This window comes from Schumannella sp. GW821-FHT10F01, from assembly GCF_058809295.1.
In genome coordinates, this window is the sequence record NZ_JBXASM010000004.1 from 165,746 (window position 1) to 222,667 (window position 56,922).

Below are 56,922 nucleotides of genomic sequence, written 5' to 3' on the forward strand. Positions count from 1 at the left end.
CCGGCCCCGGCCACGGCTCCAGCGGCATCCACAGCGTCGTGCTCCACCGCGCCGCCGGGCCGATCAGCCTCGAGCGGATCACCCCGACGGTCGCCAAGCTCGAGCAGCCGGGGCAGCCGACGCACGAGGTCTCGCTGCCACGCCGCAGCCTGCGCGACTGCCTCGCCGAGGAACTGCGTAGGCTCGACCCGGACGAGCTCTTCGGCGAGGTCGTCCAGAAGGGGCTCGAGCAGCTGGCCACGACTCGCGCGGCCCGCTGAGCCCGGAACGAGGACATGTGACCAACGAGCGCCGGGTGCTGGTGCACCCCGACAAGCAGACCCTGGCCGGGAGCGTCGCGGCCCGATTCCTCACGAAGATCGTCGACCTGCTCGACGACGAGGGGAGCGCGAACGTCTGCCTGACGGGCGGCACCATGGGCGAGGCGGTGCTGGCGGCGATCGCGGACTCCCCCGCCCGCCACGGCGTGGACTGGTCGCGGATCGACTTCTGGTGGAGCGACGAGCGCTACCTGCCGCACGGCGACCCGGACCGCAACGACACCCAGTCGAAGCGGGCGCTGCTCGACCACCTCGGCCTCCGTCCGGAGCAGGTGCACTCGCTGCCGGCACCGGGCGAGCAGGCGACCATCGAGGAGGCCGCGCAGGCCTACGAGGCGGAGCTCGCGGCGGCCGCGCAGGGCGGCGCGGCGCATCCGCGCTTCGACATCATGTTCCTCGGCGTCGGGCCCGACGGTCACATCGCCTCGCTGTTCCCCGACCACGCGAACGTGCGCGTCACCGACCGCGTCGTCGTGGCGGAGACGGACTCCCCCAAGCCGCCGCCGCTGCGCCTCAGCTTCACTCTGCCGACCATCAACGCGGCGGACCGGATCTGGATGGTGCTCGCCGGACCGGACAAGGCCGGCGCCCTCGGGCTCGCCCTCGCCGGCGCGAGCGTCAACGACGTGCCGGCCGCCGGCGCCGAGGGACGCAAGCGCACCGTGTTCTTCGTCGACCAGGAGGCCGCGGCCGAGGTGCCGGAGAACCTCATCACGCCCGAGCTGTACTGGACCGCTGCGCACGACGTGCAGTAGCAGCGCCGTGCAGTAGCGGCGCCCGGACGGACGAAGGCCCGGCTCCCCTCGGGGAGCCGGGCCTTCTCGTGTCCGAGGTGCTCGTGCCGGTCGCGCGCTACGCGGTCGCGGCGCCGCCGCCGCGGCGGGCGCGGAGCTGCTCCAGCGCCTCCTCGAGGAGCTGGGCCGCCTCCTCGTCGGTGCGGCGCTCCTTCACGTACGCGAGGTGCGTCTTGTAGGGCTCGAGCTTCGCCGACTGCGGCGGGTTCTCGCGGTCCCGGCCGGCCGGCAGGCCGGTGTTCGGGCTGTCGATCGTCTCGGGGATCTCCTCCGCGGGCAGGTTCGCCGCGAAGTAGCGGACGGTCTCGTTGCCGAGCGCGTCCCAGTACGAGACGGCGATGCGGTCCGCGTGGTATCCGCGGTCCTGCTCGCCCATGGGGCCGGAGCCGACCCGCGATCCGCGGATCGCGCTGCCACCTGATGCCATTGCTGCTGCTCCTCGGGTTGGAACGGCGGCTAGGAGCCGGCGTTGAACTTGATGATGAGGCCGAGCACGACGATGCAGGCCAGCCACACCAGGCCGAGCACGACCGTGATGCGGTTGAGGTTCCGCTCCGCGACACCCGAGGCGCCGAGGTTCGAGGTGACGCCGCCGCCGAACATGTCGGAGAGGCCGCCGCCGCGTCCGCGGTGCAGCAGGATGAGCAGGGTCAGCAGGAGGCTGGTGATCCCGAGGATCACCTGCACGACGACCTGGAGGATGTCCACGAGGGTGAGATGCCTTTCGTCGGCCGGATGGGCCGCGGATCAGTATACCGGGAGGCTGGGAGCCGCATGCGCGAAGCGCCCGGCGGAACGCCGGGCGCCTCGCGGAGACGGGTCAGACGCCGACGTGCGCCTGGTAGCGGACGATCGCCGCGAACTCGTCGATCTGCAGGCTCGCCCCGCCGACGAGCGCGCCGTCGACGTCGGTCTCGCGCATGAAGCCGGCGATGTTGCCCGACTTCACGGAGCCGCCGTAGAGGATGCGCGTCGCCGCGGCCGCGTCGGCGCCGAGCTGCGTGCCGACGACCTCGCGGAGGGCGGCGCAGACCTGCTGGGCCTGCGCGCTCGTCGCCGCCTGACCCGATCCGATCGCCCACACGGGCTCGTACGCCACGACGACCTCGGCGCCCTTCAGCGCACCGCCGAGGGCGGTGGTGAGCTGGGCGACCGGCACGGCGCTCGGGCCGTGCTGCTCGAGGTCGTCGGCGGTCTCGCCGACGCAGATGATCGGCACCAGGCCGTGGCGGTGAGCCGCGGCGACCTTCGCCGCCACGTCCTCGTCCGTCTCGGCGTGGTACTGCCGGCGCTCGGAGTGCCCGATGATCACGTAGCGGGCGTCGAGGGCCGCGAGGAAGGCGCCCGAGATCTCGCCGGTGTAGGCGCCGCTGTCGTGCGCGGACAGGTCCTGGCCGCCGTAGGCGAGGTCGTACTTGTCGGCCGCCGCGATCGTCTGCACGCTGCGCAGATCGGTGTACGGCGGGAAGACGGCCACCTCCACGGCGCCGAAGTCGTGCCCGGCGTCGCTGAGCTTCCACTGCAGCTTCTGCACGAAGGCGATCGCCTGCAGGTGGTCGAGGTTCATCTTCCAGTTCCCCGCGATGAGCGGGGTCCGAGTGCTCGCGGTCACGCCGCCGCCTCCCATCCGAGGACCACCAGTCCGGGAAGGAGCTTGCCCTCGAGGAACTCGAGGCTGGCACCGCCGCCCGTCGAGATGTGTCCGAAGTCGTCATCCGCGAACCCGAGGGCCCGCACGGCGGCGGCGGAGTCGCCGCCGCCGACCACACCGAGGCCGGAGACCTCGGTCATCGCCTGGGCGACCGCCTTCGTGCCCGCCGCGAACGGCGCCAGCTCGAAGACGCCCATCGGGCCGTTCCAGAACACCGTCTTCGACCGGGCGACCACGGCCGCGAAGGCCTCCGCCGTTTCCGGTCCGATGTCGAGGCCGAGACCGGCCGAGCCCCACGGGGTCGACTCGATCGCGTCGGCCCGCGTCACCTGGTGCTCCGCGTCCGCGCCGAACTTCGAGGCAACCACGACGTCGGTCGGGATCAGCAGCTCGACACCGCGCTCCTCCGCCTCCCTCAGGTAGCCCCTGACGGTCTCGACCTGGTCCGCCTCGAGGAGGCTGGAGCCCACCTCGTGGCCGAGGGCCTTGAGGAAGGTGAACAGCATGCCGCCGCCGATGAGCATCGCGTCGACGCGCGGCAGCAGGTGGCCGATCACGCCGAGCTTGTCGCTGACCTTCGAGCCGCCGAGCACGACCGCGTACGGCCGCTCCGGCGTCTCGGTGAGGCGGTCGAGCACGTCGAGCTCCTCGGCGATCAGCAGGCCGGCGGCGCTGGGCACCTGCTCGGCGAGCTCGTAGACGCTCGCCTGCTTGCGGTGCACTACGCCGAAGCCGTCGGACACGAGCACGTCGCCGAGCGCGGCGAGCTGCGCGGCGAAGGCCGCACGCTCGTCGTCGGACTTCGCGGTCTCCCCCGCGTTGAAGCGGAGGTTCTCGAGCAGCACGAGCTCGGCGCCGGAGTCGACCGCCGCACGGGCGTCGTCGCCGACGGTGTCGGACGCGAAGCGGACCTCGCGGCCGATCAGCTCGGCGAGCCGCTCGGCCACCGGCCGCAGGCTGTAGCGGTCATCCGGTGCCCCGTCGGGACGCCCCAGGTGGGACATCGCGACGACGCGGGCACCGGACGACAGCAGGCGCTGGATCGTCGGGACGGACGCGCGGATGCGGCCGTCGTCGGTGATCTCCCCGTCCTTCAGCGGCACATTGAGGTCGCAGCGGAGCAGGACGGTCTTTCCGGAGAGCTCACCGAGGCTCTCGATGGTGCGCAGCGCCATGAAGGGTCAGAGCCGCGCGGCGACGTACTCGGCGAAGTCGACGAGGCGGTTGGAGTAGCCCCACTCGTTGTCGTACCAGGCGTACAGCTTGACCTGGTCGCCGAGGATCTTCGTCAGCGGGGCGTCGTAGATCGACGAGTGCGGGTCGCTCACGATGTCGTGCGAGACCAGCGGGTCGGTCGAGTACTTGAGGATGCCCTTGAGCGGACCCTCCGCGGCGGCCTTGTAGGCGTCGTTGACCTCGTCGATCGTGACCGGGCGCGAGGCCTGCACGGTGAGGTCGGTGATCGAGCCGGTCGGCACGGGCACGCGGAGCGAGTAGCCGTCCAGCTTGCCGGCGAGCTCCGGGAGCACCAGGCCGATGGCCTTGGCGGCGCCGGTCGAGGTCGGCACGATGTTGAGGGCGGCGGCGCGGGCGCGACGCAGGTCCTTGTGCGGGCCGTCCTGCAGGTTCTGGTCGGCGGTGTAGGCGTGGATCGTGGTCATGAGACCGCGCTCGATGCCGAACGCGTCGTTGAACACCTTCGCCAGCGGGGCCAGCGAGTTCGTGGTGCACGAGGCGTTGGAGAGGATGTGCATCGTGGCCGGGTCGTAGGTCGACTCGTTGACGCCGAGCACGAACGTGCCGTCGTCGCCGGTGGCCGGCGCCGAGATGATGACCTTCTTCGCGCCGCCCTCGATGTGCTTGCGCGCGTCGGCGGCGTCGGTGAACCGGCCGGTCGACTCGATGACGATGTCGACGCCGAGCTCGCCCCAGGGCAGGTTCGCGGGGTCGCGCTCCTCGTAGACCTTGATCGCCTTGCCGTCGACGTAGATCGCGTCGTCGTCGTAGGTGACCTCGGCGTTCAGACGGCCGGTGATCGAGTCGAACTTCAGCAGCTGAGCGAGCGACTGGTTGTCCGTCAGGTCGTTGACCGCGACGATCTCGAGGTCGCTGCCCTTGGCGAGGGCGGCTCGGAAGTAGTTTCGACCGATCCGGCCGAAGCCGTTGATGCCGATCTTGACGGACATTGCGCTCCTTGCGATGAGCGCCCGCGTCGACGACCGCGACGGGGGCGCGGATAGTGGTGGGAGTGGGGATCGAAGGCCGGGGCCGAAGCCCCGGCCGATCCGGTTACGACAGTACCAGCAGGCCGTCGGTCTTCTGACGGGCGGCGTCGAGGCGGGCCGCGACGTTCTGCCAGTCGGCGATGTTCCAGATGGCCTTCACGTAGTCGGCCTTGACGTTGAGGTAGTCGAGGTAGAAGGCGTGCTCCCACATGTCGAGCTGGAAGATCGGCACGAGACCGAGGTTCGTGTTGCCCTGCTGGTCGAACAGCTGCTCGATGACGAGCTTCTTGCCGATCGGCTCGTAGCCGAGCACGGCCCAGCCGGAGCCCTGGATGCCGGTCGCCGCGGCGGTGAAGTGCGCCTGGAACTTGTCGAACGACCCGAACTGGTCGTCGATGGCGGCCTTGAGCTCGCCGTCCGGCTGTCCGCCGCCCTCGGGCGAGAGGTTGGTCCAGAAGATCGAGTGGTTCACGTGGCCGCCGACGTTGAACGCCAGGTCCTTCGAGAGCTTGTTGACGTTCGCCAGGTCGCCGGAGTCGCGAGCCTCGGCGAGCTTCTCGAGGGCGGTGTTCGCCCCGCTGACGTAGGTCGCGTGGTGCTTGTCGTGGTGCAGCTCCATGATCTTGCCGCTGATGTGCGGCTCGAGCGCGGCGTAGTCGTACGGCAGATCCGGCAGGGTGTACTCGGCCATCGAAGGTCATCTCCTCGGTTTCGGTGCCCAGCGGGATCCACCCGGCCGGGCTCTCTCACTGTAGTGAAAGCCGTCAGGGGGCCGGACCCTTCCCGCGTGAACCCTCAGAGAACGCTGATGCCGACGGGCGGCGGCGCTCAGGGTGCGGCGCTCAGTCCTCGAGGTCCGGCGGCAGGTTCGCGTCGGTGCCGGGGAGGCCGCGGTCCGAGGCCTCCTTGTCGGCCATCGCGAGCAGCCGGCGGATGCGGCCGGCCACGGCGTCCTTCGTCATCGGCGGGTCGGCGAAGTGGCCGAGCTCGTCGAGGCTGGCGTCGCGGTGCGCGAGGCGCAGCTCGCCGGCGTACTGCAGGTGCTCCGGCACGCCCTCGCCGAGGATCTCGAGCGCGCGCTCGACGCGCGCGCAGGCGGCGACGGCGGCCTGGGCGGAGCGGCGCAGGTTGGCGTCGTCGAAGTTCACGAGGCGGTTGGCCGTGGCGCGCACCTCGCGGCGCTGACGCAGCTCCTCCCAGGCGGCGACCGTGCCGGAGGCGCCCATGAGCCGCAGCATGCCGCTGATGGCCTCGCCGTCGCGGATGACGACCCGGTGGGCGCCGCGCACCTCGCGGGCCTTCGAGGGCACGCGGAGGCGGCCGGCGGCCCCGACGAGCGCCATCGCCGACTCGTTGCCGGGGCAGGCGATCTCGAGCGAGGCGGAGCGGCCCGGATCGGTCAGGGTGCCGGCGGCGAGGAACGCGCCGCGCCAGACGGCGGCCAGCTCCTCGCGGGTGCCGGTGGTGAGCCGGTTCGGCAGGCCGCGGACGGGTCGGCGGCGGGCGTCGAGCAGGCCGGTCTGGCGCGCGAGGGTCTCCCCCGCCTCCACGACCCGCACCAGGTAGGCGGCGGCCTTGCTCTGGCCTCCGCCGGAGATCACGCTGCCCTCGCTGCGCACGCCGTACAGCTCGGCGAGGTCGCGGCGCACGCGGCGCGCGAGCTGCGGCGAGTCGAGCTCGGACTCGACCGCGATGCGGTTCGAGATGATGTGCAGCCCCCCGGAGAACCGCAGGATCGCCGCGAGCTCGGCGGCCCGCACCGAGGTCTTGCCCGGGGTGACGGCCAGCAGCTCGTCCTTCACATCCGCGGTCAGCGCCACAGCAACATCCTCCGAATCATTCGCGCCCCAGATCGCGGTGTCGAATGGTCACGGCGACCCCGGGGAGGCCGCGGAGACGTCGCGCCAGCTCTTCCGCGATCGCCACGGAGCGGTGCTTTCCGCCGGTGCAGCCGATGGCGATCGTACCGTGCCGCTTGTTCTCCCGGGCGTACCCCTCGAGCACCGGGGTGAGGGCGGCGACGTACGCGTCGAGGAACTCGGGGGCTCCCGGCCGCGACAGCACGTACTCGCTGACCGCCGCATCCAGGCCGTTCAGGGGCCGCAGCTCGGGGTCCCAGAACGGGTTCGGCAGGAAGCGCGCGTCGGCGACGTTGTCGGCGTCGGTCGGCAGGCCGTACTTGAAGCCGAACGTGAGCAGCGTGATGCGCACCTTCGCGCCCGCCTCGGCGCGGAACTGCTCCGTGATTCGGTGGGTGAGCTGGTGGATGTTGAGGTCGCTCGTGTCGATCACGATGTCGCTCATCTCGCGCAGCTCGGCGATGCGGGCGCGCTCCGCGCCGATGCCGTCGAGCAGCGTGCCGTCGCCCTGGAGCGGATGCGGCCGCCGCACCTGCTCGAAGCGCCGCACGAGCGCCGCATCCGTCGCGTCGAGGAACAGCACCCGCACGCTCGCGTTGCCGCGGAGGCCGTCGAGGGCTGAGCGGACGTCGTCGAACAGCACGCCGCCGCGCACGTCGACGACCGCGGCGATCTTCGGCATCGAGTCGCCGGTGTGGCCGGCGAGGTCCGCGAGCGGACGCAGCATGGCGGGCGGGAGGTTGTCGACGACGTACCAGCCGAGGTCCTCGAGCGCATCGGCGACCGTCGAGCGGCCCGCGCCGGACATCCCCGTGACGAGCAGGATCTCGCGGGATCCGGGCTGGTCGGTCATCCTCGCGTCGTCTCCTCCGCTGGGGTTCTGGTCGGCGCTGCGGGGTCCGCCGACTCGATCGGCGCCTCGTCGTCGCCTCCGGCCGGCGTGCTCAGCCTAGCCGCGATCTGGGCGGCGATGGCCGGGCCGACGCCCTTCACCTCGGCGATCTGCTCCGCCGACGCGGCCCGCAGCCGGGCTACCGAGCCGAAGTGCTTGAGCAGTGCCGTGACGCGGGCGGGCCCGAGCCCGGGGATCTCGCCGAGCACGCTCGCGATGTCGGTGCGCCGCCGCGCGCGCTGGAACGTGATCGCGAAGCGGTGCGCCTCGTCGCGCACGCGCTGCAGCAGGAACAGCGCCTCGCTGTTGCGGGGCAGGATGACCGGGTACTCGTCGCCCGGCAGCCAGATCTCCTCCAGCCGCTTCGCGATGCCGGCGAGCGGGATGTCGTCGATGCCGAGGTCGCGCATGGCGCGCGCCGCGGCCTCCACCTGCGGCTGCCCGCCGTCGACGAGCAGCAGGCCGGGACGGTAGGCGAAGCGGCGCCGCGGCGCCTGCACGACCGACTCCCCCGTCTCCTCGTCGACCGTCACCACGGCCTCCTCCGCCGGCTCGTCGTCGAGGTGCGACAGCCGCCGGGTGAGCACCTGGTAGAGCGACTCGGTGTCGTCGGCGTACTCCGGCACCGAGAACTTGCGGTACTGGTTCTTGCGCGGCAGGCCGTCCTCGAACACCACCATCGACGCGACGATGTTCGTGCCGCCGAGGTGCGAGACGTCGTAGCACTCGATGCGCAGCGGCGCGTCGGGCAGCCCGAGCGCGTCGCGGATGTCCTCGAGCGCCTGGGTGCGCGCCACGTAGTCGCCGGTGCGCCGGGTCTTGTAGAGCATGAGCGCCTGCTTGGCGTTGAGCGTGGCCGTCTCGAGCACGGAGCGCTTGTCGCCGCGCTGGGCCGTCCGCAGCACCACCTGGCCGCCCTTGGGCCGCATCGTGCTGAGCCAGGCGCCCATCGCCTCCGCGTCGTCCGGCAGCTCAGGCACGATGATCTCGCGCGGCGGGGGCTCGTTCTCGTACGCGCTCTCGAGCACCGAGTCGACGAGCTCCGACAGCGGCACGTCGAGCTCCTTGTCGACGACCCACGAGCGCACGCCGCGCACACGGCCGCCGCGCACCACGAACTGCTGCACCGCGGCGGCCAGCTCGTCGTGCTCGATGCCGAAGACGTCGGTGTCGACGCCGTCCGGCAGCACGACCGCGCTCTTCTCGAGCACGTTCTCGAGGGCCTGGATGCGGTCGCGCAGCTTTGCGGCCTCCTCGTAGTCCTGGATCGCCGCCGCGTCGCGCATGTCGCGCTGCAGCTGGCCGATGATGCGCCGGTCGTGGCTCGCCATGAACGCGACGAACTGGTCGACGATCTCGCGATGCTCCTCGATCGTGACCCGGCCGGAGCACGGACCGCCGCAGCGGCCGATCTGGCCCGGGAAGCACGGCCGCCCGCTCTGCATCGCGCGCTTGTAGCTGGAGTCGGAGCAGGTGCGGATGGGGAACGCGCGCACCATGAGGTCGATCGTGTCGCGCACGGCCCAGATCTTCGGATACGGCCCGAAGTAGCGCGCGCCCGCGATCCGGCGGTTGCGGGTCACCATGACCCGCGGCGCCTCGTCGCCGAGCGTCACCGCGAGGTACGGGTAGGTCTTGTCGTCGCGGAACTTGACGTTGAACGGCGGCTCGAACTCCTTGATGAACTGGTACTCGAGCTGCAGCGACTCGAAGTCGCTGCCGACCACCGTCCACTCCACGCTCGAAGCCGTCAGCACCATGGCGCGCGTGCGCTCGTGCAGGCTCCGCAGCGGCTGGAAGTAGTTCGACAGCCGCTGCCGCAGGTTCTTCGCCTTGCCGACGTAGAGGATCCGCCCGCGCGGGTCCTTGAAGCGGTACACGCCCGGGTCGGTCGGGATCTCCCCCGCCTTCGGCCGCCACGGGATGGCGTCCGCGCGCTCGACGCGCGCCATCAGCGCGCCTCCCGGCTTCGGCCGACTGCGCTCATCGGGCGGATGGCGTCCGCGCGCTCGACGCGCGCCATCAGCGCGCCCCCGGCTCGACGCGCGGCACTAGGCCGACTTCCTGCGGCCCTGCCCGGCCGACTCCGACTCCATGAGCTCCTTGAGGAAGACGCCGGTGTGGCTCTCCGCCACCTCGGCCACCTTCTCGGGCGTGCCGGTCGCGATGATCTGACCGCCGCCGGAGCCGCCCTCGGGTCCGAGGTCGATGAGCCAGTCGGCGCTCTTGATCACGTCGAGGTTGTGCTCGATCACGATCACCGTGTTGCCCTTGTCGACGAGCCCGTTGAGCACGAGCAGCAGCTTGCGCACGTCCTCGAAGTGCAGTCCGGTCGTCGGCTCGTCGAGCACGTAGACGCTGCGGCCGTTCGAGCGCTTCTGCAGCTCGGTGGCCAGCTTCACGCGCTGCGCCTCGCCGCCCGAGAGCGTCGTGGCGCTCTGGCCGAGGCGCACGTAGCCGAGTCCGACGTCGACGAGCGTCTTGAGGAACCGGTGGATGGCGCTGATCGGCTCGAAGAAGGTCGCGGCCTCCTCGATCGACATGTCGAGCACCTCGGCGATGTTCTTGCCCTTGTAGTGCACCTGGAGGGTGTCGCGGTTGTAGCGCGCTCCCCCGCAGACCTCGCACGCGACGTAGACGTCGGGCAGGAAGTTCATCTCGATCTTGATCGTGCCGTCGCCCTGGCAGTTCTCGCAGCGGCCGCCCTTGACGTTGAAACTGAAGCGCCCAGGCTGGTAGCCGCGCGACTTCGCCTCGACGGTGTCGGAGAACAGCGTGCGGATCTTGTCGAAGACGCCGGTGTAGGTGGCCGGGTTCGAGCGCGGCGTGCGGCCGATCGGCGCCTGGTCGACGTGGACGACCTTGTCGAGCTGCTCGAGCCCGGTGACCCGCTTGTGGCGCCCCGGCACCTGCCGGGCGCCGTTGAGCTGGTTGGCGAGCACCTTGTAGAGGATGTCGTTGACGAGCGACGACTTGCCGGAGCCGGACACGCCCGTGACGGCGACGAACGCGCCGAGCGGGAACGAGACCGTGACATCCCGCAGGTTGTTCGCCTTCGCCCCCTCCACGGTTATCTGCCGCTTGCGGTCGATCTTGCGGCGGCGGGTCGGCATCTCGATGGCCCGGCGGCCGGCGATGTAGTCGCCGGTCAGCGACTCGGTGTTGCGCAGCAGGGCCGCGTAGTCGCCCGAGTGCACGACCTCGCCGCCGTGCTCGCCCGCGCGCGGGCCGATGTCGACGATCCAGTCCGCGGTGCGGATGGTGTCCTCGTCGTGCTCGACGACGATGAGCGTGTTGCCGAGGTTCTTCAGCTTCACGAGGGTGTCGATGAGGCGGCGGTTGTCGCGCTGGTGCAGGCCGATGCTCGGCTCGTCGAGCACGTAGAGCACGCCGGTCAGGCCCGATCCGATCTGCGTGGCGAGGCGGATGCGCTGCGCCTCGCCGCCGGAGAGCGTCGCCGCGGCGCGTGCGAGGGTCAGATAGCCGAGGCCGACCTCGAGCAGGAACTCCAGGCGCAGCCGGATCTCGCGGAGCACCTGCGCGGCGATCTTCGCCTGCCGCGGGGTCAGGTCGATCGTCGTCATGAGCTCGTAGGAGTCGTGGAGGCTCAGCTCCTGCACGTCGGAGATGCTCCGGCTCGCGACCTGCACGGCGAGCACCTCGGGCTTGAGGCGCTTGCCGTCGCAGACCGGGCACGGGATCTCGCGCAGGTACTCGCCGTAGCGGTTCTGCGACCAGTCGCTCTCGGCCTCGCGGTACTTGCGCTCGATGTAGGGCATGACGCCCTCGAAGCCCGTGGAGTACTTCATCGTGCGGCCGTAGCGGTTGCGCCACTGCACCACGACCTCGAAGTCGTTGCCGCGGAGGATCGCCTGCTGCACCTCGTCGCCGAGATCGGACCACGGGGTGTCGAGCGAGAAGCCGAGGTCGCGCGCCAGCCCCTCGAGCAGCCGCTGGAAGTACGAGTACAGCCCCTTGCCGCCCTGATTCCACGGCAGGATGACGCCCTCGTTGAGGCTCAGCTCCGGGTCGCCGACGAGCAGGTCCGCGTCGACCGCCATCTTCGTGCCGAGGCCGGAGCACTCCGGGCAGGCGCCGAACGGGGCGTTGAACGAGAACGTGCGCGGCTCGATCTCGGTCAGGGCGATCGGATGCCCGTTCGGGCAGCTCAGCTTCTCGCTGAAGCTGCGCGTGCGGGCCGGGTCCTTCGCGTCGAGGTCGACGAAGTCGACGGTCACGATGCCGCTCGTGAGGCGGAGCGCCGTCTCGAGCGAGTCGGTGAGGCGGGTGAGCAGGTCGTCGGCCGCGACGAGGCGGTCGACGACGACCGCGATGTCGTGCTTGTACGACTTCTTCAGCTTCGGCGGGTCGCTGAGCTGGATGAGCTCGCCGTCGACGATCGCGCGCGAGTAGCCGCCGGAGGCCAGCTCGCCGAACAGGTCGACGAACTCGCCCTTCTTCTGCGTGACCACCGGCGCGACGATCTGGTAGCGCGTGCCGGCCTCGAGCTCCATGAGCTGGTCGGCGATCTGCTGCACGGTCTGCTTCGCGATGAGCTCGCCGCAGATCGGGCAGTGCGGCTCGCCGATGCGCGCCCAGAGCAGTCGCATGTAGTCGTAGATCTCGGTGATCGTGCCGACCGTCGAGCGCGGGTTGCGGTTCGTCGACTTCTGGTCGATCGAGACGGCCGGGCTGAGGCCCTCGATGAAATCGACGTCGGGCCGGTCCACCTGGCCGAGGAACTGGCGGGCGTACGCGGACAGCGACTCGACGTACCGGCGCTGGCCCTCCGCGAAGATCGTGTCGAACGCGAGGCTCGACTTGCCCGAGCCGCTGAGACCGGTGAACACGACGAGCGAGTCGCGCGGGATCTCGATGTCGACGTTCTTCAGGTTGTGGACGCGCGCGCCGCGCACGCTGAGCTTGGAGGAGCCCGTCACGGGCGAGATCGACGACACTGAACTCATTCTACGGAAGCCTCCGACATCGCACCGGCGAGATGCTCAGCCCTCAGCGGACGCGCCGGGTGGCGGAGCCGGTGCGTCGGCGGCGTCAACCGGTCGGCGGCGGGAGCGCGGCCGCGAACGCCGCGACCTCCTGCGGCGACCTGAGCCGCAGCACGCCGGGCCCCTCGGCCGCCTGCTCCCACTCGCGGATGCGGTCGCGCTTGCTGCGCCAGCTGCGGTGATGCCAGCGCAGGATCGAGTCGCGCCCGAGCATCCGGCCGATCGTCTCGACGTTGCCGTTGCAGACGAGCTCCCGTGTCACGCAGCGGCGCACCGTGCGGCGGAGGAGCCGCCAGAAGGTCAGCGGACGCGGCAGGTCGAGCCCGACGAGCACCTCGACGCGCGGCAGCTGCGCCGCGGTCTGCCGACCCCAGAACGAGTCGGCGACCCACTCGGACCGGGCCGTGCGCGCCAGCATCTCGGCGTCGACGACGGCCGGATCGAGCGCCGTCCAGCCCGGCCCCCAGCCCAGCTCGTCGGTCGGGATGTGCGGCAGCCCGAGCCGGTCCGCCACGATGCGCGACAGTGTCGACTTGCCGCTGCCGGTCACGCCGTAGACGACGATCCGGCGCGCGGCGAGTACATCGGCGACGGTGGCGGAGGGCATCCGGCCAGGCTAGCGCGGGGCTTCGACAGGCTCAGCCGACCGCGCGGCCCAGCCATCCGTGCCCGCGCTCCCGCTCACCTCACGTGGCCGGCGGCCTCCATCGCGCGCAGATCCTTCTTCAGGTCGCCGAGCTCGTCGCGCAGGCGTGCCGCCAGCTCGAACTTGAGCTCGGCGGCGGCCGCGAGCATCTGCCCGTTGAGGTCGCCGATGATCGACTCGAGCTCGGCGGCCCCGGCGGCGCCGACGCCCTCGCGGCGGAGGTTCGGCGTCGCGGCGCGCTTCTTGCCGTCGCCGCGTCCGGCGAGCAGCGCGGCCGTGTCGGCCCCTTCGCGGGCGAGCACGTCGGTGATGTCGGCGATCCGCTTGCGCAGCGCCGTCGGCTCGATGCCGTTCACCTGGTTGTACTCGATCTGCTTCTCGCGACGGCGGTCGGTCTCGTCGATCGCCTTGCGCATCGAGTCGGTCATGTTGTCGGCGTACATGTGCACCTCGCCCGACACGTTGCGGGCGGCGCGGCCGATCGTCTGGATCAGCGACGTGCCGGAGCGGAGGAAGCCCTCCTTGTCGGCGTCGAGGATCGCGACGAGCGACACCTCGGGCAGGTCGAGGCCCTCCCGCAGCAGGTTGATGCCGACGAGCACGTCGAATACGCCGGCGCGCAGCTCGGTCAGCAGCTCGACGCGGCGGAGCGTGTCGACGTCCGAGTGCAGGTAGCGCACCTGCACGCCGGCCTCGCCGAGGAAGTCGGTGAGCTCCTCCGCCATCTTCTTCGTCAGCGTCGTCACGAGCACGCGCTCGTCGCGGTCGACGCGGAGGCGGATCTGCTCGAGCAGGTCGTCGATCTGGCCCTTCGACGGCTTGACGACGATCTGCGGGTCGATGAGGCCGGTCGGGCGGATGATCTGCTCGACCACACCGTCGGCGACGCCCATCTCGTAGCGCCCCGGGGTCGCCGAGAGGTAGACCTTCTGCCCGACCTTCTCGAGGAACTCCTCCCACTTCAGCGGGCGGTTGTCCATCGCGCTCGGCAGGCGGAACCCGTGGTCGACCAGGGTGCGCTTGCGGCTCGCGTCGCCCTCGTACATCGCGCCGATCTGCGGCACGGTCACGTGCGACTCGTCGATCACGATGAGGAAGTCGTCGGGGAAGTAGTCCAGCAGGCAGTGCGGCGCCTCGCCGGGCATGCGCCCGTCGATGTGGCGCGAGTAGTTCTCGATGCCGTTGCAGAAGCCGATCTGCTCCATCATCTCGAGGTCGAAGGTGGTGCGCATGCGCAGCCGCTGGGCCTCGAGCAGCTTGCCCTGGCGCTCCAGCTCCTCGAGCCGCTCGCCGAGCTCGACCTTGATCGTGCCGATCGCACGGTGCATGGTCTCGGCGCCGGCGGCGTAGTGGGTCGCGGGGAACACCGCCACGGAGTCGAGCTTCTGGATGACGTCGCCGGTGAGCGGGTGCAGCGAGTAGAGGCCCTCGATCTCGTCGCCGAACATCTCGACGCGGATCGCGTGCTCCTCGTACATCGGGATGATCTCGACGGTATCGCCGCGCACCCGGAACTTGCCGCGCGAGAAGTCGACGTCGTTGCGCTCGTACTGCATGTCGACGAACGCGCGCACGAGCCGGTCGCGCGACACCCGGTCGCCGACGTGCAGGGCGACGGACGCGTCGAGGTACTCCTCCGCCGCGCCGAGGCCGTAGATGCACGAGACGGTGGAGACCACGACGACGTCGCGGCGGGAGATCAGCGAGTTCGTCGTGGAGTGCCGCAGCCGCTCGACCTCGGCGTTGACGGACGAGTCCTTCTCGATGAAGGTGTCCGTCTGCGGCACGTAGGCCTCGGGCTGGTAGTAGTCGTAGTAGCTCACGAAGTACTCGACCGCGTTGTTCGGCATCAGCTCGCGGAACTCGTTCGCCAGCTGCGCGGCCAGCGTCTTGTTGTGCGCGAGCACGAGCGTGGGCCGCTGCACCTGCTCGATGAGCCAAGCGGTCGTCGCGGACTTGCCGGTGCCGGTCGCGCCGAGCAGCACGACATCGGTCTCGCCGGCGTTGATGCGCCCGGCGAGCTCCGCGATCGCCTGCGGCTGATCGCCGCTCGGCGAGTACTCGCTGATCACCTCGAAGGGGCGCACTGCGCGGGTCGGCTCCATCCCTCCAGGGTAGGCGCGACCCCCGACAGCGCGCCGGGCTGGATGCTGGCGGGGAGGCGACAGTGCTCCATAGCCCGCCCATAGGGTTGCCGTCTAGCTTCGAGGGGATGAACAGCCGCCTCCCCCGGACGAGATCGGAACGCCGCCTGTGAGCCTGACCGATGTGCCGAAGGCCGCCGCGAAGGCGACCCCGATCCTGTTCCACCGCCGTCGCGGCCGCGTCATCGTGCTGCTCTGCGTCATGTACTTCATCGCGTACTTCGACCGGAACAACATCGCCACCGCCGGCCCCGAGATCATCAAGGAGTTCGGCCTCACCAACGCCGAGTTCGGCCTCGCCGCCTCGGTGTTCTCGCTGTTCTACGCGCTGCTGCAGATCGCCGGCGGCTTCGTCGGCGAGAAGCTCGGACCGCGTCTCGGGCTGCTCATCCTCGGCCTCATCTGGGGCCTCTCGACGATGTTCACCGGCATGACCGTCGGCCTCGTCACGCTGCTCATCGCGCGCGCGGCGCTCGGCCTCAGCGAGTCGGCGACGTTCCCGACCGCGACGCAGGCCATGAGCCGCTGGGTGCCGCCGGACCGCAACGGGTTCGTGCAGGGCATCGTGCACTCGGCCTCGCGCCTCGGCAACGCGGCCGCGCCGATCGTCGTCGGCCTGCTCATCAGCCTCGTCGACTGGCGCTTCTCGTTCATCTCCATCGGCATCGTGTCGATGGGCTGGGCGATCGTCTGGTACCTCATGTTCCGCGACCGCCCGCGCGACGTGAAGGGCATCACGAAGCAGGAGCTGTCGGAGGTGCCGGACATCCCGAAGGCCGCCGACCGGCCGCCGGTGCCGTGGCGGCGCCTCATCCGCTCGATCCTGCCGGTGACGCTCGTCGACTTCGGCTACGGCTGGGTCGCGTGGGTGTTCTTCACCTGGATCCCGCAGCTGCTGTCGACGACCTACGACCTCGACGTCGCGAAGTTCGCGCCGCTCACCTCGCTGATCCTCGTCGGCGGCGTCGTGGGCGACACGCTCGGCGGCGTGCTCAGCGACAAGCTGCTGCTGCGCACCGGCCGGGCGCTGTGGTCGCGGAAGGTCTTCCTCGTCATCGGCTTCGTGGGGTCGGGCATCTGCCTCGTGCCCCTGCTCTTCGGCCCGCCGCTCTGGGTCGCTGTCGTGTCGCTCGCGCTGTCGTTCTTCTTCCTCGAGCTCACGAACGCGCAGGTGTGGTCGATCCCGATGGACCTCGCGCCGACCTGGTCGGGCACGGCCAGCGGCATGATGAACACCGGCTTCGGCGTCGCCGGCATCATCTCCCCGATCGCGATCGGCGCGCTCGTCGACGCGACCGGCGGCTTCGCCACGCCGTTCGGCATCTCGATCGGCGTGCTCGTCGCGGCGACCATCCTGTCGATCCTCATGCGGCCCCAGAAGGTCGACCCGATCGCGCCCGCGGAGGAGCGGGTCGGCCTGGCCTGATCGGCCCCGCTACGCCCGTGGCTTCCGCCGCGCGATCCTCCGCCCGGTGAGCGGGAGGCTCAGCGGCGTGCGACGGGCGATCTCGACGAACACGATCGAGCCGAGGATGACGAGCAGGTAGGTCACGAGGGTGAGCCATGGCGTCGGCACGATCGCGCCGACGCCGCCCCCGAGCAGCAGCAGCCAGATGAGCATCGGATGCACGAGGAAGATGCCGAAGGACCGGTCGGAGGCGAGGTCGACGCCGCGCGCGAGCACGGTCTCCGGATCCCGCCGGTCGGCCCACCAGGTGCCGGCCGCCAGGAAGCCGAGCCCGACGAACACGCCCCACACCATCTCGACCGGCTGCAGCGGCGTGCCCGCGCGGTAGAGGCTCATGCCGCCGACGGCATGCTGCAGCCACCAGACGGCGAGCGTCAGCAGCGCGGCGGCGAGCGTGAGGATGCCGATGAGGCCGCGGTGCGCGCGGATCCAGCCCAGGAACCGGTCCTTATGCCACGCCGTCACCGCGCCGCCGACGATGAAGAACAGGTAGCTGAAGAAGAAGATCTTCGAATTGGAGCTGACGAAGCCGAGCGAGCCGGGCAGGTACATGTAGACCGCGGTGAGGCCGAGCTGCCAGACGCCGATCGCGGCCATGAGCAGGAGGTGGTGGCCGGCGGTCTTGCGCACGAGCCACATGATCACCGGGTGCAGCAGGTACACCTGCATCGTCACGAGCAGGAAGTACAGGTGGTACCAGCCGGTGCCGGTGACGACCCGGTAGAGCAGCCCGCCGATGTCCTCGACCCCGACGTCGCCGCGCTGGATGTTCGAGGCGAGGAAGTAGATGACGGTCCAGGCCAGATACGGCACGCCGACGAGCAGGAACCGCTTCGGCCAGAACTGCCGCAGCGGCTGCGGCTTCGCGAGGTAGCTCAGCGACAGCACGAAGCCGGTGAGCCAGAAGAAGACCTCGCGGGTGAAGTGCAGCAGCGCGAGCAGCCCGGAGAGCGCGACGTCGTCGCTCGCGATCGTGTGGCTCGTCGTGTGCACGCCGATGACGCAGGCGAACGTGAGGATGCGGACGACGTCGACCTCGTAGAGGTGGCGGGCTCGCGGGCGCGTCGCGGCGGGCGCGTCCGCCGTCATGCGCCGGTGTTCCGCTCGACCTCGAGCTCCCGCACCCGGCTGCGCTGCACCTTCCCGGCCGCGGCACGCGGCAGGTCCTCCACGATCGTGATCTCGACCGGACGGCGGAAGCGCGCCAGCGTCCGCTCGCTCCGGCCCTCGAGGTCGTCGCGCAGCGCCGGGTAGTCCGACTCGGGCAGGTCGGCGACCGGGATGACGTAGGCGACCGGCACCGCCCCGAGCACGTCGTGCGGGCGGCCCACGACGACGGCCTCGAGCACGCGGGGGTCGGCGAGCAGCGCCTCCTCCACCTCGCCCGGGTAGACCTTCTCGCCGCCGCGGTTGATCACGTCGTCCGCGCGCCCGGCGAGCCGCACCGTGCCGTCCGCGGCCACCGCGCCGAGGTCGCCGGTCGAGAGCCAGCCGTCCGCGTCGAAGCGGTCGGCGGCGGCATCGAAGAGGTAGCGGTGCACGATGCCGTCGCCGCGGATCCACAGCGCCGCGACCTCGTCGGGGTCGGCATCCGAGCCGTCCGGTCGACGCGTGCGCACCTCGCCGCCGCGCGGCAGGCCGACCGTGCCGCGCTCGCCGTCGCCGATGCCGGTGGACGTGATCTGGCTCGCGCCCTCGGTCATGCCCCAGCTGACGACGAGCGGCACGTCGCCGAGCTCGTCGCGCACGTGGTCGGGCAGCGGCGCGGACGCGCAGCGGATGAGCCGGAGGCTCGGCGGCGGCGTCATCGGGCCCGATCGGGCCAGCACCGCCAGGATCGCCGGCACCGCGTTGAGCCAGGTGATGCGGCGCTCGGCCAGCAGCTCCCAGAACCCGGTGCGCCGGAATCGCCGGTCGAGCACGAGCGTCGACCCGGCGACGAGCGACGCGAGCAGTCCGACGACCTCCGCGTTGACGTGGTGCAGGGGCAGCGAGTTGAAGCCGCGATCCCCCGGCCCGAGCTCGAGCACGGCGGCGACCTCGCGCGCGACGACGAGCAGCTGCGGCTCCGGCAGCTCGACGCCCTTCGGCGTGCCGGTGCTGCCCGACGTGAACAGCACGGCGGAGCCGGTACCGGCCGGGTCCGCGGCGGCGGCCGGCTCCCCCGGCGTCACCTCGGCGGGCCGAAGGTCGATGTCCACGACCGCGCGCGCGACGCCGTCGACGCGCCGGTCGTCGTCGCCGTCCGTCGCGACGAGCGCGGCGCCGCGGATCAGGCCGTGCAGCCGTGCGAGCTCCTCCGCCGGCGCTGACGCGTCAACGGGGATGGACCGCCGGCCGCTCGCCACGGCGGCGTGGTGCACGACCGCGAACGCGAGCGGATCCGCCGTGTCGACGAGCACGGCGCCGGAGGGCGGGAGCGCCAGCCGGTCGAAGGCGGTCGTCCACTCGCCGACGCGGTCGGCGAGCTCCGCGAAGGTCAGCGTGCGCTCGGAGCGCGCGTCCTCGAGGTAGACGTCGCCCGGTCCGACGGCCGCCCGCTCCGCGATGATCTCGGCGAGCGTGGCGGCGGCGGGTTCCGGCATCCGTCCAGGCTACCGCCGGTCCCCTTTCGGCCCGGCTACGGGAGGCTGTGCGCCGCCTGTGACGCCGGCGGCGCCGAGAGTGCCGGCCAGAGCGCGTCCACCTGGGCCAGGGTCCGCTCGAGCGTGCCGTCGGCGTCGATGACGTGATCGGCGACGGCGCGGCGCTCGGCGTCCGTGGCCTGCGCCGCGATACGCCGCTCCGCCTCGGCGCGGTCCATGCCGCGCAGCTCGACCATCCGCCGGATGCGCTCCTCCGGCGCCGCCTCGACGACGACGACCGTGTCGAATCCGTAGCTGCGCCCGGCGCGTCCCTCGACGAGGAGCGGCACGTCGTACACGACGACGGCCCGCGGATCGGCGGACTCCGCCGCCTCGAAGTGCCGCGTCGTGCGCTCCCAGACGGCGGGGTGCACGATGCCGTTCAGCGTCTCGCGGCGCTCCGGGTCGGCGAACACGATGGCGCCGAGCGCCGGTCGGTCGAGCGATCCGTCGGCGGCGATCACACCCGGTCCGAACTCCGCGGCGATGCGGTCCAGCGCCGGCTCGCCCGGCTCGACGACCTCGCGGGCCACGACGTCCGCGTCGACGACGACGGCGCCGAGCTCGCGCAGCCGCGTCGCCACGGCCGACTTGCCCGACGCGATGCCTCCGGTGAGTCCGATCCGCCGCACGCGTCCAGCCTACGGCGCGGTAGCCTCGCGGCATGCTGGAGCTGCTCACCGGTGCGGGACTCGCGGCGGCGGCCGGGCTCAACGCCTACATCCCGCTGCTCGTGCTCGGCCTGCTCAGCTCGCACACGGGCCTGATCCAGCTGCCCGCCGGCTGGGTGTGGCTCGAGAACGGCTGGGTGCAGCTCATCCTCGGCGTGCTGCTCGTCATCGAGATCGTCGCCGACAAGATCCCTGTCGTCGACTCGGTCAACGACGTGATCCAGACGATCGTGCGCCCGGCGGCCGGCGGCATCGTCTTCGGATCGGGCGCCGCCAGCGAGACGGCGACCGTCACCGACCCGGCCGAGTTCTTCACGTCGCAGCAGTGGGTGCCGATCGCCATCGGCGTCGTGCTCGCCCTCGTGGTGCACGGCGCGAAGGCGCTCGCCCGCCCGGCCGCGAACACCGTCACCGGCGGCCTGGCCGCGCCCGCGCTGAGCAGCCTCGAGGACGTGGCGAGCGTGGTGCTCGCGTTCACGGCGATCCTGCTGCCGGTCCTCGTGGTCGTGCTGCTGGCGGGACTGGTGGTCGCCGCCGTGCTGCTCATCCGCCGTGCGCGCCGCCGACGCGCGGTGCGCCGCGCCGGTCGCATCGCCGTCCCGCCCCCGGGCTGACCTCGGCGAACCGGTGCCGGGTACGCCGAAGGCCGGCCCGGCGAACCGGACCGGCCTTCGGTCTGACGTCGGCGCCGCCGGAGCGGCGCGTCGGATCAGGAGTTGCTGCTGAGGCGCTCGCGCAGGGCGGCCAGCGACTCGTCGTCGGCGAGGGTGCCGGCGCCGGTCGTCGAGGCGGACTCGTTCGAGCCGGAGTACGAGCTCGTACCGAGGTCGTTGTCGCCGGCCTCCTCGGCCGCGAGGATCTGCGCCTTGTGCGCCTCCCAGCGGGTCTGGGCCGCGGCGTACTCCGACTCCCAGGCCTCGCGCTGGGCCTCGAAGCCCTCGAGCCACTCGCCCGTCTCCGGGTCGAAGCCCTCCGGGTACTTGTAGTTGCCCTGCTCGTCGTACTCGGTGACCATGCCGTACAGCGCGGCCAGGCCGGAGTCGAACTCGGTCGAGTTCGGGTCGATGCCCTCGTTCGCCTGCTTGAGCGACAGCGAGATGCGACGGCGGTCCAGGTCGATGTCGATGACCTTGACGAACACCTCGTCGCCGACCGACACGACCTGCTCGGCGAGCTCGACGTGCTTGGTGGACAGCTCGGAGATGTGCACGAGGCCCTCGATGCCGTCCGCGACGCGCACGAACGCGCCGAACGGAACCAGCTTGGTGACCTTGCCGGGCGTGATCTGGCCGATCGCGTGGGTCCGGGCGAAGATCTGCCACGGGTCCTCCTGCGTCGCCTTGAGCGACAGGGAGACGCGCTCGCGCTCGAGGTCGACCTCGAGGATCTCGACGGTGACCTCCTGGCCCACCTCGACGACCTCGCTGGCGTGCTCGATGTGCTTCCACGACAGCTCGGAGACGTGCACGAGGCCGTCCACGCCGCCGAGGTCGACGAACGCGCCGAAGTTGACGATCGAGGACACGACGCCCTTGCGGACCTGGCCCTTGCTGAGGTTGTTGAGGAACGTCGAGCGCGACTCCGACTGCGTCTGCTCGAGCAGCGCGCGGCGGCTCAGGACGACGTTGTTGCGGTTCTTGTCGAGCTCGAGGATCTTCGCCTCGATCTCCTGGCCGAGGTACGGCGTGAGGTCGCGGACGCGGCGCAGCTCGATGAGCGAGGCCGGCAGGAAGCCGCGGAGGCCGATGTCGACGATGAGGCCGCCCTTGACGACCTCGATGACGGTGCCGGTGACGACGCCGTCCGACTCCTTGATCTTCTCGACATCGCCCCAGGCGCGCTCGTACTGGGCGCGCTTCTTGGACAGGATCAGCCGGCCTTCCTTGTCCTCCTTCTGGAGAACCAGGGCCTCGACGCTGTCGCCGACCTCGACGACCTCGTTGGGGTCGACGTCGTGCTTGATGGAGAGCTCGCGGGAGGGGATCACACCCTCGGTCTTGTAGCCGACGTCGAGGAGCACCTCGTCGCGGTCGATCTTGACGACGGTGCCCTCGATGAGGTCTCCGTCGTTGAAGAACTTCAGGGTCTTCTCGACCGCGGCCAGGAAATCCTCGGCGGATCCGATGTCATCGATCGCGATCTGCTTGGTGGTGCTGGTGCTGGCGGTCGTAGCGGTAGTCATGTAGTGATTGCTCCGGATGGGCATTCCCCTGGCACCGGAGGTGCGTCGGGGGCATGGTTGGGCCTCAGGGGGAAGAGATCTGTTGGAATCCCGCCCGAGGCAGGCGGATAGGAGTCGCGGAAATCGCGATTCTCCAGCATAGCCGGATGACCCGACCGCGACAACAACGCCAACGCGGTGCCGTGGCCCGTCATTCCCGGGCCGCGGGGGCCGCAGCGGGCCCTCGGGCCGGTCAGGCGGCGGTGCGCGACTCCGTCCGTGCCCGTCGTCGGCGCGCGATGATCTCGCGGACGGCGCCGCGGAGCGCCGGGTACCGGAACGCGTAGCCGGCCTCCTCGAGCCGTGCCGGCACGACCCAGCGGCTCTTGAGCACGAGCTCGGTCTCGGTGCCGAGCGCGATCGAGCCGAGCTCGAGCATCCAGCGCCACGCCGGGAGCCCGGCCGGCACGCGCTGCTCGGAGCGGAGGATCCGCATCAGGGCGGCGCTGTCGCTCGGCTCGGGGGCCGCCGCGTTGATCACGCCGTCGAGGTCGGGCCGCGCCTGGAGGAAGCGGATGATGCCGTGCACGTCGGCCTCGTGGATCCAGCTGAAGCGCTGGTGCCCGCGGGTGCGGCGGTTCGCGTGGTAGGTGCCGGCGGCCAGCCGCGCCGGCGTCGCGGGCCAGCGGCCGTCGAGCTGCGGTCCGCCGAGTCCGGCGCGCGCGAGGCCGAGCAGCGGCAGCAGCGCGCTGCCGTCGCCGAGCACGATCGCCATCCGGAGGGCCACCCGGCGCGTGTCCGGCGTGTCTGCCGCGGCGAGCTCCGCCTCCCAGGCCCGGGCGATGGAGACCGAGAAGCCCTCGCCGAGCTCGCCGGTCTCCTCGGTCATCGCGCGGTCCTCGGCGTGCCGGTAGATCGTGGCCGTCGACGAGTTCACCCAGAGCGCGGGCGGCACCGCGGCCCGCGCGACGGCCTCGCCGAGCTCGCGGGTCGTCTCGATCCGGGAGCGGAGGATCTCGGCGCGGTTCTCCGGCGTGTAGCGGCAGTTGACGCTCTTGCCCGCGAGGTTCACCACGAGGTCGGCGCCGTCGACGAGGCGGGTGATCCCGTCGGGGTCGCCCCAGCGGGCGTCCGGCCCGCCGCGGCCGACGTGGGCGACCTCGGCGCCCTCCGCGCGGAGCGCCGCGGTCAGCGACGCCCCGAGGAAGCCGGACGCGCCGGCGATGACGATGCGCTCGGTCATGATGCCTCGACTATGCCGTACTCGAACGACCCGGCGTACTCGTACAGGCGGCCGAGCGGGGGCAGGTCGACGGTCAGTGAGACGTGCTGACGGCCGTCGGCGCCGTGCCGCTCGCGCAGCTCGAGCCGCGGGGTGAGCACGCGCGGCAGGCGGAGGCGGAGCGGTCCGAGCCGGACCGCGACCGCGGACGAGGTCAGCAGGAGGCCCTCGTCGTCGACGGAGGCGAGCAGGGCGACGCGCAGCGTGCGGCCGCGGCCGAGCAGGTCGACCAGTTCGAGCCCGTCGCCGGAGCGCCCGTCGCCGGATCGCCCGGTGCCGGGCAGCGCCGCGGTGAGGTCGACCATGGCGCGGTCGCCGCCGGGCAGCCGGAACGTCCGCGTCGCGGCGACCGCCGGATGCCCGTCCGCCGTCGTCGGGCGGTTGACCACGTCGAACGGCACGTCGTGCGCCCACACCGGGAACAGCGCCCCGCCCCGCCCGAGCACCGCGAGCAGCGGCCAGAGCCAGCGCCGCGGCGTGCCGACCACCTCGAAGGCGCCGTGCCCGACGCCGACCGACCCGGCCGGGATGGCGCCGAAGTAGCGGCGCAGCGACGGCGCGAGGCCGTCGACCGCGTCGCCGAGCACGGCCTGCCAGGGTGAGATCGCCTCCGGACCGACCACCGCGGTCAGGCCTGCGGGAAGCCGAGCACCGCGACCTGGAGGGTGTCGAGGCCGACCCCGCCGATGTCGAGCGAGCGGCGGTGGAACTCCTTCATGTCGAACGCGTCGCCCTCGCGGCGGCGCACCTCGTCGCGGAGGTCCTCCCAGATGCGCTGCCCGACCTTGTACGACGGCGCCTGGCCCGGCCAGCCGAGGTAGCGGTTCACCTCGAAGCGGACGAAGCCCTCGTTCATGTTCACGTTCTGCGCGAGGAAGTCGAACGCCTTCTCCCCGGTCCAGGCGCCGGAGCCGTCGGGCATCGGCTTGCCGAGGTGCACGCCGATGTCGAGCACGACGCGCGCCGCGCGCATCCGCTGGCCGTCGAGCATGCCGAGCCGGTCCGCCGGGTCGTCGAGGTAGCCGAGGTCGGCCATGAGGCGCTCGGCGTAGAGCGCCCAGCCCTCCCAGAAGCCCGAGGTGCCGGCGTTGCGCCGCCAGGTGTTGAGCTCCGCCTTGTTGTAGACCGCCTGGGCGATCTGCAGGTGATGGCCGGGCACGCCCTCGTGGTAGACGGTCGTCAGCTCGCGCCAGGTGTCGAACTCGGTGACGCCCTCCGGCACGCTCCACCACATCCGGCCGGGCCGCGAGAAGTCGTCTGTCGGGCCGGTGTAGTAGATGCCGCCCTCCTGGGTCGGGGCGATCATGCACTCGAGCCGGCGCAGCTCCGGCGCGATGTCGAAGTGGGTGCGGCCGAGCTCCTCGATCGCACGGTCGCTCGTCTCCTGCATCCAGCGCTGCAGCGCGTCCGTGCCGTGCAGCTTGCGCGACGCGTCGCCGTCGAGGAAGGCGATCGCATTCTGCACTCCCCCGCCCGAGACGATCTGCGCGGCGATCGACTCCTGCTCCGCCACCATGCGCGCGAGCTCCTCGATGCCCCACTCGTAGGTCTCGTCGAGGTCGACGGTCGCGCCGAGGAAGCCGCGGGAGGCGAGCTGGTAGTGCTCGCGGCCGACGCCGTCCGCCTCCGGTGCCACGGGTGCGAGCTCCGACTCGAGGAACGCGGCGAACGCGCCGTAGGCGGCGGACGCCTCCTCGGCTCCGGCGGCGAGGTCGCGGCGGAGCGACTCCGGCAGCGCCTCGTCGCCGGCCCGCTCCGTGGCGGCCAGCCCCGCGAAGAAGCTGCCGGATCCGACCTGCTTGCGCGCCTGCTCGATCACGACGCGCGCCTGGCGCACGGCCGGCACATGGCCGGTGCGGATGCCCTCGCGAAGCGACGCGATGTAGCCCTCCATCGCGGCCGGCAGGTTGTGCATCCGGCGGGCGACGTGCTCCCAGTCCTCCACGCTGTCGGTGGGGACGAGGTCGAAGATGTCGCGCAGCTCCTGCGACGGCGACGCGATGTTGTTGAGGTCGCGCAGACCGAACCCGGCGTCGTGCTTCTCGAGCTCGAGGTCGAGCTCGCGGCCGAGGTCGAGCTGCGTGACGCGGTCGATGTCGTCGACCGGGGTCGCGGCGGCGAGGCGGTCGCGCACGGAGCGCATCCGCTCGGCGGCCTCCTCGGCGCCCTCCGGCGAGTAGTCCGCGTACTCGCCCTCGCGGCCGGGACGGCCGAGGTAGACGTGGAACTCCGGGAAGAGCTCGAGCTGGGTGTCGACCCAGCCCTCCGCGATCCGGTCGATGTCGGTGGGGGTGCGCGGCTGGGTGTCGTTCGCCATGTCCCCAGACTAGGACGGGCCCCTCGCGATGCGAGGGGCCCGTCGGCGCGGATCCGGCCGGAGCCGGCGCTGCGCTACTCCTTGTCGAGGTCGCGGCTCAGGAGCGCGACGAGCTCCTCGAGCGCGGCGTCCGCGCCGTCGGCGTCGGAGGCCAGGGTGACCTCCTCGCCGCTGCCGATCCCCAGGGAGAGGACGCCGAGGATGCTGGCGGCGTTGACGGACTTGCCGGCCGCCGAGGTCAGCGTCACGGGGACGCCGGTCTTCGCGGCGGCCTGGCTGAACAGCGAGGCGGGGCGGGCGTGCAGGCCGACGCTGGACGCGACGGTGACCTTGCGCTCGGTCATGGGGTGTTCCTCTCCTGGTGGGTGGGGTGGTCTCGGCCGGCGGGTGCCGGCCTCGGAGTCGATGGATGGTCGCCCGAGCCGACGGCTCAGGGTTCGATGGTCACCTTGATCGCCTCGCCGCTCGCGACGAGCTCGAGGGCATCGGCGATCCGCTCGAGGGGCAGGCGATGCGTGATGAGGTCGGCGACCGGCACGGCGCCGGTCGCGATGAGGCGGAGGGCCGCGGCGTTGTGCTCGGGGCTGGATCCGTTGACTCCGACGATCGTGAGCTCGCGGTAGTGCACGAGGTTCGCGTCGACGGTGATGTCGGGGGCGTCCTTCGGCAGTCCGCCGAACAGGCTGAGGCGGCCGCGGCGGGCCAGCATCCGCAGCCCCTGCTCCTGGGCGCGTCCGGAGGCGGCGGCGGTGATGACGACGTCGGCGCCCCGGCCGTCGGTCGCGTCGAGCACGGCCCGAACGGCGTCGACCCCGTCGCCGGCCGCGATCACGACGTCGGGGTGCACGAGCGCAGCGGCGCGTGCGAGCCGGTCGGCGTTGAGGTCGAGCAGCACGATCCGGGCCGCGCCGCGGGCGCGGGCGAGGCGCACGTGCAGGCAGCCGATCGGGCCCGACCCGATCACGACGACCGTGTCGCCGGCACCGACGCGCGCGAGCTCCTGGCCGTTCAGCACGCACGCGAGCGGCTCGGCGACGGAGGCCTCCGCGAAGGAGACCCCGGCGGGGATGCGGTTGAGTCCGTCGGCGGCGAGCACCGCCGCCGGCACGACCGTGTACTCGGCGAAGCCGCCGTCGTGCTGGTACCCCATCGACGTCTGGTGCTCGCAGACGGCGGGATGTCCCGCCCGGCACTCCGGGCAGGTGCCGTCGGGGATGGCGGCGATGACCTGCACCCGGTCGCCCACGGACCAGCCGGTGAGACCGTCGCCCAGGGCGGCGATCTCACCGGCGATCTCGTGGCCCATGACCGCGGGAGGCGTCATGTTCGGGTGACCGCTCCGGAAGATCTTGAGATCCGTGCCGCACATCGAGCAGGCCTGGACCCGCAGCAGCACCTCCCCCGGACCGGCCGACGGCACCGGGGCCGTCTCGAGCCGGATGTCACCGGGGGCGTGGAATCTCGCGACCTGCACGGATTCCGCTACTCGTCGTCGTCCGTGGCGGCGAGCAGCTCGTAGACGGCCTCGGGCGTGGACGCCGCGCGGAGCGCGGCGGCCTTGTCCGGGTCGAGCAGGATCGTCGCGAGCTGTGACAGCAGGGCGATGTGCCCGTTGCCCTTCGCGGCGATCCCGACCGCGACCGAGACGGGGTTGCCGTCCCAGTCGACGCCGTCCGGGAAGCGGATGACGCTGAGCGCATCCTTCTTCACGGCTTCCTTGCCGGCGAGGGTGCCGTGCGGGATCGCCACACCCTCGCCGACGAAGGTCGACACCGAGTTCTCGCGCTCGAGCATCGCGTCGATGTACGAGGCATCGATCGCGCCGACATCGAGCAGCGCCTGGCCGGCCTGCCGGATCGCGTCATCCCGGCCCGCGGCGGTGGCCGCGAGCCGGATGGCGCGCTCGTCGAGGAGCTCGGGCAGGGGCGTGGAGGACTCGTCGCTCATGCTCAGACCTCGACCGTCTCGCCGTTCTGGATCGCCTTGACGATCTTGGCGACGTTCGGGTCGCCCAGGAACAGCTGGAACGGCACGACCGGCACCTCGGGCACCGTATGGCGCGCACGGTCGGCGAGCCCCGCCTGCGTCACGACCAGGTCCGCATCGGCCGGGATGTGCGCAACGGGCGAGTGCTCCACCGTGACGCCGCTCTTCGCCAACTGCTTCTTGAGGGTCGAGGCGAGCATGACGCTCGACCCCATACCCGCGTCGCAGGCCACTATGAGCTTCTTGATGCTCGATCCGTCGATGGTTGCCATTCTCGGTCTCCTTCTGAGTGTGAGCGTGTGTCGTCGGTCAGCCGGCCGCGTTCGCCGTCGGCTGGTTCTTCGACGCAGCCTTATTCTGCGCTGACTTCTCGCGAGCCGCTTCGAGATCCAGCGCTTCGTCGGTCGCCGACTCCTTCCGGCCGAAGCCGAGCAGGAGCGAGCCGACGACGAAGGTGACGCCCGCGGAGATCAGGACTCCGAGGATGATCAGCAGGATCTGGTTCGGCGGCGACACCAGCGCCCAGGCGATGATGCTGCCCGGTGAGGCAGGACCGACGAGGCCCAGGCCGAAGATCGTCTCCCAGAGCACGCCGGTCGCGCCTCCCACGATCGCCGCGATGATGAGGATCGGCTTCATGAGCACGTACGGGAAGTAGATCTCGTGGATGCCGCCCAGGAAGTGGACGACCATGGCGGCCGGCACGGTCGGACGGATCGCACGGGGTCCGAACAGCAGCATCGCCGTCAGGATGCCGAGGCCGGGGCCGGGGTTCGACTCGATCATGAAGAAGATCGAGTGGCCGGACTCCGCGACCTGGTTCGAGCCGAGCGGCACGAGGATGCCGTTGCCGATGGCGTTGTTGAGGAACAGCACCTTGGCGGGCTCGACGATGATCGAGACGAGCGGCAGCAGGTGGATGTCGATCAGCCACTCGGCGGCGGCGCCGAGTCCCCGTCCGATCCAGTAGGTGGCCGGGCCGACGAGGTAGATGCCGACGATCGCGAACACGCCGCCGATGATGCCGGCGGAGAAGTTGTCGACGAGCATCTCGAAGCCGCCGCGCACCTTGCCGGAGATGAAGTTGTCCCAGAACTTCAAGACGAGAGCGGCGATCGGGCCGAGCACGAAGGCCGCCAGGATGGCCGAGGGCACGCCCTGGAGCTGCGAGTACGGCTCGTCGCCGCCGGCCGGGATGTAGGCGAGCGCGATCGGCGCGACCACCGCTCCCATGGTCGCCACGGCGCCGACGACGGCGCCGCGCTGACCGTGGATGTTGCGGCCGCCGGTGTAGCCGATCAGCAGCGGGATGAGGACGTTGATCAGCGGACCGACGACGGCCGAGATCTGGTTCGTCCACCCGAACGTGTGGATCGGGTTGCCGTGGGCGTCGATGTTGCCGCCGATGTAGTTCACCCAGCCGGTCGGGATGAACAGCGCGGTGATGAGGCCGAAGGCGATGAACGCACCGAGGTTCGGCATCACCATCCCCGCGAGGAAGGCGCCGAACCGCTGCACCCGGGCACGAGCCCCGGTGCCGGTGGCGACCGGTGTGTAGTCGGACATCTTGTCTGTCTCCTTGGGTTCCAGGAAGGGGTGGTGGATGTGAGGGCTTGGTGGAGGGGTCAGCCCGCGAGGAGCGGGCGATCCAGGTCTGGCTGCCACACCAGCTGGACGTTCGAGCGGTCGAGGTCGGCCGGGCCGGGCACTGCGCTGCCGGGGAGACGGCAGGCTGCGGAGCCCCAGCAGAGGGCCTCGACGAGCGCGCCGTCGAGGTCGCCCTCGTCGGCGCTGAAGCGGGAGAGGAAGCCGGCGAGGAACGCGTCGCCGGCGCCGACGGAGCTCAGCGCGTCGTCGACCGGGGAGAGCCCGACGATCTCGCCGCCCGGGCCGACCAGGATGGCGCCGTGCTCGGCGAGGCTGACGAGCACGAGCTCGACCCCGCGGGAGCGCAGCTCGCGGGCAGCGTCGATGACGGCGGCGCGCGAGCGGAGCGGACGGCCGACGGCCTCCTCCAGTTCGTCGAGGTTCGGCTTGACGATGCGCGGTCCGGCCGCGATCGCCGCGTCGAGCGCGGCGCCGGAGGTGTCGACGGCGACGTTGATCGAGTTCTCGCGCGCCACGGAGACGAGCGCCGACACGTCGGCGCCGAGCAGGCCCGGGGTGGCGCTCCCGGAGACGACGAGCCAGTCCCCCGGCGTGACGGAGGCGCGGAGCGCGGTGCGGACGGCGACGAGGTCGTCGATCGTGAGGGGCGTGCCCGGCTCGTTGATCTTCGTGACGATCCCGTCCGCGTCGCTGACCGTGAGGTTGGAGCGGGTTCGGCCGGAGACGGGCACGAAGCGCGCGTCGACGCCGGCGCCTTCGAGCAGGCGGGCCAGCTCGGCGCCCTCGGGGCCGCCGACCGGCACGACCGCGATCGACGGGTGGCCGTTCGCGTCGAGCGCCCGGGCGACGTTGACGCCCTTGCCGCCCGGCTCGAGGGTGGGCGTGCTGACGCGGTTCACCTCGCCGGGCAGGAGACGGTCGACCTCGACGGTGCGGTCGAGGCTCGGGTTCAGCGTGAGGGTGACGATCACACGATCACGACCCGGGGTCCGGCGTTCTCGAGCTCGTCGGCGAGCTCGGCGGGCAGCCCGCCGTCGGTGATGACCGTGTCGACGGCGCTGAGCGGCGCGACGCGGGCGAAGTCCTCGCGGCCGAACTTCGTGTGGTCGGCGAGCACGACCGTGCGCCGCGCGGCGCCGATGAGCTCCCGCTTCACGATGGCCTCGGCCATGTCGGGCGTCGTGAGCCCGCGGTCGACGCTGATGCCGTTCGTGCCCATGAACGCGACGTCGGCGAACACCTCGGCGATCTGCGCCCGCGTCCACTCGCCGACGGCGGCCAGCGTTCGCCCGCGGACGACTCCGCCGAGCAGGTGGAGCGTGATGTTCGGGCGGGAGATGAGCACGCCGGCGACCGGGATGCAGTGCGTCACGACGGTGAGCTCGCGGTCGATCGGCAGCAGCTCGGCGAGGCGGACGGTCGTGGTGCCCGCGTCGAGGATGATCGAGCCGCCCTCCGGCAGCTCCTCGAGCGCCGCGCGCGCGATCCGCTCCTTCTCGCCCGCGGACCGCGACTCGCGGTCGGCGACGCCGGGCTCGATGCCGAGCCGCTCGACGGGGATCGCGCCGCCGTGCACCCTGCGCAGCACGCCCCGGCGTTCCAGCGCGGTGAGGTCGCGGCGCACCGTCTCGGGCGTGACGAGCAGCTCCTTGGCCAGACCGGTCACGTCGACCCGGCCGCGCGAGCGCGCGGTCTCCAGGATCTGCTGGTGACGCTCCGGTGCGTACACGTCGACTCCGTCGTCTGTCTGGCTGGTGCGGTGGATCGGTGGTGCTCGACCCGCTCCGACTCTGGGCGTTCTCCCAGATCGGATGTTGGTCTGGGCCCATGTAAGCCCGATCATGCCCGGATGTCAAAGCCCGGGGCTCGCGGCGTGTCGCAGAACGGAACTAGCCGGGCATTCCTCGCGTTCGCGCTGCGCGCTGCCGGGCCACCTCGTAGAGCACGATGCTCGCGGCGTTCGCCGCGTTGAGCGAGCTCGCCGCACCGCTGATCGGGATCCGCACGAGCACGTCGGCGGCCTCCCGCCACGCCGCGCTGAGTCCGCGGGTCTCGTTGCCGACGAGCAGCAGCACCGGGCCGGTGAGGTCCGCATCCGCGATGTCGACGTCGCCGGACTCGTCGGTGCCGACGACCGTGACGTGGCCGCTCGACCGCACGTGCGCGAGCACCTCCGCTGGCGACGACGTCCGCACGGCGGGCACGGCGAACACGGATCCCGTGCTCGCGCGCACCGACTTCGGGTCGTAGGGGTCGGCGGCGTGGCCGGTGACGATCACGCCGGCCGCGCCGAACGCGTCGGCGGAGCGGATGATCGAGCCGATGTTGCCCGGACTCGTCGGCCGGTCGAACACGACGCCGAGGAAGTCGTCGGCCCCGACCGGGATCCGTCGCAGGTCGTCCTCCGGCAGGGCGACGACCGCGACCAGCTCGGGCGCCTCCTCGGTGTCGCGGTCGGCGAGCTCGGCGAGCAGCTCCGCCGACATGCCGACGCGCTCCGCATCCGGCAGCCGAGTACCGAGCTCGCGCGCCCAGGCGGACGGCGTCGCCCCGTGCACCGACAGCAGCGCGCGCACGGTCCAGCCGTGCTCGACGGCGAGGGTGATCGGCCGCACGCCCTGCACGAGGAACTCACCCGAGCGCTGGCGTCGCGAGCGGTTGCCCAGCGACGCCTGCCAGACCTGGAAGCGGGAGTTGCGGGTGGTGATGCGCTGCACGCTGGTCCCTCCTGTGCGCCGCGCGTCAGTGCGCGGCGCTGTCCCAGTCCGGTCCGGTGCCGACCTGCACCTCGAGCGGCACGGTCAGGTCGGCGGCGTGGGCCATGCGCGACGAGACGATCTCCGACAGCTCGTCGAGCTCGCCGTCCACCGCCTCGAAGACGAGCTCGTCGTGCACCTGCAGCAGCATCCGGGAGGCGAGCCCCCGCTCCCGGATGTCGGCGTCGATGGTCAGCATCGCCCGCTTGATGATGTCGGCCGCCGAGCCCTGGATCGGCGAGTTCAGCGCCTGCCGCTCCGCGTTCTCGCGCAGCACCCGGTTCGTCGAGGTGAGGTCGGCGAACGGACGGCGCCGCCCGAAGATCGTGGTCGTGTAGCCGTCCACGCGCGCCTGCTCGACGACGTTGCGCAGGTAGTCGCGCACGGCGCCGAAGCGCGCGAAGTAGTCGGCCATGAGCTCGCGGGCCTCCGCCGTCTCGATGCGGAGCTGCTTGGAGAGCCCGAACGCGCTGAGACCGTAGGCGAGGCCGTACGACATCGCCTTCACCTTCGTGCGCATGGTCGGCGTCACGTCGGCGGGCTCGACGTGGAAGATGCGGGCGCCGACGAAGCGGTGCAGGTCCTCCCCCGCGTTGAAGGCCTCGATGAGCCCGGCGTCGCCGCTGAGGTGCGCCATGATGCGCATCTCGATCTGCGAGTAGTCGGCGGTGAGGAGCGTCGCGAAGCCCGGTCCGGAGCGGAAGGCGGCGCGCACCTCCCGGCCCGTCTCCGTCTTGATCGGGATGTTCTGCAGGTTCGGGTCGTTCGACGACATCCGCCCGGTCGACGACCCGGTCTGCTCGTAGGTCGTGTGCACGCGGCCGTCGGCGGCGATGCTCTTCTCGAGCGTCTCCACCATCTGCTTCAGCTTCGTCGCGTCGCGGTGGCCGAGCAGGTGCCCGAGGAACGGGTGCGGGTTCGTCTCCTGCAGGTCGGCGAGCGATGCGGCGTCGGTGGAGTACCCGGTCTTGTTGGCCCGCGTCTTCGGCATCTGCAGCTGCTCGAAGAGCACCTCCTGCAGCTGCTTCGGCGAGCCGAGGTTCACCTCGCGGCCGATCTCGGCGAAGGCGGCCGACGCGAGCTCGGCGGCGCTCTCGGTGAGGCGGCGGTTCAGCTCCTCGAGCTGCCCGGCATCGACCGTGACGCCCTGCAGCTCCATGCGCGCGAGCACCGGGACCAGCGGCAGCTCGATGTCGCGGAGCACGCCGAGCGAGCCGGGGTCGAGCTTCTCCTCGAGCTCGGCCGCGACGCGGAGCAGGAACCAGGCCTCCGTGGCCGGGCTGACGGCCTCCGTCTCCGGCACGAGCTGGTTCGGGTCCGGCTCCGGCAGCGACTCCCCCAGCTGGCGGTAGACCAGATCCGGCAGCGTCTCCGTCTTGCCGCCCGGCTTGAGCAGCCAGTTCGCCAGCCCGGTGTCGAACTCGAGTCCGTTGAGCTCGATGCCGTGTCCGGCCAGGACCTTGGCGGCGCGCTTCGCGTCGTGCGTGCGCTTCGGGGCGTCGGAGGCGAGCCAGGCCTCCAGCGCGGCGTAGTCCGGTCGGTGCGGACCCCAGGGCACCCAGGCGCTGTCGGTCGTCGTCGCGATGCCGACTCCCTCGAGCTCGACGACGCCGTTCGCGGTCGCCGCCGTCGCGACCCGGAGGCCGAGCGGGGCGCCCGCCGCGACGGCCCGCTCGAGCCAGAGCGCCAGCTCCTCGTCGACGAGGGTGCGCACCGCGGGCACGCCGGAGGTCTCGCTGGCCACGCTCATGCCCGCGGCGGCATCCGCCGCGGTGCCCTCGAGCTTGATGACGCGGTCGAGCAGCGTGCGGAACTCGAGCCGCGCGAACAGGTCGCGCGTCGCCTGCGCGTCGATCGGCCGGCGGGCCAGATCCGCGGGCGCGTACGGCAGCTCCACATCGCGCACGAGGCGGTTCAGCCGACGATTCCGGAGAGCGCGGTCCTGCTGCTCGCGGAGGTTGCCGCCGACGACGCCGGTGATCTCGTCCGCGTGCGCGACGATCTCGTCGACGGTGCCGTACTTCTGCACCCACTTCACCGCCGTCTTCTCGCCGACCTTGTCGATGCCGATGAGGTTGTCGCTCGTCTCGCCGACCAGCGCGGCGACCTCCGGGTACTGGGCCGGCTCGATGCCGTAGCGCTCGCGCACCGCCGCGGGGTCGTAGACCTTGAGCTCGGACACGCCGCGGACGTTCGGGTACAGCAGCGTCACGTCGTCGTCGACGAGCTGGATGGTGTCGCGGTCGCCGGACACGACGAGCACGCGGTAGCCCTCCTCCTTGCCGCGGAGGGAGAGCGTGGCGAGGATGTCGTCGGCCTCGTAGTCCTCTTTCGTCATGGTCGTGATGCCCATGGCGTGGAGGGCCTCCTCGAGCAGCGGGATCTGGCCCTTGAACTCGGACGGCGTCTCGCCGCGGGTCGCCTTGTAGTCGGGGTGCTCGCGCGTGCGGAACGAGAAGCGCGAGATGTCGAACGCGACGCCGAGGTGCGTCGGCCGCTCGTTCTGCAGCAGGTTCAGCAGCATCGAGATGAAGCCGTGGATCGCGTTCGTGTGCTGCCCGTCGCGCGTCGTGAAGCTGTCGACCGGCAGCGCGTAGAACGCGCGGAAGGCGAGCGAGTGGCCGTCGATGAGCAGGAGCGTGGGCTTGTCGGTGTCCGGCACGCCGGTCAGCCTATCCGCCGCCCCGGACACCGCCGGGCGCCTGTGCGCGAGCGCCTAGGCTCGGTCTCCGGACCCGTCCGGCACCGCCCGGACCGGTCCTCGCCAGCCCGGATCGACGCGAAGGAGCCGCCCGTGACCATCCTGCCCCCCGACCTCGATCCGGAGCTCGTCGAGCGGATCACCGGCACCTCCGGCGGTGAGCTCGCCGTGAAGATGGGCATCGAGTTCGTCGAGCTCTCGGCCGAGCACTCGGTCGCGCGGATGCCGGTCGCCGGCAACACGCAGGTCGTCGGACTGCTCCACGGCGGCGCCCACGTCGTGCTCGGCGAGTCGCTCGGATCGATCTCCGCCGCCATCCACGCCGGACCCGGCCGCTACGCCGTCGGCATCGAGATCAATGCGAGCCACAGCCGCTCCATCACCGAGGGCTGGGTCACCGGCACCTGCACCGCGCTCGTGCTCGGCAGGACGCTCGCGACGCACGAGATCGTGAACACGGACGAGGAGGGCCGCCGGCTCTCCACGATCCGGATAACGAACATGCTGCGCGACCGGTGAGCGTCCCGTCGGCACGGGTCGTGCAGCCCGACGATCTCGATCGCGAGGTGCACTGGGAGGGCGTGCCGAACGCCCGCGACCTCGCCGGCATCCGCGTCGGCGACGGCGTCGTCGAGCGGGGCCGACTGTTCCGATCCGGTCGCCCGGATGCGATCACGGACGCTGGGACGCGCTCGCTGCTGGAGGCCGGGGTGCGCACGATCGTCGACCTCCGCAGCGACTGGGAGCGCGAGCCGGTCGAGATCGCGGGCACGACCACGGTGCACGCGCCGATCGAGGACCTCGACGACGCCGACTTCTACGCCTGGTGGCACGGCGAGGGCGGCGCGCCGCACACCTACGAGCGCGCGGTCCGGCGCTGGACGACGCGCGTCGCGGCGGCGGTGCAGGCGGTCGCCGACGCCGAGCCGGGCGGCGTGCTGGTGCACTGCAGCGCCGGTCGCGACCGGACCGGACTCGTGGTCGCGCTGGTGCTCATGCGGGCCGGCGCGGCGCCCGACGCGGTGCTCGCGGACTACGCCCGAGCGATGCACGGCATCCGCGACCACTACGCGACGCGGCCGGACGCACCGGAGCCGCCCGTCTCCGACGACGACTTCGCCGCGCGCCTCCGCGCCAACAGCGAGCACCTGGCCGCCTTCCTGGCCGCGCTCGACCTGGAGACGGTGCTCGAGGCCGGCGGCGGCGACCCGAGCGCACTGCGCCGCGCGGCCGCGCGGCTCACCGGCGGCGACGGCGGTGCGTCGCGCGAGCTCGGGTGGGAGGGCGCGGCGAACGTCCGCGACCTCGGCGGGCTGCCGCGGTCGTCCTCCGGCGGCGCGACGTCCGAGCCGACACGGCAGGCGACGCAGCGCGGGCGGATCGTGCGGTCCGGGACCCCCGATGGGATGTCCGACGCGGGGTGGCGCGCGGCGGCGGCGTCGGGCATCCGGACGATCGTCGACCTGCGGAGCCCCGAGGAGGCCGCGGAGTCGCCGCTGCGCCCGGCTGACCTCGCGGTCGTCTCCGCGCCGCTCGAGGACCCGGCCGATCCGTTCTTCGCCGAGTGGGCGGGGCTCCACGCCCGTCCCGCCTACTACCGCGCATCCATGGACCACTGGCCCGACCGCTATCTCGCCGCGTTCACCGCGATCGCGGATGCCCCCGCCGGCGGTGTGCTCATCCACTGCGCCGCGGGCCGCGACCGCACCGGCATCGTCGCGGCGCTGCTGCTCGACGCGGCCGGCGTGGCGCGGGACGCGGTGCTCGACGACTACGAGGCCGGCGTCAGGGCCGCGAACGACGCCATGCGGGAGGCGCCGCGCCTGGGCGGCGAGCAGGCGCTGAGCGACGCCGAGCTGGCGGCGCGGATGCCCGGCGCGCGGGCGCGACTGGCCGAGTTCCTCGACGGCGTCGAGCCGGCCCCGGCACTGCGGCACGCGATCCGACGTGCGGCCGCCCGGCTCTCATGACCGCACGAGCGACGGCCGGTGCCGGCATGCCGGAGCGGCGACGGTCGCGGCGGGCGCGGAGCACCTCGTGCTGCCGGAGTTCGGGCACCGCCTGCAGGACCGTCCGGACTTCGCCGCCGTGCTCGACTGACGGACACGCTCGACCGACGGACGCACTAAACCGACGGACGCGCTCGACCGACGGACGCGCTCAGCCGGGTCCCGCGGGGCCGGGCGGCTCCGACGGTGCTACTTCTTGGCGGAGAGCTGGTCGATGATCGCCTGGGCGACGTCGTGCATGGTGAGGCGGCGGTCCATGGAGGCCTTCTGGATCCAGCGGAACGCCTCGGGCTCGGTGAGGCCCATCTTCTCGTTGAGCAGGCCCTTGGCCCGGTCGACGAGCTTGCGGGTCTCGAAGCGCTCGACGAGGTCGGCGACCTCGGCCTCGAGGGTGACGATCTGCTGGTAGCGGCTCAGCGCGATCTCGATCGCGGGCAGCAGGTCGTTCGGGGTGAACGGCTTGACGACGTACGCGAGCGCTCCGGCCTCCGAGGCGCGCTCCACGAGGTCCTTCTGGCTGAACGCGGTGAGGAGCACGACGGGCGCGATGTGGTTCTTGCTGAGCCGCTCGGCCGCGGAGATGCCGTCGAGCTGCGGCATCTTGACGTCCATGACGACGAGATCCGGCTTGAGCTCGGTCGCCAGCTTCACGGCGGTCTCGCCGTCGCCGGCCTCGCCGACCACCTCGAATCCGTTGTCGCGGAGGATCTCGACGATGTCGAGCCGGATCAGGGATTCGTCCTCGGCGACCACGACACGGCGCGGAGCGGAGGAGCTGGTGGACTGGTCACTCACGGGGAGAGCCTACGGTATCGTTCGATTGCCCTCGGCGCCGGGGGCGGGCCGGCCTGGCGGAATCGGCAGACGCGGGGCACTCAAAATGCTCTGCCCGAGAGGGCGTGAGGGTTCAAGTCCCTCGGCCGGCACCGCATCGGCGTCCACCCGCTCGGTCCAGTCGCGCGCGGGATGCACCTCCTCCCGGATCGGCGACGCTGTACCGGGATCGCCTGCGAGCTGACGGACTGCCCGCCCCGTGCCGGGACTACCCTGACGGCACACGCACGAGCGGAGTCGATCATGGCGGATGGCAGCGGCACTCGCGAGGACCCCTGGCGGCTCACCACCGCCCCCGGATCGTCGTCGTACGAGATGTACCGCGACGACCACGCCGATCCGCCCGTGATCGTCTGCCAGGTCGGCTCGACGCAGCTCCGCTACCGCGCCGAGGCGATCGACGACCTGCACGCCTGGCTGCTCGAGCGCGGAGACTGGGTGGACCTCGGCGCCGCCGACGAGAAGAAGCCGGTGACGGACGGCACGGTCGAGGCCTGGGGCCGCGACCCCGCGAATCCGGTGGGCGGCTGGTACGGCCTGCGGTCCGGCTACCGCGGACGATTCGGGATGTACCTGCCGCCGCTCCTGGAGGCGCTCGGGCTGGTCGAGCTCACGCACGACGCCCGCAACAACCGGGTGCGCGCGATCGCGGGTTGAGTCCGGGACGCCGCGACCCGGTGGCCGGGTCCGCGCCGCACGACGGGTGCGACCGGTAGACGGACGCGTCGGGCGCCTACCCTCGGATCGTGGCCGACCGCTCCCCCGTCGTCAGCGTCGAGCTGACGCTCGACCCGATCGCGGAGTCGCGCATCCGGGCGGAGTGGACGGCGCTCCAGGACGCGGGGCTGTCGAGCTCCGGCGCCCACGCCTCGCCGTCGAATCGGCCGCACCTCAGCCTCGCCGTCCGCTCGGCGGGTCCGGACGAGTCGGCGGACGCGCTGCGCGACCTGCTGATCGGCCGGCTCGAGGGACTCGGACGGATCGAGGTCGCGCTGCCGATCCCGCTCCGGCTCACCGGGCTGCTCGTGTTCCCGCACGACGACCGGGTGGTGCTGGCCCGCGGCGTGCTGCCGACGGCCGGACTGGTCGCGCTGCACGCCGGGATCGATGCGATCGCGTCATGGGGCGTGCCGGTGCCGCGGACCCGGCCGGGCGACTGGATGCCGCACATCACCCTCGCGCGGCGGCTGCGCCGGGCCGATCTGCCGCGGGCGCTCGAGCTGCTCGCCGGACCCGCCGACGGCGCCAGCGCGGCCAGCGGAGCCGACGCCGGAGTCGCGGACGGCCTCCCGGACCTCGAGGCGGACGGCACCGCGCTCCGCATCTGGGACGCCCGCGACCGGGTCGTGCTGCCGATCGCGGGCGTCTGAGCTCCGGCGCCGATCGACTCGCCCGGCGCCGGGACCGGCCCTACGGCGCGGTCTCGCCCGGGATCTCGCTGTCCGTGTACGCGCCCTCGCCCGTCTTGCCGGTCGGAGCCGGATCGCCGGGGATGACGCTGTCGGTGTACTGGCCGTCGTGCTCCTGCACCTGGTGGTCCGGCTCGCCCGGGATCTCGCTGTCGGTGTAGACGCCGGGGCGCTCCGTCGCCGCGTGGCGGCCGCCCGAGACCTCCTGGCCCTCGAGGCCGTCGCGGCCGTCCGTGCTCTCGTGGCCGTCGTGGCCGTGGGATGCTGCGTCGCTCATGGTGGACCTCCTCGCCGGGCTCCGAGCAGGTTCAGCGCGGTCGGCCCTCAGTGGGCACCGTAGAACGCACGAGAGCCCCGGCCGCCGACGTGCAGATGACGTACAGCGGACGGGGCTCTCGGATGCGGGACCCGCGGCACGAAGCCGGGCCGGAGCCGAGCCGGACCGGGTCAGTCGGCGTGCTCGCCCGACTCCCAGACCGGTGCGTCCGGGTTCAGCGCGGCGCCGATGGTGTGCACGCGCATGTCGTTGGTCGAGCCGGCGATGCCGGGAGGGGATCCGGAGATCACGACGACCTTGTCGCCGGGCTCGACGAGCCCCTGCTCGAGCAGCACGGAGTCGACCTGGTTGAACATCTTGTCGGTGTGCTTCACGCGCTCGACGAGGAACGACTCGATGCCCCAGGTGAGCGACATCCGGCGACGGATGTCCTCCGACGGGGTGAACGCCTTCATCGGGATGCGGAAGCGCAGGCGCGACATGCGGCGGGCGGAGTCGCCGGACTCCGTGAAGACGCAGACGTACTTCGCCTCGACGAAGTCGGCGACCTCGGCGGCGGCGAGGGTGATCGCACCGCCCTGGGTGCGCGGCTTCGTGCCGAGCGGCGCGATGCGCTCGAGGCCGTGCTCCTCGGTGGATTCGACGATGCGGGCCATGGTCTGCACGGTGACGACGGGGAACTCGCCGACGCTGGTCTCGCCGGAGAGCATGACGGCGTCCGCGCCGTCGAGCACCGCGTTCGCGACGTCGGAGGCCTCGGCGCGGGTCGGCACCGGCGAGTGCGTCATCGACTCGAGCATCTGGGTGGCGACGATGACCGGCTTCGCCATGCGGCGGGCCAGCTCGACCGCGCGCTTCTGCACGATCGGCACCGCCTCGAGCGGCAGCTCGACGGCGAGGTCGCCTCGGGCGACCATGATGCCGTCGAAGGCGTCGATGATCTCCTCGAGCGCGTCGACGGCCTGCGGCTTCTCGATCTTCGCGATCACGGGAAGGCGCACGCCCTCCTCGGCCATGATCTCGTGCACGCGGTCGACGTCCTCGGCGTTGCGCACGAAGGACAGCGCGATGTAGTCGGCGCCGAGGCGCAGGCCCCAGCGGAGGTCGTCCTCGTCCTTCTCGCTCAGCGCGGGCACGTTGACGGCCACGCCGGGGAGGTTGATGCCCTTGTTGTTCGACACCGGTCCCGGCACGATCACCTGCGTGCGGACGCGCACCCCGTCGGTGTCGAGCACCTGGACGCGCACCTTGCCGTCGTCGATGAGCAGGTAGTCGCCCGCCTTGACGTCCTGCGGGAGGCCCTTGAACGTGGTGCCGACGAGCTCCTTCGTGCCGACGACGTCCTCGGTCGTGATGGTGAAGATGTCACCGGCCGCGAGGTCGTAGGGGCCGGCCTCGAACTTGCCGAGGCGGATCTTGGGGCCCTGCAGGTCGACGAGCACCGCGACCGGCTTGCCGAGGTCGGCGGCGGCCTTGCGGATGTTCGCGTAGACGCCGTCGTGGACCTCATGGCTGCCGTGGCTGAGGTTCATCCGGGCGACGTCGACTCCGGCCTCGATGATGGCCGTGAGGGCCTCATAGCTCGAGGTGGCGGGGCCGAGCGTGGCGACGATCTTGGCTCGTCTCATGACTTCCTTTGGTGTGGTGGGGATGCCCGCCGAAGCGGGCGGTCAGACCGCGATGGCGCGGTCGCTGGGACGGACGGGGGCGGGGAGCTGGGTCTCGCCCTCCAGGTAGGCGTCGACGGCGGCCGCGGCGGCGCGTCCCTCGGCGATGGCCCACACGATCAGCGACTGACCGCGTCCGGCGTCGCCGGCGACGAAGACGCCCGGCTCGCTGGTCTGGTACTGCTCATCGCGCGCCACGTTACCGCGCTCGTCGAACGGCACGGCCAACTGCGGCTGAAGGGTGTGCGACTCGGCGCCGGTGAAGCCCATGGCGATGAGCACCAGGTCGGCGGGGATCTCGCGCTCGGTGCCCGACTTCGGCACGCGGCGTCCGTCGAGGTACTCGGTCTCGGCGACGCGCAGCGCGCGGACCTCGCCGGCGTCGTTCGACAGGAACTCGACGGTGGAGGCGAGGTAGACCCGCTCGCCGCCCTCCTCGTGCGCGCTCGAGACCTCGAACACGGTCGGCATCATCGGCCAGGGCTGGCTCTCCGGACGGTCGACGGGCGGCTGGTAGCCGATCGCGAGGTTCGTCACGCTGATGGCGCCCTGGCGGTGGGCGGTGCCGATGCAGTCCGCACCGGTGTCGCCGCCGCCGATGACGACGACGTGCTTGCCCTCGGCGGTGAGCTGGTTGTCGACGACCGTGCCGGCGCCGGCGCGGTTCTGCTGCACCAGGTACTCCATGGCGAAGTGCACGCCGAGCAGGTCGCGGCCCGGGATCGACAGATCGCGCGGCACGGTGGCGCCGGTGGCGACCACGACGGCGTCGTAGCGGCCCTTGAGGTCGGCCCAGCTGATGTCGCGGCCGATCTCGACGCCGGCGCGGAAGCGCGTGCCCTCGGCCTGCATCTGGCCGAGGCGGGCCTCGAGGCGCTTCTTCTCCATCTTGAAGTCCGGGATGCCGTAGCGCAGCAGGCCGCCGATGCGGTCGTCGCGCTCGTACACGGCCACCGTGTGACCGGCGCGGGTGAGCTGCTGGGCGGCGGCGAGGCCGGCGGGGCCGGATCCGACGACCGCGACGGTCTTGCCGGTCAGGCGCTCCGGCGGGTGCGGCTGCACCCAGCCGTTCGACCAGGCCTGGTCGATGATCGAGATCTCGACCTGCTTGATCGTCACGGCGGGCTGGTTGATGCCGAGCACGCACGACGCCTCGCACGGGGCCGGGCAGAGCGTGCCGGTGAACTCCGGGAAGTTGTTCGTCGCGTGGAGGCGCTCGATCGCCTGCCGGCCCTCGCCGCGCCAGGTGAGGTCGTTCCACTCGGGGATGAGGTTGCCGAGCGGGCAGCCGTGGTGGCAGAACGGGATGCCGCAGTCCATGCAGCGCCCCGCCTGCCGGCGCAGCTGGGTCGAGTCGCCCGGCTCGTAGACCTCTTTCCAGTCCATGAGCCGGAGCGCGACAGGACGACGAGCCGGGGTCTCCCGCTCGCGGGTCGACAGGAAGCCCTTGGGATCAGCCACCGAGGGTCACCTCCAGGATCGTGTGGACGGGACGGACGCCCTCGGGATCAGACGCGGTCATCACCGGACGGTCACCTCCAGGATCTTGCGCCAGGTCGCGTCGCCGTCGGGGTCGATCCCGGCGTCCACCGCATCCTGGCGGGTCTTCAGCACCGCGGCGTAGTCGCGCGGCAGCACCTTCGTGAAGCGCGCCGCGGCAGCCTCGAGGTCGTCGAGCATCCCCGCCGCGACGGGCGAGCCCGTCTCGTCGAGGTGGCGCTGCAGCAGGTCGCCGAGGATCTCGACGTCGGCGCCCTCGAGCGGCAGCAGCGAGAGCTCCCCCGTGGCCAGCGCGTCGCGGTTGACGCGCTGCGGGTCGAGCTCGTGCACGTAGGCGGTGCCGCCCGACATGCCCGCGCCGAGGTTGCGCCCGGTGCCGCCGAGGATGACGGCGAGCCCGCCGGTCATGTACTCGAGCGCGTGGTCGCCCACGCCCTCGACGACCGCGGTCGCACCGGAGTTGCGCACGAGGAACCGCTCGCCGACCTGGCCGCCGAGGAACATCGAGCCCTGGGTCGCGCCGTAGCCCACGACGTTGCCGGCGATCACGTTGTGCTCGGCCGGGAAGGCCGATCCGGGCGGGGTGCGCAGCGAGATCTGGCCGCCGCTGAGCCCCTTGCCGACGTAGTCGTTGCTGTCGCCCTCGAGGCGCAGCGAGATGCCGGCCGGGAGGAAGGCGCCGAGCGACTGGCCGGCGCTGCCGTGCAGCGTGATGCGGATCGTGTCCGCCGGGAGGCCGTGCTCGCCGTGGCGCAGCGTGACCTCGTGGCCGAGCATCGTGCCGACCGCGCGCTCCGTGTTGCGCACGGCGAGGTCGAGCGACACCGGTTCGCCGCGCTCGAGCGCGGCCTGGGCGAGGCGGATCACCTGCTGGTCGAAGTGGTCCTCGAGCTCGTGGTCCTGGTCGCGGGCGTGGCGCCGCGGCTCGTCGACGTCGAACTCCGGGCCGACGAGGATCGGCGACAGGTCGAGCCCGTCGGCCTTCCAGTGGTCGACGGCGCGGTCGACGTCGAGCAGCTCGGCGTGGCCGACGGCCTCCTCGATCGAGCGGAAGCCGAGCTCGGCGAGGTACTCGCGCACCTCCTGGGCGATGAACTCGAAGAACGTCTCGACGAACTCCGGCTTGCCGGTGAATCGCGCGCGGAGCTCCGGGTTCTGGGTCGCGACGCCGACCGGGCAGGTGTCGAGGTGGCAGACGCGCATGAGGATGCAGCCGGTCACGACGAGCGGCGCCGTCGCGAAGCCGAACTCCTCGGCGCCGAGCAGCGCGGCCACGACCACGTCGCGGCCGGACTTCATCTGGCCGTCGACCTGCACGACGACGCGGTCGCGCATGCCGTTGAGCATGAGCGTCTGCTGCGTCTCGGCGAGGCCGATCTCCCACGGCGTGCCCGCGTGCTTGAGCGAGTTGACCGGGCTGGCGCCGGTGCCGCCGTCGTGGCCGGAGACGAGCACGACGTCGGCCAGGGCCTTCGTCACGCCGGCCGCGACCGCGCCGATGCCCGACTGCGACACGAGCTTCACGTGCACGCGCGCCTGCGGGTTCGCCCGCTTGAGGTCGAAGATCAGCTGCTTCAGGTCCTCGATCGAGTAGATGTCGTGGTGCGGCGGCGGCGAGATGAGGCCGACGCCGGCGGTCGAGTGCCGCGTCCGCGCGATCCACGGATAGACCTTCTGGGCCATGAGCTGGCCGCCCTCGCCGGGCTTGGCGCCCTGCGCCATCTTGATCTGGATGTCCGTGGCGTGCGTCAGGTACATGCTCGTGACGCCGAAGCGGCCGGAGGCGACCTGCTTGATGCGGCTGCGGCGCTCGGGGTCGAGCAGGCGCTCGACGTCCTCGCCGCCCTCGCCGGTGTTCGAGCGGCCGCCGATGCGGTTCATGGCGATCGCGAGGGTGCTGTGCGCCTCCTCGCTGATCGAGCCGTAGCTCATCGCGCCGGTGTTGAAGCGCTCCATGATCGACGATATCGGCTCGACCTCGTCGATGGGCAGCGGGGTGCGCGCACCGGTGCGGAGCTTGAACAGCCCGCGCAGCGTCATGAGGTTCTCGGCCTGCTCGTCGACCAGCCGCGTGTAGTCGCGGAAGATGTCGTACCGGCGCTGGCGGGTCGCGTGCTGCAGCCGGAAGACGGTGTCCGGGTTGAACAGGTGCGGCGGTCCCTCGCGGCGCCACTGGTACTCGCCGCCGATCGCGAGGCGCTCGTGGGCGACGATCGCGCCGTCCTCAGGGTAGGCCGCCTCGTGCCGCGCGCGGTTCTCCGCGGCGATCACGTCGATGCCGACGCCGCCGAGCAGGCTGGTCGTGCCCGTGAAGTACTGGTCGACGAACGCCTGGCTCAGGCCGACGGCCTCGAACGCCTGGGCGCCCGCGTACGAGCTGACGACCGAGATGCCCATCTTCGACATGATCTTCAGCACGCCCTTGCCGAGCGCCTTGATGAGGTTCTTGACGGCCTTCTCGGGCGTGAGGTCCGCGATCATGCCGCTGAGCACGAGCTGCTCCGCGGTCTCCATCGCGAGGTACGGGTTGATCGCCGAGGCGCCGAAGCCGATGAGCAGCGCGACGTGGTGCACCTCGCGCACGTCGCCGGCCTCCACGATCAGGCCGACCTTCATCCGCGTCTCCTGGCGGATCAGGTGGTGGTGCACGGCGGCGAGCATGAGCAGCGACGGCACCGGGGCCAGGTCGCCGTTCGAGTCGCGGTCGCTGAGCACGAGGAACTGCGCACCGGACGCGATGGCGGCGTCTGCCTCGCGGCACATCTCCGCCAGCCGCTCCTCGAGGGCCTTCTCGCCGCGGTCGACGCGGTAGAGGCCCTTGATCACGGTGGTCGGGCGGCGTCCGCTCGCGGTCTCGAAGTGCTGCACCTTCGCGAGCTCGTCGTTGTCGATCACCGGGAACGACAGCACGATCTGCTTCGCGTGGTCGAGGCCCGCGTCGAGCAGGTTGCGCTCCGGCCCGAGGCCGGACGACATCGAGGTCACGACCTCCTCGCGGATCGAGTCGAGCGGCGGGTTCGTCACCTGGGCGAACTGCTGCGTGAAGTAGTCGAACAGCAGCCGCGGCCGGTCGCTGAGCACGGCGATCGGCGTGTCCGATCCCATGGCGCCGAGCGGCTCCGCGCCCTTCTGCGCCATGGGAGCGATGAGGATGCGCACCTCCTCCTCGGTGTAGCCGAAGGTGCGCTGGCGGCGGGTCACCGACGCCGGGGTGTGGATGATGTGCTCGCGCTCGGGCAGGTCGCCGAGGTGGATGCGGCCGCCGTCGAGCCACTCCTGCCAGGGCTCGGCCGCGGCGAGGTCGGCCTTGATCTCGTCGTCCTCGACGATGCGGCCGGCCTCGGTGTCGACGAGGAACATCTTGCCGGGCTGCAGGCGGCCCTTGCGGACGACCTTCTCGGCCGGCACGTCGAGCACGCCGATCTCGCTCGCGAGCACGACGAGCCCGTCGTCGGTGACGACGAACCGGCCGGGGCGCAGGCCGTTGCGGTCGAGCGTGGCGCCGACGAGCGAGCCGTCGGTGAAGACGAGCGCGGCCGGGCCGTCCCAGGGCTCCATGAGCATGGAGTGGAACTCGTAGAACGAGCGCTTCGCCGGGTCCATGTCGGCCTGGTTCTCCCAGGCCTCGGGCACCATCATCATGATCGAGTGCGGCAGGCTGCGGCCCGCGAGCTGCAGCAGCTCCACGACCTCGTCGAACGACGCCGAGTCGCTCGCGCCGGGCGTGACGATGGGCAGCACCGGGCGCAGGTCGCCGAGCAGCTCGGACTCGAGCTGCGACTGGCGGGCGCGCATCCAGTTGCGGTTGCCCTGGACGGTGTTGATCTCGCCGTTGTGCGCGATCATGCGGAACGGCTGCGCGAGCGGCCACGACGGGAACGTGTTCGTGGAGTAGCGCGAGTGCACGAGGGCGAGCTTCGATGTGAAGCGCGGGTCGCTGAGGTCCGGGTAGAACGGCTCGAGCTGGAGCGTCGTGACCATGCCCTTGTAGACGATGGTGCGCGACGACAGCGAGGGCAGATACGCCCCGAGCTCGCGCTCCGCGCGCTTGCGCATCCGGAAGGTCAGGCGGTCGAGCGCGATGCCGGCCGCGCCGGCCCGGTCGCTCACGAAGAGCTGCTCGAACACCGGCGCCGCGTTGCGGGCGAGGGTGCCGAGCTCGTCGAGCACGACGGGCACGTCGCGCCAGCCGAGCACGGTGAGGCCCTCCTCCGCGGCGATCCGCTCGAGCCCGGCCTTCTGCTCGGCGCGCTCGTCGTCGTCCGTCGGCAGGAAGACCATGCCGGCGGCGTAGGCGCCGGCCGGCGGGAGGGTCACGCCGGCGACGGCCCTGAGGAACTCGTCCGGCATCTGCGTGATGATGCCCGCGCCGTCGCCGGTGCCGGCGTCGGAGCCGATCGCGCCGCGGTGCTCGAGATGGCGGAGCGCGTCGAGCGCGTTCTCGATGATGTCGTGGCCCGCGGTGCCGCGGAGCGTCGCGACCATCGCGAGGCCGCAGGCGTCCTTCTCGAATCGCGGGTCGTAGAGGCCCTGCGCGGCGGGCACGGAGCTGTGCCGACCGAACGGCGTGCTCTGGAACGGGGTCTGCGCCATGGCAACCGTCCTCCTCGTGGTGCTGGGATGGGACGTCGCTGGCCCGGGGTCAGATGTCGCCGCCGCTCGGCGGGCCGGTGCGGCCGCCTCGAGAGCGTACGGGGGTGCGGGCCCCCAGGCCCGCGTCAGGATCTGGCCGCGCCGCTTGTGGCGGTCGTCGCGGCACCGGTGCCGACCGCGGCGTCGGCGTCGTCGGTGTCCGTATACGTGTCTTCGGAGTCTACCCCAGCGTCGGGCACGTACTCGTGGCCCTGGCGGTAGATCGAGGGCTCCTGGCCGGGATGGCGGCGGGACTGCACCCAGATGATGATGAGGCCCAGCACGATCGCGCCGATCGCCGCCCAGACGTTCGCCCGGATGCCGAAGTAGTACTCGCTCGGGTCGACGCGGATCGACTCGAAGTAGCTGCGGCCGATGCCCTGCCAGATCAGGTAGAGGCCGAGCATCTTGCCCCACTGCAGCTTGAGGCGGTGGTCGACGGCGATGAGCACCGCGAAGCCGATGACGTTCCAGGTGATCTCGTAGAGGAACGTCGGAGTGAACAGCGTGCCGTCCGGCAGCCCGGCCGGGTAGGCGCTGTTCGTGGACTCGATCTCGAGGCCCCACGGCAGGGTGGTCGGCAGGCCGAACAGCTCGTGGTTGAAGTAGTTGCCGAGGCGGCCGAACGCCTGCGCGATGAGCATCCCCGGGGCGATCGCGTCGAGGGCGCTCCAGGTGCGGAGGCCCACGATGCGGCTCGCGATGTAGACGCCGAGCGCGCCGCCGAGCAGCGCACCGTAGTAGGCGACGCCGCCCTCCCAGACCGCGAACACCTTCCAGGCGGGATGCGCCGCGTCGAAGGGGAAGAAGTCGCCGGGGTGGGTCACCACGTGGAAGAGCCGCGCGCCCACGATGCCGCCGATGACGGCGCCGATCGCGAGGTCGAGGATGATCCAGCGCTCCCCGCCGCGCTCGGTGAGGCGGTGGTTGGCGATGAGGACGGCGGCGACGATGCCCACGAGGATGCAGATCGCGTAGGTGTGGATGACGGGGTTCCAGCCCGCCGGCCATGCCGGCAGCCAGGAGTGGATCCACGTGCCGAGCTCGAACTGTCGCCAGTCGAGGGGCGGGCTGGGGATGCTGGCGGGGCGAAGCACGTCCGCGAGTCTACCGGCCGGCGGTCAGGCGCGACGCCAGGGTCGACAGCGCCGGGATGCCCCCGTCGGCGAGGGCGCTGACGAGCGCCGAGCCGACGATCGCGCCCTCCGCGTACTCGAGCACCTCGGCGACCTGCTCGCCGGTGGAGATGCCGATGCCGACGCAGGCGCGCTCGGCGCCGGCGGCGTGCAGGCGGTCGACGAGCGAGCGGGCCGCGCGGTCGACATCCGCCCGCGCGCCCGTGATGCCCATGGTCGAGACGGCGTAGACGAAGCCGCGGCTCGCCTCGACGGTGAGCGCGATCCGCTCCTCGGTCGAGGACGGCGCCGCGAGGTAGACGCGGTCGAGTCCCGTGCGCTCGCTGATCTCCGTCCAGCCGGTGCCGGCGTCCGGGGTGATGTCGGGCGTGATGAGCCCCGCTCCCCCGGCATCGCGCAGAGACTGGGCGAATCGCTCCGCGCCGTACTGCATCACCGGGTTCCAGTACGTCATGCAGAGCACGGGCGCGTCGACGCGGGCCCGGATCTGCTCGACGGCGGTGAACACGTCGTGGATGCGGAAGCCGCCGGCCAGCGCGGCGGTCGTCGCCTTCTGGATCGCGGCGCCGTCCATGACCGGGTCGGAGTAGGGCAGGCCGAGCTCGAGCGCCGTGAAGCCGCCGTCGATGAGCGCGACGGCGGCGTCGATGCTGGTCGGGAGGTCCGGGAAGCCGACGGGCAGGTAGCCCACGACCGCGCCGGGGCCGGCGGCGCCCGCCGCGTCGATGGCGTCGCCGACGTGGAGGGTCACGCCTGCACCGCCCCGTCGTCGAAGAGGTCGAACCAGCGACCGGCCGTCTGCACGTCCTTGTCGCCCCGGCCGCTGAGGTTCACGAGGATGACCGAGCCGGCGCCGAGCTCCGGGCCGAGCTTGAGGGCGCCGGCGAGGGCGTGCGCGGACTCGATGGCCGGGATGATGCCCTCGGTGCGCGACAGCAGGCGCAGCGCGTCCATGGCCTCCGTATCCGTCGCGCCGAGGTACTCGGCCCTGCCGACGTCGGCGAGGAAGGCGTGCTCGGGGCCGACCCCCGGGTAGTCGAGGCCGGCGGAGATGGAGTGCGACTCCAGCGTCTGCCCGTCCTCGTCCTGCAGCAGGTAGCTCCGCGCGCCGTGGAGCACGCCCGGTCGGCCGCGCTCGATCGACGCCGCGGTGCGGGGCGTGTCGATCCCGTCACCGGCGGCCTCCCAGCCGATGAGCCGCACGTCGGCGTCGTCGAGGAAGGCGGAGAAGATGCCGATCGCGTTCGAGCCGCCGCCGACGCACGCCATGACGGCGTCCGGCAGCCGGCCGGTGAGGGCGAGCACCTGCTCGCGCGCCTCCGTGCCGATGATGCTCTGGAAGTCGCGCACCATGGCGGGGAAGGGGTGCGGCCCTGCAGCGGTGCCGAAGATGTAGTTGGTGGTGTCGACGGTGGCCACCCACTCGCGGTACGCGTCGTTGATCGCGTCCTTGAGGGTGCGCGATCCGGTCTGGACGGAGACGACCTCGGCACCCAGCAGGCGCATCCGGGCGACGTTGAGCGCCTGGCGCTGCGTGTCGACCTCGCCCATGAAGATGGTGCACTCGAGCCCGAACAGCGCCGCTGCCGTGGCGGTGGCGACGCCGTGCTGGCCGGCGCCGGTCTCCGCGATCACGCGTGTCTTGCCGATCCGCCGCGTGAGCAGGGCCTGCCCGAGCACGTTGTTGATCTTGTGGCTGCCGGTGTGGTTCAGGTCCTCGCGCTTGAGGATGATGCGCGCACCGCCGGCGTGCTCCGCGAACCGCGGCACCTCGGTGACGATCGACGGCCGCCCGGTGTAGGTGCGGTGCAGCGCGGTGAGCTCCGCCTGGAACTCCGGGTCGACCCGCGCGGCCTCGTAGGCCGCCGTGAGCTCGTCGATGGCCGCCATGAGCGACTCCGGCATGAACCGGCCGCCGTACCCGCCGAAGAACGGGCCGGGCGCGTTGCGCAGGGAGCGGGCGTCGTCGCTCATGCGCCGGCCGCCAGGAACGACTCGATGCGCTGCACGGGGTCGCCGTCGGTGACGAGCGCCTCCCCCACCAGCACGACGTCGGCGCCGGCCGCGCGGTAGTGCGCGACGTCGTCGGGGCCGAGCACGGCCGACTCGGCGACGCGGACGACGCCGGAGGGGATGCGGTCGGCCAGCGTGCCGAACAGGTCGCGGTCGAGCTCGAACGTCGACAGGTCGCGGGCGTTCACGCCGATGAGCGCGGCGCCGAGGTCGAGCGCCCGCTCGAGCTCGTCGGCCGAGTGCGTCTCGACGAGGGCCGTCATGCCGAGCGAGCCCACGAGGTCGTGGAGCTCGGCGAGCACGGGCTGGTCGAGCGCGGCGACGATGAGCAGCACGAGGTCGGCGCCCGCGGCGCGCGCCTCGAGCACCTGGTACGGCTCGGCGATGAAGTCCTTGCGCAGCACCGGCACGCTCACGGCGGAGCGCACGGCCTCGAGGTCCTGCAGCGAGCCGAGGAACCGGCGCTGCTCGGTGAGCACCGAGATCGCGCTCGCGCCGCCGGTCTCGTACGAGACGGCGAGGGCGGCCGGATCGGCGATGTCGGCGAGGGCGCCGCGCGACGGGCTGGCGCGCTTCACCTCGGCGATGAGCTTCACGCGGTCGGCGGGCGCGAGCGCGCCGAGGGCGTCGAGTGGGGGGGCCTGGGCGAGTGCGGCGGCTTCGACGTCCGCGAGCGGACGGGATTCGCGGCGCTCGGCCGCGTCGGCGACGGCGCCCGCGACGAGATCGGAGAGCACGGCGCTAGTCGTGGGCCTTCGGCACGTAGCGCGGACCCCGCACGCCGTAGCCGAGCTTGGCCATCACGCCGCCGACGATCAGTCCGAGGACCGTTCCGCCGGCGCAGAGCCAGACCACCACGGGGAGGTTGAACCAGAACGCCAGCGTCCCGCCGGCGATGAAGACGAGCATGATGATCACGGCCGTCCAGGCCGCCGGCGAATTGCCGTGGCCGGGGTCGTTGTCGTCCGACACTGAAGCTCCTTGTCGTGGGGTCCCGCCAGTCTAGCGGGGCGGCTCGGTCGGGTCCTCGCCCTTGCTCAGCGCGTCCCACTCCCCGATCGGGTCGGATGCGCCCGCGTCGTCGTCCGTCGGCGCCATCCGGCTGCGCTCGAAGCGACGGGTGGCGCGCGGCCAGCGCGGCGCGCCGACGGCGAGCAGCAGGCCGAGCAGCGCGAGCACGATGCCGGCCGCGATCGCGACCGCCGGCCAGGCCGTCGCCGTCGTCCGCTCGACGAGCGCGCGGGCCGCGGGGCCGGTCAGGCCGGTGGTCTCGGCGAGCACCGGTCCGGCCGCGGAGAGCGGGTCGGCCAGCCCGATCGCGGCCGACGCCGCGAGGCAGCCGCCGACGAGCACCTGCAGCACGCCGAGCACGACCCGGAAGACGACGCCGGCCAGCAGCACGGCGAGCACGAGCGCGAGGCCGGTCAGCGTGAACGCGAGCACCGCGCCGCCCGCGATCGAGCCGGGGATCTCGACGTCGCGCGACTCCACCCGCAGCACGAACCAGGTCTGCGACCAGGCGAGCAGCGCGGCGCCGTCGGCGACGAGCAGGCCGAGGACGGTGAGCAGGCGGAGGCGGGACGGGGTCACGGTCGGGCCGCTCTTCAGCGCACGCGGCGCATCGCGTTGGCGATGGCGACGGCGCGCAGCGGGGCGGCCGCCTTGTTCTGCGACTCGATCCGCTCCGTCTCCGGGTCGGAGTCGGCGACGAGCCCGCCGCCGGCCTGCACGTGGGCGACGCCGTCCACGATCGTCGCCGTGCGGATGGCGATCGCGAGGTCCGCGTCGCCGGCGAGGCCGAAGTAGCCGACCACGCCGCCGTACACGCCGCGCTGGGCGACCTCGAGCTCGTCGATGATCTCGAGCGCCCGCGGCTTCGGCGCGCCGGACAGGGTGCCGGCCGGGAACGTCGCGCGGAACACGTCGACGGCGTCGGCGCCGGGACGCAGGTCGCCCTCGACGCTCGAGACGAGATGCATGATGTGGCTGAAGCGCTCGACCCGCATGAACTCGGTGACCTCGACCGAGCCCGGCACGCAGACCTTCGAGAGGTCGTTGCGGGCGAGGTCGACGAGCATGAGGTGCTCGGCGCGCTCCTTCGGGTCTGCCAGCAGCTCCTGCTCGAGGTCGGTGTCGGCGTCCGGCGTGCCGCCGCGCGGCCGTGAGCCGGCGATCGGGTGCGAGTAGACGCGCCCGGCGTCGACCTTCACGAGCGCCTCGGGTGAGGAGCCGACGATCGTGTACGGCGCACCGGTCGGCGACTCGAGCTCGAGCAGGTACATGTACGGGCTCGGGTTCAGCGCGCGGAGCACGCGGTAGACGTCGATCGGGTCGGCGGTGAGCTCGTGGTCGAAGCGCTGCGAGATGACGACCTGGAACACGTCGCCGTCGCGGATGAAGTCCTTCGAGCGCACGACCGACTCGCGGTAGGCGTCCGGGCTGATGCGCGGCGTCGGCGTCGGCTCGGTCGAGAGGTCGACCTCCGCGATCCAGGCCTCGCTCGCGCCGGCGAGCCCGTCCTGCAGGCCGTCGAGGCGCTCCTGAGCGCGCGTCCAGAGGGTGTCCGCGTCGTCCGCGCCGTCGTTCAGCGCGCTGGTGATGAGCACGGCCGTGCCGTTGCGGTGGTCGAGTGCGACGAGCTCGGAGACGAGGCTCAGCGCCTGCGCGGGCACGGCGAAGTCGGCCGGCGGCCGATCGGGCAGGTGCTCGAGCTGGCGCACCGCCTCCCAGCCGATGAAGCCGACCAGTCCCCCGGTCAGCGGCGGGTGGTCGTCGTGGTGCGGCGTGCTCCAGCGCGCGTAGAGGGCGTCGAGCGCGGCGAGCGGCTCGCGGGGCGCGTCGGCCCCGAGCGCGCGCTCGGCGGGGAGGCCGGTGTCGAGCCAGAGCGCCTCGCCGTCCTGCTCGGTCAGCACGCCGAAGGCGCGGACGCCGACGAACGACCAGCGCGACCAGATGCCGCCCTGCTCGGCGGACTCGAGGAGGAAGCCGCCGGGCGTGCCGACGGCGAGCTTGCGGTACACGCCGATCGGGGTCTCGCCGTCGGCGAACAGCTCGCGGAGCACGGGGACGACGCGGTCGCCGGCGGCGATGCGGGCGTCGAAGTCGGCGCGGGTCGTGGTGCTCATGGGAGCTCTCCCTCGGCGGTGCTGGAGCCGACGACCGGCTCGAGCGGATCGACGTCGAAGCAGGAGTGCGCGCCCGTGTGGCAGGCGGCGCCGAGCTGCTCGACGCGCACCAGCAGCGCGTCGTCGTCGCAGTCGAGCGCGGCGGAGCGCACGTACTGGCGGTGTCCGGACGTGTCGCCCTTGCGCCAGTACTCCTGCCGGCTGCGCGACCAGAAGGTCACCCGGCCCTCGGTGAGCGTGCGGCGGAGCGCCTCCGCGTCCATCCAGCCGAGCATGAGCACCTCGCCGGAGTCGTGCTGCTGGATGATCGCGGGCAGCAGGCCGTCGGAGCTCCAGCGCACGCGGGCGAGGACCGCGTCCGGGTCGGATCCGGGAATCGCGCCGGCGCCGGACGCGCTGCCGGATGCGGTGTCGTCGCTCATCGGACCTCGATCCCCTCCGCGCGGAGCGCGTCCTTCACGTCGCCGACCGTGAGCCGGCCGCTGTGGAACACGGAGGCCGCCAGCACGGCGTCCGCGCCGGCGTCGACGGCCGGGGCGAAGTCCTCGACCGCGCCCGCGCCGCCGCTCGCGATGACCGGCACCGTGCTGAGCTCCCGCACGGCCGCGACGAGCTCGAGGTCGAAGCCGAGCTTCGTGCCGTCCGCGTCGATCGAGTTCACGAGCAGCTCGCCCGCGCCGCGGTCGATGGCCTCCTTCGCCCACGCCAGCGCGTCGAGCTCGGTCTCCGTGCGGCCGCCGTGCGTCGTGACGACGAAGCCGCTGCGGGTGCGGGTGCTGCGCTTCACGTCCAGACTCAGCACGAGGGCCTGGGCGCCGAAGCGGTCGGCGATCTCGCCGAGCAGCTCCGGCCGGGCGATCGCGGCGCTGTTGACGCCGACCTTGTCGGCACCGCAGGCCTGCAGTCGCGCGACGTCGTCGCGCGACCGGACGCCGCCGCCGACCGTCAGCGGCACGAAGACCTGCTCGGCCGTGCGCGTGACGACCTCGTAGGTGGTGGCCCGGTCGTCGACGGTCGCGGTGACGTCGAGGAACGTGATCTCGTCGGCGCCCTGCTCGGCGTAGCGCGCGGCGAGCTCGACGGGATCGCCCTGGTCGCGCAGGTCGAGGAAGTTGACGCCCTTCACCACGCGGCCGCCGGCCACGTCGAGGCACGGGATGACGCGGGTGACGACGCCCATGCTCAGATCCGGGCCGCGTGGATGGACGTGACGAGGATGGCGCGCGCGCCGAGTGCATAGAGGCGGTCCATGATCGCGTTCGTCTCCGAGCGCGGCACCATGACGCGCACCGCGACCCAGCCGCTGCCGCGGAGCGGCGACACGGTCGGCGACTCGAAGCCGGGCGTGATCGCGGAAGCCTGCTCCATGAGGTCGGAGGGCAGGTCGTAGTCCATGAGCACCCAGCGGTGCGCGACCATGACCCCCTCGAGGCGCCGGCGGAACGTCTCGAGCCCGGCCGGCGAGTCGTCGCGCGCGATGAGCACCGCCGCCGACTCGAGGATGACGGGGCCGAAGATCTCCAGGCCCTGCAGTCGCAGCGTGGTGCCGGTCTCGACGACGTCGGCGACCGCGTCGGCGACGCCGAGCCGCACGGCGGACTCCACCGCGCCGTCGAGCCGCACGACGGTGGCCTCGATGCCCTCACGGGCGAGGAAGTCGCCGACGAGGCCGTCGTAGCTCGTCGCGACCCGCTTGCCCGCGAGGTCGTCGAGGGTGCGGAACCGGTCCGGCGGTCCGGCGAACCGGAACGTCGAGGCGCCGAAGTCGAGCTCGGCCAGCTCGCGCGCCTCCGAGTGGGAGTCGAGCAGCAGGTCGCGGCCGGTGAGGCCGACGTCGAGCGCGCCCGAGCCGACGTAGGTGGCGATGTCGCGCGGGCGCAGGTAGAAGAAGTCGACGTCGTTCGCGGTGTCCGCGACGATGAGCTCCTTGCTGTCGCGGCGCACCGCGTAGCCCGCCTCGCGGAGCATCTGCACCGCGGTCTCGGAGAGCGTGCCCTTGTTCGGCACGGCGATCCGGAGGGTCATGTTCGAAGGTCCGTCCTCCGCCGCGGGGATCCGCGACGTCTCGCTCGGTCAGGGGTGATGGCTCGGCGACGGCGCGCTGGCGCCGTCCGGCGGATCAGAGATGTCGCCAGACGTCGTCCGGCGTGAGCCCCTTCGCGAGCATGAGCACCTGCAGGTGGTAGACGAGCTGGGAGATCTCGGCGGCGGTCTCGTCGTCGCTCTGGTACTCCGCCGCCATCCAGACCTCGGCGGCCTCCTCGACGATCTTCTTGCCGATCGCGTGCACGCCGGCGTCGAGCTCGGCGACGGTGCCGGATCCCGCCGGGCGGGTGGCTGCCTTGTCGCTGAGCTCGGCGAACAGCGCGTCGAACGTCTTCATCGCGTCCAGGCTACCGGGCGCGCGAGGGGGTCACCGGACGCCGAGGAGGTCGATCACGAAGACGAGCGTGCGACCGGAGAGGCGGTGGCCGCCGCCGGCGGGGCCGTAGGCGAGCTCCGGCGGGCAGACGAGCTGGCGGCGTCCGCCGACGCGCATGCCGGGGATGCCCTCCTGCCAGCCCTTGATCAGGCCGCGCAGCGGGAACTCGATCGACTCGCCGCGGCCCCAGCTGGAGTCGAACTCCTCGCCGGACTCGAAGTCGACGCCGAGGTAGTGCACGTCGACGGTCGCGCCCGGAGTGGCCTCCGGACCGTCGCCGATCTCGAGGTCGGTGATCACGAGCTCCGTGGGCGCCGGGCCCTCGAGGAAGTCGATCTCGGGCTTGGTCTTGTCAGTCATGCGTCCAGTCAAGCAGACGGGTGGACATGCGCGGACGCCGCGGACCGCAGGCCGGCGATGGCCGCGGCGGCGTCCTCCGTGCCGTAGACGCTCGACCCCGCCACGAACGTGTCCGCCCCGTTCTCGGCCGCGATCGCGATCGTCTCGAGCGTGATGCCGCCGTCGACCTGCAGCCAGACGTCGAGCCCGGTGGCGTCGACCTGCTCGCGCAGCGCGCGCAGCTTCGGCATCGTGCGGTCCTGGAACGTCTGCCCGCCGAACCCGGGCTCGACGGTCATCACGAGCACCTGGTCGAACTCCTCGAGGATGTCGAGGTAGGCGCTGGCCGGGGTATCCGGCTTCAGCGCGATGCCGGCGCGGCTGCCGATCGAGCGGATGCGGCGCGCCAGCGCGACCGGGTCGTCCGAGGCCTCCACGTGGAAGGTGA

General features: G+C 72.0%; 54 protein-coding genes and 1 tRNA gene (2 of these 55 only partly in view). 9 read left to right on the top strand and 46 right to left on the bottom strand.

The window, feature by feature from the left end:
• A protein-coding gene (locus tag AC1RSJ_RS07125; protein WP_493117651.1) for a glucose-6-phosphate dehydrogenase assembly protein OpcA crosses the window boundary here: on the top strand, nt 1-260 show its final stretch. 682 nt of this gene lie to the left of the window's left edge; the window shows 260 of its 942 coding nt (coding positions 683-942); the start codon falls outside the window, past its left edge; its stop codon occupies nt 258-260.
• 17 nt (nt 261-277) lie between these two features.
• Nucleotides 278-1,075, top strand: a complete 798-nt coding sequence (pgl, locus tag AC1RSJ_RS07130) for a 6-phosphogluconolactonase (RefSeq protein WP_493117652.1) — start codon at nt 278-280, stop codon at nt 1,073-1,075.
• A 97-nt stretch (nt 1,076-1,172) separates the two neighbouring features.
• Here pgl and AC1RSJ_RS07135 read toward each other — a convergent pair whose 3' ends face one another.
• The 12 genes from AC1RSJ_RS07135 to uvrB all read right to left on the bottom strand — a co-directional run bounded on the left by AC1RSJ_RS07135 (nt 1,173) and on the right by uvrB (nt 15,498).
• On the bottom strand, nt 1,173-1,541 hold the full coding sequence (locus tag AC1RSJ_RS07135) for an RNA polymerase-binding protein RbpA (protein ID WP_493117653.1): 369 nt from the start codon (nt 1,539-1,541) through the stop codon (nt 1,173-1,175).
• A 29-nt stretch (nt 1,542-1,570) separates the two neighbouring features.
• Nucleotides 1,571-1,822: a preprotein translocase subunit SecG gene (gene secG, locus AC1RSJ_RS07140; RefSeq protein WP_493117654.1), complete on the bottom strand. Its 252-nt coding sequence runs from the start codon at nt 1,820-1,822 to the stop codon at nt 1,571-1,573.
• A 112-nt stretch (nt 1,823-1,934) separates the two neighbouring features.
• A complete protein-coding gene (gene tpiA / locus AC1RSJ_RS07145; RefSeq protein WP_493117655.1) occupies nt 1,935-2,726 on the bottom strand; it encodes a triose-phosphate isomerase in 792 nt (263 codons plus the stop codon).
• Complete coding sequence (locus AC1RSJ_RS07150; protein WP_493117656.1) at nt 2,723-3,940, bottom strand: phosphoglycerate kinase; 1,218 nt, start codon at nt 3,938-3,940, stop codon at nt 2,723-2,725. Before AC1RSJ_RS07150 ends, tpiA begins: the two co-directional genes overlap by 4 nt.
• A gap of 6 nt (nt 3,941-3,946) precedes the next feature.
• On the bottom strand, nt 3,947-4,951 hold the full coding sequence (gene gap, locus AC1RSJ_RS07155; protein ID WP_493117657.1) for a type I glyceraldehyde-3-phosphate dehydrogenase: 1,005 nt from the start codon (nt 4,949-4,951) through the stop codon (nt 3,947-3,949).
• Between the two features lie 103 nt (nt 4,952-5,054).
• Nucleotides 5,055-5,681, bottom strand: a complete 627-nt coding sequence (locus AC1RSJ_RS07160; RefSeq protein ID WP_493117658.1) for a superoxide dismutase — start codon at nt 5,679-5,681, stop codon at nt 5,055-5,057.
• A 151-nt stretch (nt 5,682-5,832) separates the two neighbouring features.
• Complete coding sequence (whiA, locus tag AC1RSJ_RS07165) at nt 5,833-6,810, bottom strand: DNA-binding protein WhiA (protein WP_493117659.1); 978 nt, start codon at nt 6,808-6,810, stop codon at nt 5,833-5,835.
• 16 nt (nt 6,811-6,826) lie between these two features.
• Nucleotides 6,827-7,702: an RNase adapter RapZ gene (gene rapZ, locus AC1RSJ_RS07170; RefSeq protein ID WP_493117660.1), complete on the bottom strand. Its 876-nt coding sequence runs from the start codon at nt 7,700-7,702 to the stop codon at nt 6,827-6,829.
• Complete coding sequence (uvrC, locus tag AC1RSJ_RS07175; protein ID WP_493117661.1) at nt 7,699-9,693, bottom strand: excinuclease ABC subunit UvrC; 1,995 nt, start codon at nt 9,691-9,693, stop codon at nt 7,699-7,701. Before uvrC ends, rapZ begins: the two co-directional genes overlap by 4 nt.
• Nucleotides 9,694-9,792: 99 nt before the next feature.
• Complete coding sequence (gene uvrA / locus AC1RSJ_RS07180) at nt 9,793-12,708, bottom strand: excinuclease ABC subunit UvrA (protein WP_493117662.1); 2,916 nt, start codon at nt 12,706-12,708, stop codon at nt 9,793-9,795.
• Nucleotides 12,709-12,793: 85 nt separating this feature from the next.
• Nucleotides 12,794-13,354 carry a P-loop NTPase family protein gene (locus AC1RSJ_RS07185; protein WP_493117663.1) on the bottom strand — a complete coding sequence of 187 codons (561 nt, stop codon included), beginning with the start codon at nt 13,352-13,354 and terminating at the stop codon, nt 12,794-12,796.
• A gap of 74 nt (nt 13,355-13,428) precedes the next feature.
• Nucleotides 13,429-15,498 carry an excinuclease ABC subunit UvrB gene (uvrB, locus tag AC1RSJ_RS07190; protein WP_493117664.1) on the bottom strand — a complete coding sequence of 690 codons (2,070 nt, stop codon included), beginning with the start codon at nt 15,496-15,498 and terminating at the stop codon, nt 13,429-13,431.
• Nucleotides 15,499-15,646: 148 nt separating this feature from the next.
• Between uvrB and AC1RSJ_RS07195 the strand changes: the two genes are divergently transcribed.
• A complete protein-coding gene (locus tag AC1RSJ_RS07195; protein WP_493117665.1) occupies nt 15,647-16,963 on the top strand; it encodes an MFS transporter in 1,317 nt (438 codons plus the stop codon).
• Between the two features lie 9 nt (nt 16,964-16,972).
• Here the strand turns inward: AC1RSJ_RS07195 and AC1RSJ_RS07200 are convergent, their stop codons facing one another.
• The 3 genes from AC1RSJ_RS07200 to coaE are packed head-to-tail and all read right to left on the bottom strand — an operon-like array spanning nt 16,973 to nt 20,261.
• Nucleotides 16,973-18,094 (bottom strand): acyltransferase, encoded by a 1,122-nt coding sequence (locus tag AC1RSJ_RS07200; protein WP_493117666.1) that lies wholly within the window; start codon nt 18,092-18,094, stop codon nt 16,973-16,975.
• A complete protein-coding gene (locus AC1RSJ_RS07205; RefSeq protein ID WP_493117667.1) occupies nt 18,091-19,590 on the bottom strand; it encodes a class I adenylate-forming enzyme family protein in 1,500 nt (499 codons plus the stop codon). Before AC1RSJ_RS07205 ends, AC1RSJ_RS07200 begins: the two co-directional genes overlap by 4 nt.
• 35 nt (nt 19,591-19,625) lie before the next feature.
• The gene (gene coaE, locus AC1RSJ_RS07210) at nt 19,626-20,261 is read right to left on the bottom strand and encodes a dephospho-CoA kinase (protein WP_493117668.1); all 636 of its coding nucleotides are present in this window, start codon (nt 20,259-20,261) and stop codon (nt 19,626-19,628) included.
• A 32-nt stretch (nt 20,262-20,293) separates the two neighbouring features.
• On the opposite strand from coaE, the gene AC1RSJ_RS07215 reads away from it, so the two are divergent.
• A complete protein-coding gene (locus AC1RSJ_RS07215; protein WP_493117669.1) occupies nt 20,294-20,914 on the top strand; it encodes a DUF4126 domain-containing protein in 621 nt (206 codons plus the stop codon).
• A 95-nt stretch (nt 20,915-21,009) separates the two neighbouring features.
• Here the strand turns inward: AC1RSJ_RS07215 and rpsA are convergent, their stop codons facing one another.
• From rpsA to polA, 13 genes are all read right to left on the bottom strand, one after another.
• The gene (gene rpsA, locus AC1RSJ_RS07220) at nt 21,010-22,482 is read right to left on the bottom strand and encodes a 30S ribosomal protein S1 (protein WP_493117670.1); all 1,473 of its coding nucleotides are present in this window, start codon (nt 22,480-22,482) and stop codon (nt 21,010-21,012) included.
• A 232-nt stretch (nt 22,483-22,714) separates the two neighbouring features.
• Nucleotides 22,715-23,704, bottom strand: coding sequence for an epimerase (locus tag AC1RSJ_RS07225; protein WP_493117671.1), 990 nt, complete (start codon nt 23,702-23,704; stop codon nt 22,715-22,717).
• Nucleotides 23,701-24,366, bottom strand: coding sequence for a DUF4166 domain-containing protein (locus tag AC1RSJ_RS07230; RefSeq protein ID WP_493117672.1), 666 nt, complete (start codon nt 24,364-24,366; stop codon nt 23,701-23,703). Before AC1RSJ_RS07230 ends, AC1RSJ_RS07225 begins: the two co-directional genes overlap by 4 nt.
• A gap of 5 nt (nt 24,367-24,371) precedes the next feature.
• Entirely contained in the window at nt 24,372-26,060 is a 1,689-nt protein-coding gene (locus tag AC1RSJ_RS07235) for a DUF885 domain-containing protein (RefSeq protein WP_493117673.1), read from the bottom strand.
• Nucleotides 26,061-26,134: 74 nt separating this feature from the next.
• Entirely contained in the window at nt 26,135-26,404 is a 270-nt protein-coding gene (locus AC1RSJ_RS07240; protein WP_493117674.1) for an HPr family phosphocarrier protein, read from the bottom strand.
• An 86-nt stretch (nt 26,405-26,490) separates the two neighbouring features.
• Nucleotides 26,491-27,534: a zinc-dependent dehydrogenase gene (locus tag AC1RSJ_RS07245; RefSeq protein ID WP_493117675.1), complete on the bottom strand. Its 1,044-nt coding sequence runs from the start codon at nt 27,532-27,534 to the stop codon at nt 26,491-26,493.
• A gap of 8 nt (nt 27,535-27,542) precedes the next feature.
• Nucleotides 27,543-28,007: a PTS mannitol transporter subunit IIA gene (locus AC1RSJ_RS07250; protein WP_493117676.1), complete on the bottom strand. Its 465-nt coding sequence runs from the start codon at nt 28,005-28,007 to the stop codon at nt 27,543-27,545.
• A gap of 2 nt (nt 28,008-28,009) precedes the next feature.
• Complete coding sequence (locus AC1RSJ_RS07255; RefSeq protein WP_493117677.1) at nt 28,010-28,318, bottom strand: PTS lactose transporter subunit IIB; 309 nt, start codon at nt 28,316-28,318, stop codon at nt 28,010-28,012.
• 37 nt (nt 28,319-28,355) lie between these two features.
• On the bottom strand, nt 28,356-29,612 hold the full coding sequence (locus AC1RSJ_RS07260; RefSeq protein WP_493117678.1) for a PTS transporter subunit EIIC: 1,257 nt from the start codon (nt 29,610-29,612) through the stop codon (nt 28,356-28,358).
• A 59-nt stretch (nt 29,613-29,671) separates the two neighbouring features.
• Nucleotides 29,672-30,625, bottom strand: coding sequence for a 1-phosphofructokinase family hexose kinase (locus tag AC1RSJ_RS07265; RefSeq protein ID WP_493117679.1), 954 nt, complete (start codon nt 30,623-30,625; stop codon nt 29,672-29,674).
• Complete coding sequence (locus tag AC1RSJ_RS07270; RefSeq protein ID WP_493117680.1) at nt 30,622-31,383, bottom strand: DeoR/GlpR family DNA-binding transcription regulator; 762 nt, start codon at nt 31,381-31,383, stop codon at nt 30,622-30,624. Before AC1RSJ_RS07270 ends, AC1RSJ_RS07265 begins: the two co-directional genes overlap by 4 nt.
• Nucleotides 31,384-31,543: 160 nt before the next feature.
• Nucleotides 31,544-32,371, bottom strand: a complete 828-nt coding sequence (locus tag AC1RSJ_RS07275; RefSeq protein WP_493117681.1) for a TrmH family RNA methyltransferase — start codon at nt 32,369-32,371, stop codon at nt 31,544-31,546.
• Nucleotides 32,372-32,396: 25 nt separating this feature from the next.
• Nucleotides 32,397-35,072, bottom strand: a complete 2,676-nt coding sequence (polA, locus tag AC1RSJ_RS07280; RefSeq protein WP_493117682.1) for a DNA polymerase I — start codon at nt 35,070-35,072, stop codon at nt 32,397-32,399.
• Between the two features lie 138 nt (nt 35,073-35,210).
• Here polA and AC1RSJ_RS07285 point away from each other — a divergent pair, with 138 nt between their 5' ends.
• Both AC1RSJ_RS07285 and AC1RSJ_RS07290 read left to right on the top strand, forming a co-directional pair.
• Nucleotides 35,211-35,630, top strand: a complete 420-nt coding sequence (locus tag AC1RSJ_RS07285; protein WP_493117718.1) for a hotdog fold thioesterase — start codon at nt 35,211-35,213, stop codon at nt 35,628-35,630.
• The gene (locus AC1RSJ_RS07290) at nt 35,627-37,081 is read left to right on the top strand and encodes a tyrosine-protein phosphatase (RefSeq protein WP_493117683.1); all 1,455 of its coding nucleotides are present in this window, start codon (nt 35,627-35,629) and stop codon (nt 37,079-37,081) included. Before AC1RSJ_RS07285 ends, AC1RSJ_RS07290 begins: the two co-directional genes overlap by 4 nt.
• Before the next feature lie 228 nt (nt 37,082-37,309).
• Here the strand turns inward: AC1RSJ_RS07290 and AC1RSJ_RS07295 are convergent, their stop codons facing one another.
• Nucleotides 37,310-37,915 (bottom strand): ANTAR domain-containing response regulator, encoded by a 606-nt coding sequence (locus AC1RSJ_RS07295; RefSeq protein ID WP_493117684.1) that lies wholly within the window; start codon nt 37,913-37,915, stop codon nt 37,310-37,312.
• Between the two features lie 47 nt (nt 37,916-37,962).
• Here AC1RSJ_RS07295 and AC1RSJ_RS07300 point away from each other — a divergent pair.
• From AC1RSJ_RS07300 to AC1RSJ_RS07310, 3 genes are all read left to right on the top strand, one after another.
• Nucleotides 37,963-38,046 (top strand) — tRNA-Leu (locus AC1RSJ_RS07300).
• A 151-nt stretch (nt 38,047-38,197) separates the two neighbouring features.
• Nucleotides 38,198-38,611, top strand: coding sequence for a DUF6855 family protein (locus AC1RSJ_RS07305; protein ID WP_493117685.1), 414 nt, complete (start codon nt 38,198-38,200; stop codon nt 38,609-38,611).
• Nucleotides 38,612-38,700: 89 nt separating this feature from the next.
• Nucleotides 38,701-39,324: a 2'-5' RNA ligase family protein gene (locus AC1RSJ_RS07310; RefSeq protein WP_493117686.1), complete on the top strand. Its 624-nt coding sequence runs from the start codon at nt 38,701-38,703 to the stop codon at nt 39,322-39,324.
• 40 nt (nt 39,325-39,364) lie between these two features.
• On the opposite strand, the gene AC1RSJ_RS07315 is transcribed toward AC1RSJ_RS07310, so the two are convergent.
• From AC1RSJ_RS07315 to rpe, 17 genes are all read right to left on the bottom strand, one after another.
• Nucleotides 39,365-39,640 (bottom strand): hypothetical protein, encoded by a 276-nt coding sequence (locus AC1RSJ_RS07315; protein ID WP_493117687.1) that lies wholly within the window; start codon nt 39,638-39,640, stop codon nt 39,365-39,367.
• A gap of 170 nt (nt 39,641-39,810) precedes the next feature.
• The gene (pyk, locus tag AC1RSJ_RS07320) at nt 39,811-41,268 is read right to left on the bottom strand and encodes a pyruvate kinase (protein WP_493117688.1); all 1,458 of its coding nucleotides are present in this window, start codon (nt 41,266-41,268) and stop codon (nt 39,811-39,813) included.
• A gap of 42 nt (nt 41,269-41,310) precedes the next feature.
• Nucleotides 41,311-42,768, bottom strand: a complete 1,458-nt coding sequence (locus AC1RSJ_RS07325) for a glutamate synthase subunit beta (protein WP_493117689.1) — start codon at nt 42,766-42,768, stop codon at nt 41,311-41,313.
• A gap of 60 nt (nt 42,769-42,828) precedes the next feature.
• Complete coding sequence (gltB, locus tag AC1RSJ_RS07330) at nt 42,829-47,400, bottom strand: glutamate synthase large subunit (RefSeq protein ID WP_493117690.1); 4,572 nt, start codon at nt 47,398-47,400, stop codon at nt 42,829-42,831.
• Nucleotides 47,401-47,525: 125 nt separating this feature from the next.
• Nucleotides 47,526-48,536, bottom strand: coding sequence for a prolipoprotein diacylglyceryl transferase (gene lgt, locus AC1RSJ_RS07335; protein WP_493117691.1), 1,011 nt, complete (start codon nt 48,534-48,536; stop codon nt 47,526-47,528).
• A gap of 10 nt (nt 48,537-48,546) precedes the next feature.
• Nucleotides 48,547-49,326 (bottom strand): tryptophan synthase subunit alpha, encoded by a 780-nt coding sequence (gene trpA / locus AC1RSJ_RS07340; RefSeq protein ID WP_493117692.1) that lies wholly within the window; start codon nt 49,324-49,326, stop codon nt 48,547-48,549.
• A complete protein-coding gene (trpB, locus tag AC1RSJ_RS07345; protein ID WP_493117693.1) occupies nt 49,323-50,549 on the bottom strand; it encodes a tryptophan synthase subunit beta in 1,227 nt (408 codons plus the stop codon). The genes trpA and trpB overlap by 4 nt, the downstream gene beginning before the upstream one ends.
• The gene (trpC, locus tag AC1RSJ_RS07350) at nt 50,546-51,325 is read right to left on the bottom strand and encodes an indole-3-glycerol phosphate synthase TrpC (protein WP_493117694.1); all 780 of its coding nucleotides are present in this window, start codon (nt 51,323-51,325) and stop codon (nt 50,546-50,548) included. The genes trpB and trpC overlap by 4 nt, the downstream gene beginning before the upstream one ends.
• A gap of 4 nt (nt 51,326-51,329) precedes the next feature.
• Nucleotides 51,330-51,560: a DUF6704 family protein gene (locus AC1RSJ_RS07355; RefSeq protein WP_493117695.1), complete on the bottom strand. Its 231-nt coding sequence runs from the start codon at nt 51,558-51,560 to the stop codon at nt 51,330-51,332.
• A gap of 30 nt (nt 51,561-51,590) precedes the next feature.
• Nucleotides 51,591-52,178 (bottom strand): Trp biosynthesis-associated membrane protein, encoded by a 588-nt coding sequence (locus AC1RSJ_RS07360; RefSeq protein WP_493117696.1) that lies wholly within the window; start codon nt 52,176-52,178, stop codon nt 51,591-51,593.
• A gap of 14 nt (nt 52,179-52,192) precedes the next feature.
• A complete protein-coding gene (locus AC1RSJ_RS07365) occupies nt 52,193-53,713 on the bottom strand; it encodes an anthranilate synthase component I (RefSeq protein ID WP_493117697.1) in 1,521 nt (506 codons plus the stop codon).
• A complete protein-coding gene (gene hisI, locus AC1RSJ_RS07370; protein ID WP_493117698.1) occupies nt 53,710-54,135 on the bottom strand; it encodes a phosphoribosyl-AMP cyclohydrolase in 426 nt (141 codons plus the stop codon). Before hisI ends, AC1RSJ_RS07365 begins: the two co-directional genes overlap by 4 nt.
• A complete protein-coding gene (gene hisF, locus AC1RSJ_RS07375; protein WP_493117699.1) occupies nt 54,132-54,893 on the bottom strand; it encodes an imidazole glycerol phosphate synthase subunit HisF in 762 nt (253 codons plus the stop codon). Before hisF ends, hisI begins: the two co-directional genes overlap by 4 nt.
• Nucleotides 54,894-54,895: 2 nt before the next feature.
• The gene (gene hisG, locus AC1RSJ_RS07380; protein WP_493117701.1) at nt 54,896-55,738 is read right to left on the bottom strand and encodes an ATP phosphoribosyltransferase; all 843 of its coding nucleotides are present in this window, start codon (nt 55,736-55,738) and stop codon (nt 54,896-54,898) included.
• Nucleotides 55,739-55,832: 94 nt separating this feature from the next.
• Complete coding sequence (locus AC1RSJ_RS07385) at nt 55,833-56,096, bottom strand: phosphoribosyl-ATP diphosphatase (RefSeq protein ID WP_493117702.1); 264 nt, start codon at nt 56,094-56,096, stop codon at nt 55,833-55,835.
• A gap of 30 nt (nt 56,097-56,126) precedes the next feature.
• Nucleotides 56,127-56,495 carry an FKBP-type peptidyl-prolyl cis-trans isomerase gene (locus tag AC1RSJ_RS07390; RefSeq protein ID WP_493117703.1) on the bottom strand — a complete coding sequence of 123 codons (369 nt, stop codon included), beginning with the start codon at nt 56,493-56,495 and terminating at the stop codon, nt 56,127-56,129.
• An 8-nt stretch (nt 56,496-56,503) separates the two neighbouring features.
• Nucleotides 56,504-56,922, bottom strand: the 3' portion of a protein-coding gene (rpe, locus tag AC1RSJ_RS07395) for a ribulose-phosphate 3-epimerase (RefSeq protein ID WP_493117704.1). It continues 253 nt past the right edge of the window; only the last 419 of its 672 coding nucleotides appear in the window; the start codon falls outside the window, past its right edge — the gene reads right to left on this strand; it ends in the stop codon at nt 56,504-56,506.

Bases quoted from the DNA above. Each gene is read 5' to 3' on its own strand.
- AC1RSJ_RS07255 (WP_493117677.1), bottom strand. From the start codon at position 28,318: ATGGCAACCATCGACGGATCGAGCATCAAGAAGCTCATAGTGGCCTGC.
- hisI (WP_493117698.1), bottom strand. From the start codon at position 54,135: ATGAGCGACGACACCGCATCCGGCAGCGCGTCCGGCGCCGGCGCGATT.
- AC1RSJ_RS07365 (WP_493117697.1), bottom strand. From the start codon at position 53,713: ATGAGCACCACGACCCGCGCCGACTTCGACGCCCGCATCGCCGCCGGC.
- AC1RSJ_RS07150 (WP_493117656.1), bottom strand. From the start codon at position 3,940: ATGGCGCTGCGCACCATCGAGAGCCTCGGTGAGCTCTCCGGAAAGACC.
- pyk (WP_493117688.1), bottom strand. From the start codon at position 41,268: ATGAGACGAGCCAAGATCGTCGCCACGCTCGGCCCCGCCACCTCGAGC.
- AC1RSJ_RS07305 (WP_493117685.1), top strand. From the start codon at position 38,198: ATGGCGGATGGCAGCGGCACTCGCGAGGACCCCTGGCGGCTCACCACC.
- AC1RSJ_RS07215 (WP_493117669.1), top strand. From the start codon at position 20,294: ATGCTGGAGCTGCTCACCGGTGCGGGACTCGCGGCGGCGGCCGGGCTC.
- AC1RSJ_RS07160 (WP_493117658.1), bottom strand. From the start codon at position 5,681: ATGGCCGAGTACACCCTGCCGGATCTGCCGTACGACTACGCCGCGCTC.
- AC1RSJ_RS07235 (WP_493117673.1), bottom strand. From the start codon at position 26,060: ATGGCGAACGACACCCAGCCGCGCACCCCCACCGACATCGACCGGATC.
- uvrB (WP_493117664.1), bottom strand. From the start codon at position 15,498: ATGGAGCCGACCCGCGCAGTGCGCCCCTTCGAGGTGATCAGCGAGTAC.
- AC1RSJ_RS07260 (WP_493117678.1), bottom strand. From the start codon at position 29,612: ATGTCCGACTACACACCGGTCGCCACCGGCACCGGGGCTCGTGCCCGG.
- uvrC (WP_493117661.1), bottom strand. From the start codon at position 9,693: ATGGCGCGCGTCGAGCGCGCGGACGCCATCCCGTGGCGGCCGAAGGCG.
- AC1RSJ_RS07135 (WP_493117653.1), bottom strand. From the start codon at position 1,541: ATGGCATCAGGTGGCAGCGCGATCCGCGGATCGCGGGTCGGCTCCGGC.
- AC1RSJ_RS07385 (WP_493117702.1), bottom strand. From the start codon at position 56,096: ATGAAGACGTTCGACGCGCTGTTCGCCGAGCTCAGCGACAAGGCAGCC.
- AC1RSJ_RS07185 (WP_493117663.1), bottom strand. From the start codon at position 13,354: ATGCCCTCCGCCACCGTCGCCGATGTACTCGCCGCGCGCCGGATCGTC.
- AC1RSJ_RS07205 (WP_493117667.1), bottom strand. From the start codon at position 19,590: ATGCCGGAACCCGCCGCCGCCACGCTCGCCGAGATCATCGCGGAGCGG.
- hisF (WP_493117699.1), bottom strand. From the start codon at position 54,893: ATGGGCGTCGTCACCCGCGTCATCCCGTGCCTCGACGTGGCCGGCGGC.
- rpsA (WP_493117670.1), bottom strand. From the start codon at position 22,482: ATGACTACCGCTACGACCGCCAGCACCAGCACCACCAAGCAGATCGCG.
- AC1RSJ_RS07240 (WP_493117674.1), bottom strand. From the start codon at position 26,404: ATGACCGAGCGCAAGGTCACCGTCGCGTCCAGCGTCGGCCTGCACGCC.
- AC1RSJ_RS07200 (WP_493117666.1), bottom strand. From the start codon at position 18,094: ATGACGGCGGACGCGCCCGCCGCGACGCGCCCGCGAGCCCGCCACCTC.
- AC1RSJ_RS07225 (WP_493117671.1), bottom strand. From the start codon at position 23,704: ATGACCGAGCGCATCGTCATCGCCGGCGCGTCCGGCTTCCTCGGGGCG.
- AC1RSJ_RS07390 (WP_493117703.1), bottom strand. From the start codon at position 56,495: ATGACTGACAAGACCAAGCCCGAGATCGACTTCCTCGAGGGCCCGGCG.
- trpB (WP_493117693.1), bottom strand. From the start codon at position 50,549: ATGAGCGACGACGCCCGCTCCCTGCGCAACGCGCCCGGCCCGTTCTTC.
- uvrA (WP_493117662.1), bottom strand. From the start codon at position 12,708: ATGAGTTCAGTGTCGTCGATCTCGCCCGTGACGGGCTCCTCCAAGCTC.
- hisG (WP_493117701.1), bottom strand. From the start codon at position 55,738: ATGACCCTCCGGATCGCCGTGCCGAACAAGGGCACGCTCTCCGAGACC.
- AC1RSJ_RS07250 (WP_493117676.1), bottom strand. From the start codon at position 28,007: ATGAGCGACGAGTCCTCCACGCCCCTGCCCGAGCTCCTCGACGAGCGC.
- AC1RSJ_RS07315 (WP_493117687.1), bottom strand. From the start codon at position 39,640: ATGAGCGACGCAGCATCCCACGGCCACGACGGCCACGAGAGCACGGAC.
- gltB (WP_493117690.1), bottom strand. From the start codon at position 47,400: ATGGCGCAGACCCCGTTCCAGAGCACGCCGTTCGGTCGGCACAGCTCC.
- rapZ (WP_493117660.1), bottom strand. From the start codon at position 7,702: ATGACCGACCAGCCCGGATCCCGCGAGATCCTGCTCGTCACGGGGATG.
- gap (WP_493117657.1), bottom strand. From the start codon at position 4,951: ATGTCCGTCAAGATCGGCATCAACGGCTTCGGCCGGATCGGTCGAAAC.